Annotated in this window: 53 protein-coding genes (2 of these 53 cut by a window edge); 31 read left to right on the plus strand and 22 right to left on the minus strand. The window is 67.2% G+C overall.

The window, feature by feature from the left end; genetic code table 11:
• On the minus strand, positions 1 to 743 hold the 5' portion of the coding sequence (locus tag ACQY78_RS24875) for a M14 family metallopeptidase (RefSeq protein WP_428680143.1). Its footprint begins 349 nt before the window's first position; 743 of the gene's 1092 nt are visible here — the first part of the coding sequence; it begins with the start codon at positions 741 to 743; the stop codon falls past the left edge of the window.
• A 253-nt stretch (positions 744 to 996) separates the two neighbouring features.
• Between ACQY78_RS24875 and ACQY78_RS24880 the strand changes: the two genes are divergently transcribed.
• On the plus strand, positions 997 to 1929 hold the full coding sequence (locus ACQY78_RS24880) for an IS110 family transposase (protein WP_428676352.1): 933 nt from the start codon (positions 997 to 999) through the stop codon (positions 1927 to 1929).
• 123 nt (positions 1930 to 2052) lie between these two features.
• On the opposite strand, the gene ACQY78_RS24885 is transcribed toward ACQY78_RS24880, so the two are convergent.
• Together ACQY78_RS24885 and ACQY78_RS24890 are read right to left on the minus strand one after the other, a co-directional pair.
• Entirely contained in the window at positions 2053 to 2580 is a 528-nt protein-coding gene (locus tag ACQY78_RS24885) for an adenine phosphoribosyltransferase (protein ID WP_428680146.1), read from the minus strand.
• Positions 2581 to 2594: 14 nt separating this feature from the next.
• On the minus strand, positions 2595 to 4052 hold the full coding sequence (locus ACQY78_RS24890; protein WP_428680149.1) for an amidase: 1458 nt from the start codon (positions 4050 to 4052) through the stop codon (positions 2595 to 2597).
• 64 nt (positions 4053 to 4116) lie between these two features.
• Between ACQY78_RS24890 and ACQY78_RS24895 the strand changes: the two genes are divergently transcribed.
• On the plus strand, positions 4117 to 4350 hold the full coding sequence (locus ACQY78_RS24895) for a DUF2798 domain-containing protein (RefSeq protein ID WP_428680152.1): 234 nt from the start codon (positions 4117 to 4119) through the stop codon (positions 4348 to 4350).
• Between the two features lie 3 nt (positions 4351 to 4353).
• Here ACQY78_RS24895 and hrpB read toward each other — a convergent pair whose 3' ends face one another.
• Positions 4354 to 6822: an ATP-dependent helicase HrpB gene (gene hrpB, locus ACQY78_RS24900; protein ID WP_428680155.1), complete on the minus strand. Its 2469-nt coding sequence runs from the start codon at positions 6820 to 6822 to the stop codon at positions 4354 to 4356.
• An 80-nt stretch (positions 6823 to 6902) separates the two neighbouring features.
• Between hrpB and ACQY78_RS24905 the strand changes: the two genes are divergently transcribed.
• Together ACQY78_RS24905 and putA are read left to right on the plus strand one after the other, a co-directional pair.
• Positions 6903 to 7307: a VOC family protein gene (locus ACQY78_RS24905; protein ID WP_428680158.1), complete on the plus strand. Its 405-nt coding sequence runs from the start codon at positions 6903 to 6905 to the stop codon at positions 7305 to 7307.
• 12 nt (positions 7308 to 7319) lie between these two features.
• Positions 7320 to 10739 carry a trifunctional transcriptional regulator/proline dehydrogenase/L-glutamate gamma-semialdehyde dehydrogenase gene (gene putA, locus ACQY78_RS24910; RefSeq protein WP_428680161.1) on the plus strand — a complete coding sequence of 1140 codons (3420 nt, stop codon included), beginning with the start codon at positions 7320 to 7322 and terminating at the stop codon, positions 10737 to 10739.
• A 17-nt stretch (positions 10740 to 10756) separates the two neighbouring features.
• Here putA and ACQY78_RS24915 read toward each other — a convergent pair whose 3' ends face one another.
• Positions 10757 to 11041 carry a hypothetical protein gene (locus tag ACQY78_RS24915; RefSeq protein WP_428680164.1) on the minus strand — a complete coding sequence of 95 codons (285 nt, stop codon included), beginning with the start codon at positions 11039 to 11041 and terminating at the stop codon, positions 10757 to 10759.
• 109 nt (positions 11042 to 11150) lie between these two features.
• On the opposite strand from ACQY78_RS24915, the gene ACQY78_RS24920 reads away from it, so the two are divergent.
• The 4 genes from ACQY78_RS24920 to ACQY78_RS24935 all read left to right on the plus strand — a co-directional run bounded on the left by ACQY78_RS24920 (position 11151) and on the right by ACQY78_RS24935 (position 18577).
• On the plus strand, positions 11151 to 11798 hold the full coding sequence (locus ACQY78_RS24920) for a hypothetical protein (RefSeq protein ID WP_428680167.1): 648 nt from the start codon (positions 11151 to 11153) through the stop codon (positions 11796 to 11798).
• Positions 11799 to 11927: 129 nt separating this feature from the next.
• A complete protein-coding gene (gene gltB, locus ACQY78_RS24925) occupies positions 11928 to 16568 on the plus strand; it encodes a glutamate synthase large subunit (protein ID WP_428680170.1) in 4641 nt (1546 codons plus the stop codon).
• A 65-nt stretch (positions 16569 to 16633) separates the two neighbouring features.
• Positions 16634 to 18085: a glutamate synthase subunit beta gene (locus ACQY78_RS24930; protein WP_428680173.1), complete on the plus strand. Its 1452-nt coding sequence runs from the start codon at positions 16634 to 16636 to the stop codon at positions 18083 to 18085.
• 54 nt (positions 18086 to 18139) lie between these two features.
• Positions 18140 to 18577: a type II 3-dehydroquinate dehydratase gene (locus tag ACQY78_RS24935; RefSeq protein ID WP_428680176.1), complete on the plus strand. Its 438-nt coding sequence runs from the start codon at positions 18140 to 18142 to the stop codon at positions 18575 to 18577.
• An 11-nt stretch (positions 18578 to 18588) separates the two neighbouring features.
• On the opposite strand, the gene ACQY78_RS24940 is transcribed toward ACQY78_RS24935, so the two are convergent.
• Positions 18589 to 19509 carry a pyridoxamine 5'-phosphate oxidase family protein gene (locus ACQY78_RS24940; RefSeq protein ID WP_428680179.1) on the minus strand — a complete coding sequence of 307 codons (921 nt, stop codon included), beginning with the start codon at positions 19507 to 19509 and terminating at the stop codon, positions 18589 to 18591.
• Positions 19509 to 19901, minus strand: coding sequence for a GFA family protein (locus ACQY78_RS24945; protein WP_428680182.1), 393 nt, complete (start codon positions 19899 to 19901; stop codon positions 19509 to 19511). The genes ACQY78_RS24940 and ACQY78_RS24945 overlap by 1 nt, the downstream gene beginning before the upstream one ends.
• Before the next feature lie 100 nt (positions 19902 to 20001).
• On the opposite strand from ACQY78_RS24945, the gene ACQY78_RS24950 reads away from it, so the two are divergent.
• Together ACQY78_RS24950 and ACQY78_RS24955 are read left to right on the plus strand one after the other, a co-directional pair.
• Positions 20002 to 20898, plus strand: a complete 897-nt coding sequence (locus tag ACQY78_RS24950) for a LysR family transcriptional regulator (RefSeq protein WP_428680184.1) — start codon at positions 20002 to 20004, stop codon at positions 20896 to 20898.
• 92 nt (positions 20899 to 20990) lie between these two features.
• A complete protein-coding gene (locus ACQY78_RS24955) occupies positions 20991 to 21878 on the plus strand; it encodes a FecR family protein (RefSeq protein WP_428680187.1) in 888 nt (295 codons plus the stop codon).
• Between the two features lie 2 nt (positions 21879 to 21880).
• On the opposite strand, the gene ACQY78_RS24960 is transcribed toward ACQY78_RS24955, so the two are convergent.
• Positions 21881 to 22714, minus strand: coding sequence for a class I SAM-dependent methyltransferase (locus ACQY78_RS24960; protein ID WP_428680189.1), 834 nt, complete (start codon positions 22712 to 22714; stop codon positions 21881 to 21883).
• A gap of 85 nt (positions 22715 to 22799) precedes the next feature.
• Entirely contained in the window at positions 22800 to 23705 is a 906-nt protein-coding gene (locus ACQY78_RS24965; RefSeq protein WP_428680191.1) for a DUF1194 domain-containing protein, read from the minus strand.
• 134 nt (positions 23706 to 23839) lie between these two features.
• Between ACQY78_RS24965 and ACQY78_RS24970 the strand changes: the two genes are divergently transcribed.
• Genes ACQY78_RS24970 through ACQY78_RS24980 form a run of 3 tightly spaced genes read left to right on the plus strand, consistent with a single transcriptional unit; the run spans position 23840 to position 26361 of the window.
• The gene (locus ACQY78_RS24970; RefSeq protein ID WP_428680195.1) at positions 23840 to 25048 is read left to right on the plus strand and encodes an acyl-CoA dehydrogenase family protein; all 1209 of its coding nucleotides are present in this window, start codon (positions 23840 to 23842) and stop codon (positions 25046 to 25048) included.
• A 54-nt stretch (positions 25049 to 25102) separates the two neighbouring features.
• Positions 25103 to 26035 carry a DnaJ C-terminal domain-containing protein gene (locus ACQY78_RS24975; RefSeq protein WP_428680198.1) on the plus strand — a complete coding sequence of 311 codons (933 nt, stop codon included), beginning with the start codon at positions 25103 to 25105 and terminating at the stop codon, positions 26033 to 26035.
• Positions 26032 to 26361, plus strand: coding sequence for a hypothetical protein (locus ACQY78_RS24980; RefSeq protein ID WP_428680200.1), 330 nt, complete (start codon positions 26032 to 26034; stop codon positions 26359 to 26361). The genes ACQY78_RS24975 and ACQY78_RS24980 overlap by 4 nt, the downstream gene beginning before the upstream one ends.
• A 54-nt stretch (positions 26362 to 26415) precedes the next feature.
• Here ACQY78_RS24980 and ACQY78_RS24985 read toward each other — a convergent pair whose 3' ends face one another.
• Genes ACQY78_RS24985 through ACQY78_RS24995 form a run of 3 tightly spaced genes read right to left on the minus strand, consistent with a single transcriptional unit; the run spans position 26416 to position 28954 of the window.
• Entirely contained in the window at positions 26416 to 27000 is a 585-nt protein-coding gene (locus ACQY78_RS24985; protein WP_428680202.1) for an NAD(P)H-dependent oxidoreductase, read from the minus strand.
• Positions 27001 to 27059: 59 nt separating this feature from the next.
• Positions 27060 to 28028 carry a Bug family tripartite tricarboxylate transporter substrate binding protein gene (locus ACQY78_RS24990; protein ID WP_428680205.1) on the minus strand — a complete coding sequence of 323 codons (969 nt, stop codon included), beginning with the start codon at positions 28026 to 28028 and terminating at the stop codon, positions 27060 to 27062.
• A gap of 56 nt (positions 28029 to 28084) precedes the next feature.
• The gene (locus ACQY78_RS24995) at positions 28085 to 28954 is read right to left on the minus strand and encodes an MBL fold metallo-hydrolase (protein WP_428680208.1); all 870 of its coding nucleotides are present in this window, start codon (positions 28952 to 28954) and stop codon (positions 28085 to 28087) included.
• Between the two features lie 61 nt (positions 28955 to 29015).
• On the opposite strand from ACQY78_RS24995, the gene ACQY78_RS25000 reads away from it, so the two are divergent.
• Genes ACQY78_RS25000 through ACQY78_RS25010 form a run of 3 tightly spaced genes read left to right on the plus strand, consistent with a single transcriptional unit; the run spans position 29016 to position 30676 of the window.
• Positions 29016 to 29333, plus strand: coding sequence for an ArsR/SmtB family transcription factor (locus ACQY78_RS25000; protein ID WP_428680211.1), 318 nt, complete (start codon positions 29016 to 29018; stop codon positions 29331 to 29333).
• Positions 29334 to 29357: 24 nt separating this feature from the next.
• A complete protein-coding gene (locus ACQY78_RS25005; RefSeq protein ID WP_428680214.1) occupies positions 29358 to 29885 on the plus strand; it encodes a rhodanese family protein in 528 nt (175 codons plus the stop codon).
• The gene (locus ACQY78_RS25010; protein ID WP_428686492.1) at positions 29885 to 30676 is read left to right on the plus strand and encodes a sulfite exporter TauE/SafE family protein; all 792 of its coding nucleotides are present in this window, start codon (positions 29885 to 29887) and stop codon (positions 30674 to 30676) included. Before ACQY78_RS25005 ends, ACQY78_RS25010 begins: the two co-directional genes overlap by 1 nt.
• Here ACQY78_RS25010 and ACQY78_RS25015 read toward each other — a convergent pair whose 3' ends face one another.
• On the minus strand, positions 30677 to 32962 hold the full coding sequence (locus tag ACQY78_RS25015) for a xanthine dehydrogenase family protein molybdopterin-binding subunit (protein WP_428680217.1): 2286 nt from the start codon (positions 32960 to 32962) through the stop codon (positions 30677 to 30679).
• Positions 32963 to 33089: 127 nt separating this feature from the next.
• On the opposite strand from ACQY78_RS25015, the gene ACQY78_RS25020 reads away from it, so the two are divergent.
• A complete protein-coding gene (locus ACQY78_RS25020; protein ID WP_428680220.1) occupies positions 33090 to 35198 on the plus strand; it encodes a hypothetical protein in 2109 nt (702 codons plus the stop codon).
• A gap of 111 nt (positions 35199 to 35309) precedes the next feature.
• Here the strand turns inward: ACQY78_RS25020 and ACQY78_RS25025 are convergent, their stop codons facing one another.
• Complete coding sequence (locus ACQY78_RS25025; RefSeq protein WP_428680223.1) at positions 35310 to 36353, minus strand: threonine aldolase family protein; 1044 nt, start codon at positions 36351 to 36353, stop codon at positions 35310 to 35312.
• A gap of 54 nt (positions 36354 to 36407) precedes the next feature.
• Here ACQY78_RS25025 and ACQY78_RS25030 point away from each other — a divergent pair, with 54 nt between their 5' ends.
• The 3 genes from ACQY78_RS25030 (at position 36408) to ACQY78_RS25040 (ending at position 38665) form a co-directional block, all read left to right on the plus strand.
• Positions 36408 to 37238 carry an enoyl-CoA hydratase/isomerase family protein gene (locus ACQY78_RS25030; RefSeq protein WP_428680225.1) on the plus strand — a complete coding sequence of 277 codons (831 nt, stop codon included), beginning with the start codon at positions 36408 to 36410 and terminating at the stop codon, positions 37236 to 37238.
• A 106-nt stretch (positions 37239 to 37344) separates the two neighbouring features.
• Positions 37345 to 37710, plus strand: a complete 366-nt coding sequence (locus ACQY78_RS25035; RefSeq protein ID WP_428680228.1) for a hypothetical protein — start codon at positions 37345 to 37347, stop codon at positions 37708 to 37710.
• 343 nt (positions 37711 to 38053) lie between these two features.
• Entirely contained in the window at positions 38054 to 38665 is a 612-nt protein-coding gene (locus ACQY78_RS25040) for a hypothetical protein (protein ID WP_428680230.1), read from the plus strand.
• Here ACQY78_RS25040 and ACQY78_RS25045 read toward each other — a convergent pair.
• Entirely contained in the window at positions 38662 to 39681 is a 1020-nt protein-coding gene (locus tag ACQY78_RS25045) for an NADPH:quinone oxidoreductase family protein (RefSeq protein ID WP_428680233.1), read from the minus strand. The two genes, ACQY78_RS25040 and ACQY78_RS25045, sit on opposite strands and share 4 nt — an antisense overlap.
• 118 nt (positions 39682 to 39799) lie before the next feature.
• Between ACQY78_RS25045 and ACQY78_RS25050 the strand changes: the two genes are divergently transcribed.
• Positions 39800 to 40381, plus strand: a complete 582-nt coding sequence (locus tag ACQY78_RS25050; RefSeq protein ID WP_428680235.1) for a TetR family transcriptional regulator C-terminal domain-containing protein — start codon at positions 39800 to 39802, stop codon at positions 40379 to 40381.
• 81 nt (positions 40382 to 40462) lie between these two features.
• Positions 40463 to 41170: an SDR family oxidoreductase gene (locus tag ACQY78_RS25055; RefSeq protein WP_428680237.1), complete on the plus strand. Its 708-nt coding sequence runs from the start codon at positions 40463 to 40465 to the stop codon at positions 41168 to 41170.
• Here ACQY78_RS25055 and ACQY78_RS25060 read toward each other — a convergent pair.
• Positions 41146 to 42003, minus strand: a complete 858-nt coding sequence (locus ACQY78_RS25060; protein ID WP_428680239.1) for an enoyl-CoA hydratase-related protein — start codon at positions 42001 to 42003, stop codon at positions 41146 to 41148. The genes ACQY78_RS25055 and ACQY78_RS25060 overlap by 25 nt on opposite strands.
• Before the next feature lie 116 nt (positions 42004 to 42119).
• On the opposite strand from ACQY78_RS25060, the gene ACQY78_RS25065 reads away from it, so the two are divergent.
• Positions 42120 to 42911, plus strand: coding sequence for an enoyl-CoA hydratase (locus ACQY78_RS25065; protein WP_298316167.1), 792 nt, complete (start codon positions 42120 to 42122; stop codon positions 42909 to 42911).
• A 3-nt stretch (positions 42912 to 42914) separates the two neighbouring features.
• Here the strand turns inward: ACQY78_RS25065 and ACQY78_RS25070 are convergent, their stop codons facing one another.
• Positions 42915 to 43853, minus strand: a complete 939-nt coding sequence (locus ACQY78_RS25070; RefSeq protein WP_428680242.1) for a branched-chain amino acid ABC transporter permease — start codon at positions 43851 to 43853, stop codon at positions 42915 to 42917.
• Between the two features lie 43 nt (positions 43854 to 43896).
• Between ACQY78_RS25070 and ACQY78_RS25075 the strand changes: the two genes are divergently transcribed.
• Both ACQY78_RS25075 and ACQY78_RS25080 read left to right on the plus strand, forming a co-directional pair.
• Complete coding sequence (locus tag ACQY78_RS25075; protein ID WP_428680245.1) at positions 43897 to 44646, plus strand: VOC family protein; 750 nt, start codon at positions 43897 to 43899, stop codon at positions 44644 to 44646.
• A 30-nt stretch (positions 44647 to 44676) separates the two neighbouring features.
• Positions 44677 to 45072, plus strand: coding sequence for a hypothetical protein (locus ACQY78_RS25080; protein ID WP_428680248.1), 396 nt, complete (start codon positions 44677 to 44679; stop codon positions 45070 to 45072).
• Positions 45073 to 45117: 45 nt separating this feature from the next.
• On the opposite strand, the gene ACQY78_RS25085 is transcribed toward ACQY78_RS25080, so the two are convergent.
• The 3 genes from ACQY78_RS25085 to ACQY78_RS25095 form a co-directional block, all read right to left on the minus strand.
• A complete protein-coding gene (locus tag ACQY78_RS25085; protein WP_298316178.1) occupies positions 45118 to 46092 on the minus strand; it encodes an NAD(P)H-dependent flavin oxidoreductase in 975 nt (324 codons plus the stop codon).
• A gap of 100 nt (positions 46093 to 46192) precedes the next feature.
• The gene (locus ACQY78_RS25090; protein ID WP_428680250.1) at positions 46193 to 47020 is read right to left on the minus strand and encodes an alpha/beta hydrolase; all 828 of its coding nucleotides are present in this window, start codon (positions 47018 to 47020) and stop codon (positions 46193 to 46195) included.
• Complete coding sequence (locus tag ACQY78_RS25095; protein WP_428680253.1) at positions 47017 to 48138, minus strand: NAD(P)/FAD-dependent oxidoreductase; 1122 nt, start codon at positions 48136 to 48138, stop codon at positions 47017 to 47019. Before ACQY78_RS25095 ends, ACQY78_RS25090 begins: the two co-directional genes overlap by 4 nt.
• A 54-nt stretch (positions 48139 to 48192) precedes the next feature.
• On the opposite strand from ACQY78_RS25095, the gene ACQY78_RS25100 reads away from it, so the two are divergent.
• Genes ACQY78_RS25100 through ACQY78_RS25125 form a run of 6 tightly spaced genes read left to right on the plus strand, consistent with a single transcriptional unit; the run spans position 48193 to position 52738 of the window.
• Positions 48193 to 48954 (plus strand): SDR family oxidoreductase, encoded by a 762-nt coding sequence (locus ACQY78_RS25100; protein ID WP_428680255.1) that lies wholly within the window; start codon positions 48193 to 48195, stop codon positions 48952 to 48954.
• Positions 48951 to 49325: a dihydroneopterin aldolase gene (locus tag ACQY78_RS25105; RefSeq protein ID WP_425064705.1), complete on the plus strand. Its 375-nt coding sequence runs from the start codon at positions 48951 to 48953 to the stop codon at positions 49323 to 49325. The genes ACQY78_RS25100 and ACQY78_RS25105 overlap by 4 nt, the downstream gene beginning before the upstream one ends.
• 12 nt (positions 49326 to 49337) lie before the next feature.
• On the plus strand, positions 49338 to 50258 hold the full coding sequence (locus tag ACQY78_RS25110; protein WP_428680258.1) for a DMT family transporter: 921 nt from the start codon (positions 49338 to 49340) through the stop codon (positions 50256 to 50258).
• Positions 50255 to 51184: a DMT family transporter gene (locus ACQY78_RS25115; RefSeq protein WP_428680261.1), complete on the plus strand. Its 930-nt coding sequence runs from the start codon at positions 50255 to 50257 to the stop codon at positions 51182 to 51184. Before ACQY78_RS25110 ends, ACQY78_RS25115 begins: the two co-directional genes overlap by 4 nt.
• A gap of 13 nt (positions 51185 to 51197) precedes the next feature.
• Positions 51198 to 51641 (plus strand): sugar 3,4-ketoisomerase, encoded by a 444-nt coding sequence (locus tag ACQY78_RS25120; protein WP_428680263.1) that lies wholly within the window; start codon positions 51198 to 51200, stop codon positions 51639 to 51641.
• A complete protein-coding gene (locus tag ACQY78_RS25125; RefSeq protein WP_428680266.1) occupies positions 51638 to 52738 on the plus strand; it encodes a DegT/DnrJ/EryC1/StrS family aminotransferase in 1101 nt (366 codons plus the stop codon). Before ACQY78_RS25120 ends, ACQY78_RS25125 begins: the two co-directional genes overlap by 4 nt.
• A 179-nt stretch (positions 52739 to 52917) precedes the next feature.
• Here the strand turns inward: ACQY78_RS25125 and ACQY78_RS25130 are convergent, their stop codons facing one another.
• Both ACQY78_RS25130 and ACQY78_RS25135 read right to left on the minus strand, forming a co-directional pair.
• Positions 52918 to 53688: an amino acid ABC transporter ATP-binding protein gene (locus tag ACQY78_RS25130; RefSeq protein ID WP_428680268.1), complete on the minus strand. Its 771-nt coding sequence runs from the start codon at positions 53686 to 53688 to the stop codon at positions 52918 to 52920.
• Positions 53689 to 53709: 21 nt separating this feature from the next.
• Positions 53710 to 54881: the 3' portion of an amino acid ABC transporter permease gene (locus ACQY78_RS25135; RefSeq protein ID WP_428680271.1), read on the minus strand. The gene runs 109 nt beyond the window's last position; only the last 1172 of its 1281 coding nucleotides appear in the window; the start codon falls outside the window, past its right edge; its stop codon occupies positions 53710 to 53712.

Consider the following 54881-nt stretch of genomic DNA (forward strand, 5'->3'; position numbering starts at 1 on the left):
CGGCCGAACGACTTGGCGGCGGGCGACACCGCACAGATCAGTTCGCCATGGCCGAACGGGCCGAGGCCGGTGTGGAAATCGATGATGCCGACTCGCCTGGCCTGCGACAGCTCCTCGCGGGCGATGGCGCGGATCGTGCGATTGCTCCAGGTGGGCGTGTTGCCCCCGAAGAAGATCCCGTCGGGGTGCGTGTACTGGCCGCCGCTGATCGCGCTCTGCAGGCCGAAGGCGCCGTGCTTCTGGGCATAGGCCGCGAACACGCGATCGGTCTCGGCGGCGCTCGCCTCGTTCCACTCGACCGGCAGGACCGCGTTGGCGATCTCGAGATAGCCGTCGTTCGCCGGATAGCCCTTGTCGTGATCGACGAAGTTGCGATTGAGATCGACATTGTCCTCGGTGACGCGGCGCGTCCACGCGAAGCCATAGGGATTGAGCGCATGGATCAGCAGCGCGCCGGTATCTGGCGGCAGCTTCGCGGCGCCACCCGAGCGCATCCACGCGATCTCGGCCCCCGATCCGCAATGGCCCTCGACGCCGTGCGTGCCGGCGATCAGCACCAGCATGTTCGCGGCGTCGGCCGGCCCGAAGCGTGCCGTGTCGAGAAAGAGAGTCTCGCCGTTGGGACCGCGTGCCTTCGGATTGAGCCAGGACCGCAGCGCGCCCCCGGCCTCGGCGGCGGCGGCGCAGAACGTCGCGCGCGCCTCGGCATAGGTATCAGAGAAGCACTCGGACACTGAGAACATGCATTTCCTCCGGCCCGTATCGTAGCCGGTTTGGCGGCAGCGCGGAAAGCATGTCGGACAACAATGACCTCACCCTTGTAAGTCGGCGTCTGCCGGATCGGCTAGACTAGCCGGCGCGGTGGCGGCGGGTAGACCGACTCACCCCGGGGCGTCGAAGCTCGTTCCTCAGCAAGGTCGCCCGTCCGTCGTTCCAGCGAACCCGAACAGTCGCGTGGGCCGCATCGCGAGCTCGCTTTCGCAAGGAAGGGTTGCCATGGAACACCGTCGCATTGTCGGCATCGACGTGTCGAAGGACCGACTGGATGTGCATGTCCTGCCGTCGCAGGAGGCCTTTGCGGTTTCCCGCGACGCAACAGGCCTCGTCGAGCTGTGCCGCCGCCTGGGCGACACGGTGGACCTCGTGGCGGTCGAAGCCACTGGCGGCTACGAGACCCTCGTCGCCGCGACCCTCTCGGACCACGGCATGCCTGTGGTGATCGTCAATCCGGCACAGGTCCGGGCCTTTGCCCAGGCGCTGGGACAGCGTGCCAAGACCGATCCGATCGACGCGTCGGTCATCGCCCGCTTCGCCGAGGCCACCCGGCCCCAGATCCGGCTGCTGCCCGATGGGGCCGCTCGCCTGCTTTCCGATCTGATGGCGCGCCGGCGCCAGATCGTCGAGATGATTGCGTCCGAACGTCAGCGCCTGTATCGCACCGAGCCGCCGCGCGTGCGCAAGAGCATCGAGCGATTGTTGAAGGCTCTTGAGCGCGAACTCGGCACTATCGACCATGACATCGATGGCGCCGTGCGCGGTTCACCGCTGTGGCGGGAGAAGGAAGACCTGCTGGCATCGGTGCCAGGCATTGGCTCGATCATCGCCAGGACCTTGCTGGCCGAACTGCCCGAGTTGGGGCGGCTCGATCATAAAAAAATTGCAGCGCTTGCCGGCCTGGCTCCCTACACACGCCAGTCCGGTCTCTGGAAGGGCAAGGCCCGCATCGGGGGCGGACGGGCGGTGGTCCGAACGGCCCTCTTCATTGGCGCCCAAGTCGCCAAGCGCTGGAACCCACCCTTGAAAACCTTCTACGAGCGCCTCATCGCCGCCGGTAAGACCAAGATGGTCGCCACCATCGCCGTCGCCCGCAAACTTCTTGTCATCCTCAACGCCATCCTCAGAGACAGGACACCATGGCAAAACGCTTGACCTCAGACACAGTCGCTGAGGAGCGGTCCGCAGGACCGCGTCTCGAAGGGTGGGAACGAGCACCACGTCTGTTGCCCATCCTTCGAGACGCCGCGCTCTGCGCGGCTCCTCAGGATGAGGTCTCTAGCTGTCGTACTGCAGCAGCGTTTCGACCGGCGGTGTCAGTCTCTTGCGGCCTTCCAGGAAGGTGAGCTCGATGATGACGGCGGTCGCCGGCACCACGGCGCCGACAGTTTCCAGCAGGTTCACGGCGGCCGACATGGTCCCGCCGGTTGCCAGCAGATCGTCGACCAGCACGACTCGCGCGCCCTTGCGCACGGCATCCTGCTGGATCTCGATCGTGTCGGTTCCGTATTCCAGCGCATAGGTGTGGCGCACCGTCGTGCCGGGCAGCTTGCCCTGCTTGCGCATCATCACGAAGCCGGTGCCGAGCGCGAGCGCGAGCGGCGCGGCCAGGAGGAAGCCGCGCGATTCGATTCCCGCCAGCATGTCGGGCTTGTGCGGGCGGATCAGGTCGGCGAGCCGTTCGATGGCCGTATGCCAGGCCTTGGCATGCGCCAGCAGCGTCGAGATGTCGTAGAAGAGGATACCCGGCTTGGGAAAGTCGGGGATCGAGCGAATGTGGTTCTTGAGATCGATATCCGTGGACATTCTGGCTCCTGAGCTCAGCTATAGGCCGGCGGCGGCACGAAGCCGCGATATTCCTTCTCGAGCAGCTTGGCGAACTGGATGCACTCGTAGTCGCCATACTGCCGGCCGATGATCTGCACGCCGATCGGCAGGCCTTCCTTGCTCTGGCCGATCGGGGCGGCGGTCGACGGCATCCAGGTGACGCCCGAGTAGCCCGCCCAGAAGATCTGGTCGACCACCGGCACCTGCTTGTTGTTCACGACGATCGTGCGCTTGTGGCGCAGGCCCGCCTGATCGTGCGGGAAGGCCGCGGTCACGGCGACCGGGCAGAGCATCAGGTCGTAGTCCTGGAAGAACGCATCCCAGGCGAGCCGCATCCTGTGGCGCTTCTCGTTCAGCCCCAGCCAGGCACGATGCGACAGCGAGTTGCCCCGCTGCATCTGCGCGAAGTAGCTCATGTCGGAGGCGGGCAGGCTGGCCGCGTCCTTGACGGCCTGCTCGTGGACAGCGTCGCTCATGCGGCCCGACGTCGCCGCCCGCAGCAGGCGGATGTAGACGTCGTTCAGCTCGACCGTGTCGATTTCCGGCCGCGCCTTGTCGTTCACCTTCACCTTGTTCTTGGCGAGGAACGACGCGAGCCTGGAAATCTGCTCCTGCACCGAATCGTCGACCTCGGCGTTCGGGTCGGTCAGCAGCACCGCCACCTTGAAGTCGCGCAGCTTGGTCTTCTTCGAACGCGGCAGCGTGAGCGTCCAGCCGCGGCCGTCGATCGCGTCGGGACCGGCCATCGCAGTGAGCGCGATCTCGAGATCCTCAGCGCCACGGGCCAGCGGGCCGACCACGCCGATATCGCCGTAAGCGACCGCGCCCGCGAGGGCATGTCCCTTCGGCGAGACGACGCCCCAGCTTGGCTTATGGCCCCACACGCCGCAATAATGGGCGGGGTTGCGGATCGAGGCGCCGATGTCGCTGCCGGCCTCGATGCCGGTGAGGCCGGCGGCCAGCGCCGCGCCCGAGCCGCCCGAGGAGCCGCCGGGAGTCCGGCCGAGATCCCAGGGATTGTTGGTCGAACCGTAGACCTCGTTGTAGCTCTGCCAGTCGGCGAGGTTCAGCGGCACGTTGGTCTTGCCGAACAAGGTGACGCCGGCATCCATCATGCGCTGCGTGACCAGTGAATTCTGGGTCGCGACCGTGTCCTTGAAGGCGGGATCACCCCAGGTGGTGGGCAAACCCGCGACGTCGAAGGATTCCTTGATCGTCATCGGCACGCCGTGCAGCGGTCCCAGCTTCTTGCCGGCCTTGACCGCGCGGTCCGCCGCCTTGGCACGCTTGCGGGCGCCCTCGATGTCGGTCGCGATGATGGCGTTCAGCTCGGGATTATAGGCCTCGACCCGCTTCAGGTAGAGGTCGAGCAGTTCGAGGCAGCCGATCTTCTTCTTCCGGACCGCAGCGGCGAGCTGCTTGGCGGTCTGGAACGGGAGGGCGAGGGACATGGGGGAGGGCTTCCGCAACGGGGATGGACGAGGTCCAAGCCCGTACCATATTGTCCGGCCCGCCGTGAAGAAACTCCCCGCCCGAACGATGCACATCGCCATGCCACTGGCGCTGACCTTCGTCATGACCTTCATCGTTTCCGGAATCGCCACGATCCGGGCGATCGGATTCGAAACGGGCATGACCGCCCGCTGGATGGAATCATGGATGGCGTCCTGGATGGTCGCCTTCCCGACCATGCTGTTCCTGATGCCGCTGATGCGGCGCCTGCTGTCGCGGGTGATCGAGACGCGGTAGCGCTTAGCGCGGTCGGGGGCGCGCCCTTGCCGTGGGCTCGGCAACCAGCGGATCGTCCGGCCAGTAGTGGCGCGGGTAGCGGCCCTTGAGTTCGGATTTCACGGCTTTGTAACCATTGGTCCAGAAGCTCGCGAGATCGCGCGTCACCTGGACCGGCCGGCGCGCCGGCGAGAGCAGGTGGATGGTCAGCGGCACCTTGCCGCCGGCAATGCGCGGCGTCTCGGTGAGCCCGAACATCTCCTGCAGGCGGACCGACAGCGTCGGCTCGTCGGGATTGGCATAGTCGATGGCCACCCGCGATCCGCTCGGCACTTCGACGTGCGTCGGCACCAGCCGCTCGACCTCGCGCTGCTTCTCCCACGGCACCAACGCCTTGAGCGCCGCGGCGAGATCGATGCGCCCGAGATGATCCTTGCGCGACACGCCATCGAGAGAGGGGCCGAGCCAGTCGGTCAGCGACGCGAGCAGCACCGCGTCAGAAAGATCGGGCCAGTCCTCGCCGGCATGGCGGCGCAGGAAGCCGATGCGCTCGCGCCAGCGCACGAGGTCGTCGCTCCAGGGCAGGGCGCCGAGCCCGAGCTGGCGCACGCCGTCGAGCATGGCGGCCTGCACCTTGTCGGGATCGGGCCTGGTGAGCGGCTTGTCTTCCAGCGCGAGCGCGCCCAGCCGGCGACGCCGCCGCGCCAGCACCGCGCCGTCGCGCCCGCTCCACTGCACGAGCTGCTCGTCGACGATGCGGTCGGCGTAGAGGTCTTCGATCTCGGCGGCGGTAATCGGAGCTGCCAGGAAGATGCGCGATTCCTGTGCCGATCCATCGAGGTCGGCGACGACGAGGAACTCCTCGTTGGCCATCGGATCGCCTTCGGGCAGCGCGGCACCGCGGCCGCCCGACAGGAGGTAGCGCCCGGCGGTGCCTGGCCGGCGGCGCCCGATCCGGTCGGGATAGGCCAGTGCCAGCAGCGGACCCGTCATGGCGATGTCGGCGCGTTCGTCATTGCCGCCGCGCGGCATCAGGCGTCGTGCCGCCTCCTGGATCAGGCGCAACGTGCCGTCGCGCCGGCCGCTCAACGCGATGTCGACCCGGTGCCGGAGATCGGCGTCGCGCTGGCCCGGCGGCAGGCGCAGGAAATCGCGTTCGCCCAGAATTGCGGCCAGCAGGGCGGCGACCTTGCCTTGCCCCAGCTCGCGGCCCTTGAGCACGAGATGGGCGATGCGCGGATGCTGGCCGATGCGCGCCATGGCGTGGCCATGGGCGGTGATCGCGCCAGTGCCGTCGATCGCGCCGAGATCGGCCAGCAGCGCCCGCGCCGTGGCGAGCGCAGCGGCGGGCGGCGGCGTCAGCCACGGCAGGCTCGCGGCATCGCTGGTGCCCCAAGCGGCCAACTCCAGCGCCAGCGGCGCCAGGTCGGCGTCGAGGATCTCGGGCGGTGTGAAGGGCAGCAGCCCGCGCTGTGCCTGCTCCGGCCACAGGCGATAGCAGATGCCGGGTTCGAGGCGTCCCGCGCGGCCGCGCCGCTGGTCGGCCGAGGCCTGGCTGACGCGCACGGTTTCGAGCCGCGTCATGCCCGAGCGCGGCGAGAACTTCGGCACACGCATCTGGCCGCTGTCGATCACGATGCGCACGCCCTCGATGGTGAGGCTGGTCTCCGCGATCGAGGTCGCCAGCACGACCTTGCGCCGGCCCGGCGGCGAGGGCGCGATGGCGCGGTCCTGGTCGGCGGGCGACAGGTCGCCGTAGAGCGGCGCCACGTCGACGTTGGCGCCGATGCCCTGCAGCCGCTCCTCGACCCGGCGGATTTCGCCGACGCCCGGCAGGAACACGAGCGCGCTGCCGGTTTCCTCGGCCAGCGCGCGGCGCACGGCAGCAGCAACGCCGTCCTCGATGCGGCCGGCCGAGTCGCGATCGAGATAGCGCGTGTCGACCGGGAACATGCGGCCCGCACTCTCGATCACCTCGGCACCGCCCAGCCGCGCCGACACCGGGCCGGGATCGAGCGTCGCCGACATGGCCACGACGCGCAGATCCTCGCGCAGCGCGCTCTGCGCCTCGCGCACCAAGGCAAAGGACAGGTCGGTTTCGAGGCCGCGCTCGTGCAACTCGTCGAAGATCACGCAGCCCACGGACTCTAGCGACGGGTCGTCCTGCAGCAGGCGCAGGAACAATCCATCGGTGACGACCTCGATGCGGGTGCGCGGCCCGACCTTGGCATCGAAGCGCACGCGATAGCCCACGGTCTCGCCGACCGCCTCGCCCAGGCTCGCGGCCATGCGGCGGGCGGCAGCGCGCGCGGCGAGCCGTCGCGGCTCCTGCATCACGATCCTGCGGCCGCCGAGCCAGGGCGCGTCGAGCAGCGCCAGCGGCACGCGCGTGGTCTTGCCGGCGCCCGGCGGCGCCACAAGCACGGCTGCATTGCTGGCCACCAGCGCGGCCTTGAGACGCGGCAGCGCCTCGTCGACGGGAAGTGGCTCCATCGAACCCTGTTAGCGCGCCGGTGGATGGACGGGAAGGAGGGGCGGGTTCACTCTGAGACTCGTCAATTGAGGAGCGTGCAATGGCTGTCGTTGTCGAGGCTCTGGACCATCTTGTCATGAACGTGCGCGACGTCGAAGTCGCGGCGGCCTGGTACGAGCGCGTGCTGGGCATGACGCGTAAGACCACCGAGCCCCGGCCCGGTCATCGCGTCACGTCGATGCACTTCGGCCGCCAGAAGATCAACCTCCGCCCCGAGACCGCCACACAGAAGCAATGGTTCACCGGCAGGACGGTGGCGCCGGGCAGCGACGATCTGTGTTTCCTGACGCAGTCGATGCCGCAGGCGGTGGCCGATCATTTCAGGAGCTGTGGCGTCGAGATCGAGGTGGGTCCCGCTGAAAAGAGTGGCGCGATGGGCACGATCGTCTCGGTCTATTGCCGCGATCCCGACGGCAACCTGATTGAGGTCTCTTCGTACAAGTAGGCTTTCGCAGACATGACCGCGCCATTCGAAGCCTTCGCCCATTCGCTGCGACCGCTGTCGCCGTTGCGGGCCGCCATCACGGCGGCCTATCGCCGGCCGGAACCCGAGTGTGTGCCGCCGCTGCTCGATCTCGCGACCCTGAGCCCGTCCGCGACGGCCAAGGCGCGTGCGCTGGCGCAGCGACTGGTCGAAGCGTTGCGCGCCAAGGTGCCGGCGGGCGGCGTCGAGGGGCTGATCCACGAATATGCGCTCTCCAGTCAGGAGGGTGTGGCGCTGATGTGCCTCGCGGAGGCGCTGCTGCGCATTCCCGACGACGAGACGCGCGACGCGCTGATCCGCGACAAGATCGGCGGCGGCGACTGGCGCGCCCATCTCGGACGCAGCCCGTCGCTGTTCGTGAACGCCGCGACCTGGGGCCTGATGCTGACCGGCCGGCTAACGGCGACCAGCAGCGAGAACAGCCTGTCGGCCGCGCTGGCGCGGCTGATCGCCAGGGGTGGCGAACCGCTGATCCGGGGCGGCGTGAACATCGCCATGCGCCTGATGGGCGAACAGTTCGTCGCCGGCCAGACGATCGAGGAGGCGCTGGCCAATGGCCGCCGCTTCGAGGAAGAGGGCTTCCGCTATTCCTACGACATGCTGGGCGAGGCGGCGATCACCGCCGCCCAGACCGAGCATTACCGCCAGGCCTACGAGCGGGCGATCCACGCCATCGGCAAGGCATCGGCCGGGCGCGGCATCTACGAGGGCGCCGGCATCTCACTCAAGCTCTCGGCGCTGCATCCGCGCTACAGCCGTTCGCAGGTCGAGCGCGTCCATGCCGAACTCTATCCACGCCTGCGCGATCTCGCGGTGCTGGCGCGCCGCTACGACATCGGCCTCAACATCGATGCCGAGGAGGCGGACCGGCTCGAACTCTCCCTCGACCTGCTGGAGAGGCTCTGCTTCGAGCCCGCGCTCGAAGGCTGGAACGGCATCGGCTTCGTGGTTCAGGCCTACAAGAAGCGCGCCGCCTTCGTGATTGACCATCTGATCGATCTCGGCCGTCGCAGCCGCCACCGGCTGATGATCCGGCTGGTCAAAGGGGCCTACTGGGATAGCGAGATCAAACGCGCGCAGGTCGACGGGCTGGAGGATTTCCCGGTCTTCACCCGCAAGATCCACACCGACGTCTCCTATCTCGCCTGCGCCCGCAAGCTGCTGGCCGCGCCGGATGCGGCCTTCCCACAATTCGCCACGCACAATGCGCTGACCCTGGCGTCGATCCACGCGATGGCGGGCGAGAATTTCTATGCCGGCCAGTACGAGTTCCAGTGCCTGCATGGCATGGGCGAGCCGCTCTACGAGGAAGTCGTCGGTCGCGAAAAGCTCAACCGGCCATGCCGCATCTATGCGCCCGTCGGCACACATGAGACGCTGCTGGCGTATCTGGTGCGCCGGCTCCTGGAGAACGGTGCGAACACCTCCTTCGTGAACCAGGTCGCCGATCCCGACCTGGCAATCGAGACCCTGCTGGCCGATCCGGTCGAACGCGCCCGGGCCCTCTCACCGGTCGGCGCACCGCATCCGCTCATCGCGCTGCCACGCGACCTGTTCGGGCCACAGCGGGCCAATTCGCGAGGTCTCGATCTGGTCAACGAAAGCGTGCTCGCCTCGCTGGCGCGTGAGCTTGTTGCCGGTGCCTCGACTCTGCTGCGCGCAAAGCCGGCCCTGGCCGACGGTCCGCGCGACGGCACCGCGCGAGAGGTGCGCAATCCCGCGGACAGGGGCGATGTCGTGGGCACCGTCGTCGACGCCATCCCGGACCTGGTGGATGAAGCCTGCGCGAAGGCCGTGCCGTGGTCGGCGCCGCCGGCCGAGCGCGCGGCGACCCTGCGTCGTGCGGCCGATCTCCTGGAAGAGCGCCTGCAGGCGCTGCTGGGGCCGATCGTGCGCGAGGCCGGCAAGACGCTGGGCAACGCGGTGGGCGAGGTCCGCGAGGCGGTCGATTTCTTGCGCTACTACGCGAACGGTGTCGAAGGATTGGACAACGAGACTCACCGGCCGCTGGGTGTCGTCGCCTGCATCAGCCCGTGGAATTTTCCGCTTTCGATCTTCACCGGACAGGTCGCGGGCGCGCTGGCGGCGGGCAATGCCGTGATCGCCAAGCCGGCGGAAGAGACGCCGCTGATCGCCGCCCTCGCGGTGGACATGCTGCACGAGGCCGGCGTCCCGCGCGCCGTGCTGCAGTTCCTGCCGGGCGACGGCGAGATCGGCAAGCGGCTGGTCACCAATCCGGTGGTGGCGGGCGTGGTCTTCACCGGCTCGACCGAGGCGGCGGAATCGATCAACCGCACCCTGGCGCGCCGTCTCGGCGCCGATGGCAGGCCGGTGCCCCTGATCGCCGAGACCGGCGGCCAGAACGCGCTGGTGGCGGATTCCTCCGCGCTGCCCGAGCAACTGGTGATCGACGTACTCGCGTCGGCGTTCGACTCGGCCGGCCAGCGCTGCTCGGCGTTGCGCGTGCTCTGCCTGCAGGACGACATTGCGGGCAGGGTCGTGCCGATGCTGCAGGGCGCGATGGCGGAGCTGGGGATCGGCAATCCGGACCGGCTGTCGGTCGATGTCGGTCCCGTCATCTCGACCGAGGCGCAGAAGCGCGTGCTCGACCATGTCGAGCGCATGCGCGCGGCCGGCCATCGCGTCCACCAGGTGGCGCTTCCCGACGAAGCGGCGCGAGGGACGTTCGTGCCGCCGACCCTGATCGAGATCGGCGCTCTCCCGGACCTGCCGGGCGAGGTCTTCGGCCCGGTGCTGCACCTCCTGCGCTATCCCCGCGAGGAGATGGAGCGGGTGATCCACGCGGTCAACGCGACCGGCTTCGGCCTGACCTTCGGCGTGCACAGCCGCATCGACGAGACGATCGACCGGGCGACGGCGGCGAGCGCCGCCGGCAATCAATACGTCAACCGCAACATGATCGGCGCCGTCGTCGGCGTGCAGCCGTTCGGCGGGCACGGCCTGTCGGGCACCGGGCCGAAGGCGGGCGGGCCGCTCTATGTCCGCCGCCTTTTGACGGGGGGACCGGCCACCGAGGTTGCGACGGGCGAACTCGTCGGGCCGGTTGGCGAACGCAACAGCTACGCCCTTCGTCCCAAGGGCGCGATCCTGTGCGTTGCGTCGGATCCCGCAGAGCTCCGGGCGCAGCACGAGGTCGTGCGGGCGACCGGCAATCGCGTCGCCTCCGGCGAAGCCGAGGAGATTGCGGCCGTCCTGTTCGCCGGTAGCGAAGGGGCCCTATTGGACCTCACCCGCCGGATGGCCGACCGGCCGGGTCGCATCGTGCAGGTCCATGTCGCGCCCTATTCGCGCGCGTATTTGTTCGAAGAGGTGTCGCGGAGCGTCAACACCGCCGCCGCCGGCGGCAACGCCAGCCTGATGGCGATCGGTTAGCGGTCGAGCCGCGGGGACTAGTACAGGCCGTACTTCTTCGGCGGGCCGGGATGGTTCACGCAGAGCATCTCGGGCGAGGTGATCGGTCCCTTCTTGATGCGTTCTTCCTCGCACTTCTCGTAGGTGAAGGGGCCGCCGAACACTTTGGGGCCACCGCCGACGATGATGTAGGACTGTTCGAGGTACCAGCCGGGGCCGGTATAGGCCTGGCTCGCGCCGGGCCCGGTGCAGGCACCGAGGGCGGCAGCCAGCAAGGGAGCTGCGAGCAGGGTCGTCCAGCGACCGATCGAACGTTCCGACATCAGCTCAGTCTCTCCCCCGGGCAATGAACGCTGCCCACGTGCAGCGGGCAAATTAGGCCAAGGGCGCGATGTCTTCAATGCATGGAGAACGACGGTTAGGATGCGGCACATGCGCCGGTTCCTGTCCTTGCCGCTCTTGATGGCCCTCGCTTCGTGGCCGGGAAGCCTGTTCGCCCTCGATTGCGCGGCCCTTACCGACACCGACATTCCCTTCGCCCTTGCCTCCGAGGTGACCACTCGGCGGGCGGGCGAGGCGCCCACGACGCGACTCCAGCAGATGCAGGTGTTCCGGAAGGGCGGGGAGGTCACCACCTTCACTGTGGATTCGCCGACGATCTATCTCAGGACCCGCGGCGCCAATTCCCTGTTTCCCGTGGATGCGTTCTATTCGACCGAACCCAACGACCCGCGCAAATGGAGCTATTCGATCGGTCCCACGGTCTCGCTCGCGCGCGGCCAAGCCGTCAGCTACAGCGCCGACGTGAAGAGCGCCGACGGGAAACTCCGGTTGGCGGCCAGGATGACCCTCGAATTGCTCGAATCCGGTACCCTCGAACTGAGCGGGTGCCGTTTCAAGGTGTTGAAGTACCGGCGGACGCTCAACGGTCTGGCGGACCGCCATCCGGTCTCCAACAGCGAGGAGCTGACGTTCGTGCCCGCCCTGCGCACCACGCTCGCGTCCATCCTGCGGACCGGCGACATCGAGGTTGTCAGTTCTCCCACGGCAATATCCTTGGATTTCAAATACATAGAGTAACTTCCTCACACCTGCATTTGTGGCGTAACGAGGGCTTTCGTTTGCAGGGGCGGCCGGGCTAATAATGCGCCGATAAGCAAACGCATCCGGGGGGATGCTGGGCCAGCTCGCGCGCCAGCAGGATTGATCATGGGATTGCCTGAGAAGCAGGGACTGTACGACCCACGCAACGAACACGATTCGTGCGGCGTGGGCTTCGTGGCCGATATCAAGGGCCGGAGGACGCACGCCATCGTGCGCCAGGGCCTGCAGATCCTGGTCAACCTCGACCATCGCGGCGCCGTCGGCGCCGATCCGCTGATGGGCGATGGCGCGGGCGCTATGATCCAGATTCCCGACGCGCTGCTGCGCGACTGGGCGCGCAAGGAAGGCGTCGACCTGCCGGAGCCCGGCCACTACGCCGTGGCAATGTGCTTCCTGCCGCCCGACGAGAAGGCAAGAACGTTTGCAATCAAGCGGTTCGAGCATTTCATTAAAGTCGAAAAGCAAAAGCTTGTGGGTTGGCGCGATGTGCCGACCGACCTGACGGGCCTCGGCCAGGCGGTCATCGAATCGATGCCGGTCATCCGCATGGCGATCGTCGGCCGGGGCGCAAAGGTCGCCGACCAGGATGCCTTCGAGCGCAAGGTGCTGGCAATCCGCAAGCAGACCCAGAATCCGCTGGCCGAACTCGAGAAGAAGCACAAGCTTCCAGGCCTCTCGCAGCTCTACATGCCGTCCTTCTCGTCGCGCACCGTGGTCTACAAGGGCCTGCTGCTCGCACACCAGGTTGAGAGCTTCTATGAGGACTTGAGAAATCCTCTTTGTGAATCAGCGCTTTGCCTCGTTCACCAGAGATTCTCCACGAACACGTTCCCGTCGTGGAAGCTGGCCCATCCCTACCGCTTCATCGCCCATAACGGCGAGATCAACACGGTCCGCGGCAACGTCAACTGGATGTACGCCCGCCGGCGCACGATGGAATCAGACCTGATCGGCGCCGACCTCGACAAGATGTGGCCGATCATCCCGCATGGCCAGTCGGACACGGCCTGCCTCGACAATGCGCTCGAACTGCTGGTCGCCGGCGGTTATTCGCTGAGCCACGCCATGATGATGCTGATTCCGGAGGCCTGGGCCGGCAATCCGCTGATGGATGCCAGCCGCAAGGCCTTCTACGAGTATCACGCGGCCCTTATGGAGCCGTGGGACGGCCCGGCGTCGATCGCCTTCACCGACGGCCGCCAGATCGGCGCCACGCTCGACCGCAACGGGCTGCGCCCCGCGCGCTTCCTCATCACCGACGACGATCTCGTGGTGATGTCGTCGGAGTCCGGCGTCCTGCCGATCCCCGACGAGAAGATCGTACGCAAGTGGCGCCTGCAGCCCGGCAAGATGCTGCTGATCGACCTGGAAGAGGGCCGCATCGTCGAGGACGAGGAGCTGAAGCGGACCCTGGCCGAGGCCGAGCCCTACGAGGAGTGGCTGAAGGAGACGCAGCACAAGCTCGAGGAGCTGTCGGAGATTCCCGATGCGCCCTCGCCGGTGGCGTCGAACGATCCCTCGACCCTGCTCGATCGCCAGCAAGCCTTCGGCTACACGCAGGAGGACATCCAGTTCTTCCTCGAGCCGATGGCCAGCGTGGCCGACGACCCGATCGGCTCGATGGGCACCGACACGCCCATCGCCGTGCTCTCGAAGAAGCCGAAGCTGCTCTACAACTACTTCAAGCAGAACTTCGCCCAGGTCACCAATCCGCCGATCGATCCGATCCGCGAGGAGCTGGTGATGTCGCTGGTCTCGATGATCGGCCCGCGCCCCAACCTGCTCGGCCGTCATGCCGGCATGCACAAGCGGCTCGAAGTGGCCCAGCCGGTGCTGACCAACGCCGAGCTGGAGAAGATCCGCTCGATCGAGGACCTGCTCGACGGCTCGTTCCGCACCGCCACCATCGACACGACCTGGCTCGCCTCCGAGGGCGCGGCCGGGCTCGAGAAGGCGCTGGACCGGGTCTGCGCCGAGGCGACCGACTGCGTGCTGGCCGACCGCAACATCCTCATCCTGTCGGACCGGGCGCTCTCGGCTGAGCGCGTGCCGATCCCGGCGCTGCTGGCCACCGCGGCGGTGCATCACAGCCTGATCCGTCGTGGCCTGCGTACCCAGACCGGCCTCGTGGTCGAGACCGGCGAGGCGCGCGAGGTCCATCACTTCTGCTGCCTGGCGGGCTATGGCGCCGAGGCGGTGAACCCCTACCTCGCCTTCGAGACGCTGGAGGCGCTGCGCGTCCAGAACGGCCTGCCGCTGAAGCCCTACGAGGTTCAGAAGAACTTCATCAAGGCGATCGGCAAGGGCCTGCTCAAGGTCATGTCCAAGATGGGCATCTCGACCTACCAGTCCTATTGCGGTGCGCAGATCTTCGACGCGATCGGCCTGCATTCCGGTTTCGTCGAGAAGTACTTCACCGGCACCGCCACCACGATCGAGGGCGCGGGCTGGCAGGAGATCGCCGAGGAGACGGTGCGCCGTCATCGCAACGCCTATGGCGACGATCCGGTCTACCGCACCATGCTCGATGTCGGCGGCGACTATGCCTTCCGCCTGCGCGGCGAGGACCATGCCTGGACGCCCGAGAGCGTGTCGCGCCTGCAGCATGCGGTGCGCGGCAATTCGTCGGACGACTACAAGGCCTTCGCGACCTCGATCAACGAGCAGAACGAGCGGCTGCTGACGATCCGCGGCCTGATGCAGTTCAAGTGGGCGGACAAGCCCATTCCGGTCGAGGAGGTCGAGCCGGCCGCCAAGATCGTGAAGCGCTTCGCCACGGGCGCGATGAGCTTCGGCTCGATCAGCCGCGAGGCGCACACAACGCTGGCCATCGCCGTGAACCGGATCGGCGGCAAGTCGAACACCGGCGAGGGCGGCGAGGAGGCGGATCGCTTCAAGCGGATGGCCAACGGCGATTCGATGCGCTCGGCCATCAAGCAGGTCGCGTCGGGCCGCTTCGGCGTCACGGCCGAATACCTGGTCAATGCCGACGACATCCAGATCAAGATGGCCCAGGGCGCCAAGCCCGGCGAGGGCGGTCAGCTGCCCGGCCACAAGGTCGATGAGAACATCGCCCGCGTGCGCCGCTCGACGGCCGGCGTGGGCCTGATCTCGCCGCCGCCGCACCACGACATCTATTCGATCGAGGACCTGGCGCAGCTCATCCACGACCTCAAGAACGTGAACACCGCGGCCCGCGTCTCGGTGAAGCTCGTCTCGGAGGTCGGCGTCGGCACGGTCGCCGCGGGCGTCAGCAAGGCGCGCGCCGACCATGTGACGATCTCGGGCTACGAGGGCGGCACCGGTGCCTCGCCGCTCACCTCGCTCACCCATGCCGGCTCGCCCTGGGAAATCGGCCTCGCCGAGACGCAGCAGACGCTGGTGCTGAACGGCTTGCGCGGCCGCATCGCCGTGCAGGTCGACGGTGGCCTGCGCACCGGCCGCGACGTCGCCATCGGCGCGCTGCTGGGCGCCGACGAGTTCGGCTTCGCCACCGCGCCGCTGATCGCGGCCGGCTGCATCATGATGCGCAAGTGCCACCTCAACACCTGTCCGGTGGGCGTGGCGACGCAGGACCCGGTGCTGCGCAAGCGCTTCACCGGCCAGCCCGAGCACGTGATCAACTACTTCTTCTTCGTGGCCGAGGAACTGCGCGAGATCATGGCGCGGCTGGGCTTCCGCACGCTGAACGAGATGATCGGCCACGTCGACCGGCTCGACATGCGCAAGGCCATCGACCACTGGAAGGCGGGCGGCGTCGACCTGTCGAAGCTGCTCTACCAGGCGCCGACGCGCCTAGGCGTGGCGATCTGGAATGTCGAGCGCCAGGACCACGGCCTCGACAAGGCGCTGGACCACAAGCTCCTCGAGGCGGCGCAGCCGGCTCTCGAGACGGGCGAGCCGGTGCAGATCGAGCTGCCGGTCACCAACGTGAACCGCACCGTCGGCGCCATGCTGTCGGGCGAGGTGGCGCGTCGCTACGGCCATGCCGGCCTGCCGGAGGACACGATCTCCGTGCGCCTCACCGGAACCGCCGGCCAGAGCTTCGGCGCCTTCCTGGCGCGGGGGGTGTCGCTCGAACTGTCGGGCGACGGCAACGACTATGTCGGCAAGGGCCTGTCGGGCGGCCGAGTCGTCGTGCGCCAGCCGAAGGATTGCGCGCGCGATCCGCTGAAGAACATCATCGTCGGCAACACCGTGCTCTACGGCGCCATCGGCGGCGAGGCCTACTTCGAGGGCGTGGCGGGCGAGCGCTTCGCCGTGCGCAACTCGGGCGCGGTCTGCGTCGTCGAGGGCACCGGTGATCACGGTTGCGAATACATGACCGGCGGCGTCGTGGTCGTGCTGGGCGATACGGGCCGCAACTTCGCGGCCGGCATGTCTGGCGGCGTCGCCTACGTCTACGACCCCAGGGCCCGCTTCAAGGACCTGTGCAATCCCGCGATGGTCGACCTGGAACAGGTCGGGCCGGCCTCGGCCGAGGGCGACGAGACCGGGCGTCCGCGCCAGCGCGCGACCGACGTCGAGGATAACGGCATGGGCGACGTGCTGCGCTTCGACGCCGAGCGGCTGCGCATCCTGGTCGAGCGCCACCATCTCCATACCGGCAGTGCCCAGGCACGGGCGCTGCTGGAGGATTGGGACAATGCGCTGCAGAGCTTCGTGAAGGTTATGCCGCGCGACTACAAGCGCGCGCTCCTGCAGGCGCGCGAGCAGGCGGCGGCGAAGGCCGTCGCGGCGGAGTGACGGCCCCTGGCCGTCATCCCGAGCCCTTTCGAGGGATCTGCAAAGATATGAGCTGGAGCAATTAAATGGGTCTCGTCACAGGCTTCCTCGAGATCGAGCGCAAGGACCGTTCTTATGAATCGGTCGAGCAGCGCCTGAAGAACTACAGGGAGTTCGTCCTGCCGATGCCGCCGGCCGAGGTCTCTCGGCAGGGCGCGCGCTGCATGGATTGCGGCATCCCGTATTGTCACAACGGATGCCCGGTCAATAACATCATCCCGCAGTGGAACGAGCTGGTGCGCCGCGACCGCTGGAAGGATGCGCTCGAGGTCCTGCACTCGACCAACAACTTCCCGGAGTTCACCGGCCGCATCTGCCCCGCGCCCTGCGAGGCCTCGTGCACGCTAAACATCGACGACAACCCGGTGACCATCAAGTCGATCGAATGCGCGATCGTCGATCGCGGCTGGCAGGAAGGCTGGATCCAGCCGCTGGTGCCGGCGCACAAGACCGGCAAGCGCGTTGCCGTCATCGGCTCCGGGCCGGCGGGCCTCTCCTGCGCCCAGCAACTGGCGCGCGCCGGCCATTCGGTGACCCTGTTCGAGAAGGCCGACCGGGTCGGCGGCCTGCTGCGCTACGGCATTCCCGACTTCAAGATGGAGAAGCACCATATCGACCGGCGCATGCGCCAGATGGAGGCCGAGGGCGTCGAGTTCCGGACCGGCGTCGAGGTCGGTGCGACCCTGTCGATCAAGTCGCTGCTCGAGGGTTATGACGCGGTCGCCCTGACCGGCGGCGCCGAGCTGCCGCGCGATCTCGAGGTACCCGGACGCGAGCTGAACGGCATCCATTTCGCGATGGATTTCCTGACGCAGCAGAACAAGCGCAACGCCGGCGACGACGAGGCGCGTGCTGCGCCGCGCGGCACGCTCACCGCCAAGGGCAAGCATGTCATCGTGATCGGCGGCGGCGATACCGGCTCCGATTGCGTCGGCACGTCGAACCGTCATGGCGCCGCTTCGGTGACGCAACTCGAGGTCATGCCGCAGCCGCCGGTGCGCGAGAACAAGGCGCTGACCTGGCCCGACTGGCCGCTCAAGATGCGCACCTCGTCGAGCCACGAGGAAGGCGCGGCGCGCGATTTCGCCGTGCTGACCAAGCGGGCACTGGGCAGCAACGGCAAGATCGAGGCGCTGGAGTGCGTGCGCGTCGAATGGGCGAAGGGCGCCGACGGGCGCATGGGCATGCAGGAGGTCGCGGGCAGCAGCTTCGAGCTCCGGGCCGACCTGGTGCTGCTGGCCATGGGCTTCCTCGGGCCGCGCCGGCCCGGCCTGGTCGAGCAGGCAGGCGTCGCGCTCGATCCGCGCGGCAACGTCGCGGCCAACGTGAAAGACTACCAGACCTCGGTGCCGAAGCTCTTCGCCGCCGGTGACATGCGTCGCGGCCAGTCGCTGGTCGTCTGGGCGATCCGCGAGGGCCGCCAATGCGCTCGCTCGATCGACGAAAGCCTGATGGGGACTTCTACCCTGCCGCGTTGACCTGCGGAACGGGCTTGGTTCGCTTGTGAGCGAAATTGCCCTAGAGTTCGTACGATGAAGCTTCTGCTGATTCAGGGCGCGAACATGGAGTATCTGGGCCGGCGGCAGCCCGAGCTCTACGGTACGACCACAGCCAAGGAACTCGATGCCGCGGTCCGGCGTCGGGCCAGGGACCTCACCGTCTCGGTCGAGATCGTCTACACCAATTCCGAAGGCGAGGCGGTGTCGGCGATCTACAAGGCCGATCGCGCCAAGTTCGACGGGTTGTTGTTCAACCCCGCCGGGTTTCTCCATGCCGGCCACGCCTTGCGTGACTGCCTGCGGTCGATCTCGATGCCGGCGATCGAAATCCACATGACCAACATTGAAAAGCGCGGCTTCGGTTCGGTCACCTCGGAAGCGGCGGTCGGCATGATCGCAGGATTCGGGATCGATTCCTACCTGCTGGCGATCGAGGCCATGGTGGCGCGGTTGCGGTCCGCCGTAGCCTGACGGCCGCTCTCCTACCAGATGCCAGTGTGCAGCGTACTCGGTGCGTAGCTGCCGAACGTCGAGCGATAGGGGAATGCGGACGGCGTGCGCCAGGCGCGCGCCACCTCGACGCGCCACAGCCGCTCGGCGCCGTCCGGGGCCGCCTCACCGGGATGCCAGTCGATGGTCACAGTGCCCTGCAGTTGCAGGACCTCCGCGGTATCGAAGTTCACGAACAACAGGCCGGCCCGCGGATCGCCCAGCAGGTTGCCCAACGTGTTGAAGAAGCGGTTGCCGCGAAAGTCGGGGATGACGAGCGTGTTGCCGTGGACGCCGACGAAGCCCGGCCGGCCACCGCGGTGTGACATGTCGAACCCGCCCTCGGCGCCCAGGTCTGCACGGGACCGGCTGGCGACGAAGAACGTGTCGACCGATTCGATGAGATCGCGCGCCGCCTCGTCCAGGCCGGTGAGCGCCTCGGCGGACTCGGCCTTCGTGTCGCGGGCGACGACGTTGCGGGTCTGGATGTATTGCGGACAGTTGCCGAAGCTCTGGGTGACATGCACCGTGAGCCCGCTGTCGCGTGCGATGATGCGGCCGTTGGCGCGGTTGCGCCGCCGCGTCCCCAGATCGATTCCCAGCAGACCGATCCCGGCGTCGGCCGAGAAGCCCGGACCCGCAGGATCGCCGTCCCGCGGCAGGGCAGCAATCCGCAAGGTCGCGGGATCTGGAGACGTGACGAACCCCGGAGGACCGGCCAGCACCGAAGCCATTGGCCAGCCGGTCGCGTCGGGTGTCGAAGTGAACAGGTAGGGTAGCAGCGAGAAGAAGGCGCGATGCTGCTCGGGCAGGAAGCGTCGGATCGGCGCGAGGCCGGTTCGCTGTCCGGCCAGCTTCTGTGCCGCCTCTTCGTCGGCGTGGAACGGCAGGAAGTCCATCGTGTCGGCAGCCATCACACGCCCTCCTGCTTCTCGGGCACATTGACCTTGGGGTCGTACCAGGGGGCGGCGTCCGAGCGCCAGATATGGACCTGTGGCCGCTCCATCACTTCGGTGTCGAGACACCCAAGGCGAAGCAGCACGACAGGCTGTGCCACCCTTTCGGCCATCACGTGCGAGCCGCACCTGCTGCAGAAGCGGCGGAACTTGCCGGGCGAGGACTCGATGGCGGCGAGCGCGTCCTCGCCGCGCAGCCAGCGGAACTTGTCGCGCGGCACCGCCGTGACGGACGAGAAGGCCGTGCCGTGCGTCTTTCGGCAGGTGTGGCAATGGCAGTGCACGATCCGCTCGACGGGCGCGTCGGCCTCGTAGGCGACGGCGCCGCAGAGGCAGCTTCCCTTCAGCATGTCGGTGTCCTCCTGAGTTCCCTCCCAAAGTAAGTCCCGACGTTTGCGCCGAAAATGGCAAGAATGCTAAATTGATAATTACAATATCAGAAAGAATTAGATGGACCGGCTGGACGAGTTCGCGATCTTCTTGCGCATCGTGGAGGAGGGGAGCTTGGTGCGCGCGGCGCAGCGCCTGCGCCGTTCGGCGCCGGCGGTGACGCGCGCCCTCGCGGCCCTCGAGGACCGCCTGGGCGTGCGCCTGATCGATCGCACGACACGGCGGCTCGCGCCGACCGAGGCCGGCCGTGCGCTCTACGAGCGGGCGCGGGGTGTCGTCGAGAGCTACGAAGCCGCCGCGGCGGGTGCCCGCGAGGCGCCGGTCCGCGGCCTGTTGCGCATCGCCGCGCCGGTGCAGTTCGGCCGGCGCCATGTCGCGCCGCTGACAGCGCGCTTCCTCGACAGCCACGAGAGTGTCGAGATCGAGCTGTTGTTGAACGATCGCAATGTCGACCTCATCGAGGAAGGGATCGACGTGGCGGTCCGCATCGGCGCGCTGGCTGATTCGAGTCTCGTGTCACGGCCGGTCGGGCATGTACGGCGGCAATGGGTGGCAAGCCCGGCCTATCTCGCCCGCCAGGGCACGCCGAAGGCGCCGGCAGATCTTGCACGGCACGAGGCGCTGCTCGGCACGTCGCGTGGGGCGATGGAATGGACCTTCGGCGGCCGCCGTCGCGGTGCGCCGCCCCATCTCGCGGGCCGGCTACGCGTCGACGACATCGAGACCCGGCTGCGGCTCGCGCGCGAGGGCCGCGGCATCGCGCAGTTTCTCTCTTATCAGGTCGCCGAGGATCTCGCGGCCGGCCGTCTCGTACGCCTGTTGCGCACTTACGAGCCGCCGTCGCTGCCGGTACAGCTCCTCACCAAGGGACGTGCCCATCGCGCGCCGAAGATCGATGCCTTCCTCGATTTCGCCGCCAGGAAATTGTCGGCCCTGCCCATCCTTCGACCGGATTGACACATCCAGCGTAGCGAAAGTTGCCCGCAGCGCGATGAAATCTTGCTGATCGGTCGAGGGGATGAGGACGACCGTATGCGCGTAGCGCTTCCATGCGGAAGATGCGTGGCGCGCTCCTGGTGGGTGCAACAATCCTGGCCTTGCCCCTGGTGGTAGGCGCGCCCGGTGCAGCGTTTGCGCAAAGGATCGGGATCACGTCGGCGGTCACGGGGGATCCGACCGGCAAGCCACCCGATGAAACCGAGCGGGTCCTCCATGTCGGAATCGACGTGAGGGCAGGCGAGGTCGTGACCACGGGCGCGGCGGATCGTGCCCACCTGCTGTTCCTCGACGGAACGGCCCTGACGATCAGCAACCAGGCGCAGGTCACCCTCGACAGGTTTGTCTATGACGCGGACCAGAAGCTCGGCGATCTGGCGGTTACGGCGACGAAGGGCGTGTTCCGACTGGTTGGCGGCAGGATCAGCAAGAAGACGCCGATCATCGTCGTGACCCCGTCGGCCACGCTCACGATTCGCGGCGGTATCACGATGTTCAGCGTCGAGCCGACGAAAACCACGGCCACCTTCGTGTTCGGCTATGAAATGACGATGACCGGCCAGCGAAGGACACAGACCGTGACGGTACCGGGCTTTCAGGTCAGCACGCTCCTTGGCCAGCCACCCGGACCGGCGATGCGTCCTGCCCGAGGAAGCCTCGTCGACAATATGAGCCGGCTCGAAGCGGTCGTCGGAGGCAGGCCCGACGCGAGCGCCAACAGGGCGGCAAAGGAAACCGGCTTCGCCGACGCCAATTCCGGCAAGGGCCCGAACGCCCTCGGCCCGGTTCAGGGCGGGCCGGCGCCCCGCAGTGCGGGTGCGGCCAGCGGTCCGGGAGGACAACCGAGGATGGGCGGACCGGGGATCGGTGGCTTCGACTCCGGCTTCGGCCCGACGCTCAGTCCGCCGACGCCAGGAAGCGCGCAGCGCCCCGCGCCGTAGTCCTATTTCACCGCGACCAGACGGATGCCGCCGAGGTCGCGCCTCAGGATCAGCTCGACGAACCGGATGTAGGATTCGTGGAAGGCATCGTGGCCCATCGGCGTGCCGGCCTGACGCGCTTCCTCACGCAGCCTTTGGTACATGGCAAGCCGCTGCTCGAGGATCGGCCCCCATTCGTCCGTGAGGTCCGTGGCCGACTGGACGCGGAAGCCCGCTTCCTTCGCGATGTCGCCGTACGACGACAAAGTCTCCAGCGGCTGGATGGCCATGCCATCCCACATCAGCTGCGCATCCTTCGCCGAGAGCGGCGTGTTGGCGATCCAGTCGGTCATCGCCAGGCGCCCGCCGTCCCGCAGGATCCGGTACGCTTCCGCCAGGGTCGCGCGCCGGTCCGGGACGTGACAGAGCGCCTCCTGGCTCACGACGACCTCCATGGAAGCACCAGGCAGTGGCGCGTCCATCACGTTGCCCTGCCGGACCCGCGCTCTGTCCTGGAGGCCCACCAGCGCAATGAGTTCCTGCGCGGCGGCGATGCGTGACGGGGTGAGCTCGATGCCGGTGACGTCGGCGCCGTAGCGATGGGCGAGGTAGCGCACGGTGCCGCCGAGGCCGGCGCAAAAGTCCGCAACTGCCGTGCCGGGGCCGATCGAGGCCGCCAGCGCCAGCGCGTCCGTGGCGGCGATGCCGCCATAGTGGTCCTGGTCGTGCGGCCAGAGTTCCTCCGGCTTAACGTCCTTGAGATGGCCGCGCGCGGCCCGCAGCTTGGCCTTGATGATCTCGCCCGACATCGGATGGCGGTCGTAGAAATAGATCGCCTGGGCGGTCGCGTGGGTCATGGGGCTCCCTCGGTCGGGGAGACCCCGACACTTCATGATTGATTGAGGGATATCTTCCGGATCGCGCTCGACCCGTCAAACGGTCTCAGTCGGGCGTCACCCCGAAGCGGCGCTGCCAGAAATCGCGGGACCGGCGCTCGCCCACGTCGCAGCCCAGTTCGTATTCCGGTCGCACGAAGCGGGTGTAGTCGTCGTCGGCCTTGACCGTACGGCGGCCGGACGTTCCCGATTGGGCGAGCTGCAGGCCGTCGCGGGCCGCGCCAAGTTCGCCGATATCGAAATCGTTCAGCGGGCCGATGTCGGCCACCTCCTGCAGGAGCTTCTTGCGAATGGCGCGGGGGAAATCCTCGAAGCTGCGCGCGACCTCGACGAAGGAACGCGGGCCGCCGGTCACGCAGTGCAGGTAGTATTTGTCGAGGTCGTCCTCTGCCGGGAAGCCGAACGGGTTGGGGCGGCCGTTCATGATCGGCAGGCCGTTGATGATGATGCGCTCCTTCAGCGCGTCGTGACGGACATCGGTGACGAGGCCGCCGTCGTTGTTCGATCCATCGCCCGATATGTCGAGCACCTTGCGCTCGGGTTCGTAGGGGCTGCGGCCGTACATCGGAATGGCATAGCGGATGGCGCCGCTGATCGAGGTGCGGCGCGAGATCGAAATCGGCGCGTCGGCGAGCCGGCGGGCGAAGTCCGCGATCGCGGCCTCGGAATCGAGCAGGGTCCAGTCGATCAGCAGCTTCTGGATCCAGGAATCGGACCATTCGAAGTAGGCGACGGCGATGCGGCCGTGATTGCCGCCCAGGATCGCCCTCACGATGACCGGGTCGCTGAACGCCTCGACATAGCCCTGGCGCTGCATCCTGGCCTCATCGGGATCGATGCTGCCGGAGATGTCGATCGCCAGCACCAGCGCCAGGTCGACTTCCTTGCGCTCCTGGGCCGCCGCCGGCAGCGCCAGGAAGAGAAGGGCGATCAGACCAACCAGTCGGGCCACGGCGACCTCCGCGTTCGTTACGCTTCAGAGGCAAGAACCATACCGCCCGTCGAGCGCTCGTGTCAGCACGCCACTGGACGGGTGGCGGCGGTGGTCGCTAGCCTCTCCGGCAAGAAAAAAGCGGAGGAAGTGCGATGGATCTGGCGCTCAGCAAAGAAGACGAAGACTTCCGCCGCGAGGTTCGGCGCTTCCTCGACGAGAACCTGACTGAGGATCTGCGGGAGGCCGGGCGCAAGACGGCCGGTGTGTTTTCTGATTATGCCGCCGGTATCCGATGGCACAAGATCCTGGCCCGCCGCGGCTGGTCGGCGCCGAGCTGGCCCACGGAACATGGTGGCACCGGCTGGAGCGCGACCCAGCGCTACATCTTCAGCCGCGAATGCATCGCGGCCGACGCCCCGCGCGTCTTCTCGATGGGGCTGCGCATGGTCGGGCCGGTGATCATGAAGTTCGGCACGCCGGAGCAGAAGGAAAAGTACCTGCCGCGCATCGTGTCCGGCGACATCACCTTCTGTCAGGGCTATTCCGAGCCGGGATCGGGCTCCGACCTCGCCAGCCTCCGGACCCGCGCCGAGCGCGACGGCGACGACTACGTCATCAACGGCACCAAGATCTGGACCACGGGCGCGCATGTCGCTGACCACATGTTCTGCCTCGTGCGGACTTCAACGGAGGGCAAGCCGCAGGACGGCATCTCCTTCGTGCTGATCGATTCGATGACGACACCGGGCCTCACCGTCGCGCCGATCCTGACCCTGGCCGGCGACCACGAGGTCAACCAGGTGTTCCTCGACAATGTCCGCACGCCGGTCGCCAACCGCATCGGCCCCGAGAACGCCGGCTGGACGGTCGCCAAGTACCTGCTCGAGTTCGAGCGCGGCGGGGATGCCTACACGCCGAACCTCTATGCCCGTCTCGACGATGTGAAGCGGGTGGCCCGCGAGGAGGCGGCCGACGGGTCAGGCCGACTGATCGCGGAGCGCGGCTTCGTCGAGCGGTTGGCGGAAGCGGAGATGGACATCCAGGCGCTGGAGATGATCGAGATGCAGGTCCTGTCCGACCTCAGCCGCGGCCGCAATCCCGGCGCCGTCTCTTCCTCGATGAAGATCAGGGGCAGCGAGACCCTGCAGAAACTCGACCATCTCGGGGTCGAGGCGCTGGCCTGGTATGCCGCGCCGTTCGAACCCGAGGCGCGCGAACTCGGCCACAACGCGCCGACCGTGACGCCCGAGTGGGGGATCAGCGCCATGCCGCTCTACCTCAACAACCGGGCCTCGACGATTTATGCCGGCTCCAACGAGATCCAGCGCAATATCATCGCCAAGGCGGTACTGGGCCTGTGAGAGCCTGTCATAAAGCTCTTGTAAGCTCGCAATACACATCACATCTGTAGGGCTATGACAGATCCTTATTCCGTTCTGGGCGTGCCGAGGACTGCCTCCGAGGACGATATCCGGAAGGCGTTCCGCAAGCTCGCCAAGAAGCACCACCCCGACCTCAATCCAGGCGACAAGGCGGCCGAAGCCAAGTTCAAGGAGATCGGCCAGGCCAACGACATTCTCTCCGACACGGAGAAGCGCCGGCGTTTCGACGCGGGCGAGATCGACGGCACCGGCCAGGAAATGCCGCCGCGCGGCTTCTATCGCGACCAGGCGGGCGGCCGCGGTGGCAAGTACGAACATGCTGGCGGCCACGAATCTTTCGTCGACATGGGCGGCATCTTCTCCGAGATGTTCGGCCAGCGTCGCGGCGGGGGACCAGGCTTCGGCGGCGACGGCTTCGACACAGGCGGCATGCCCGTCACCTACAGTTTGCGCGTGCCGTTCCTGGTCGCGGCGCGCGGCGGCAAGCAGCGGGTCACGCTTCCCGATGGCAAGACGCTCGACATCGACGTGCCCGAGGGCACGACCGACGGCCAGACCCTGCGCCTCAAGGGGCAAGGCATGCCGGGGTCGCAGGGCCGTCCGGCCGGCGATGCCTATGTCGAGATCCATGTCGACCCGCACGCCTTCTTCCAGCCGCGCGACAACGATATCCATGTCGAGCTGCCGGTCACGCTCACCGAGGCCACGCTCGGCGGCAAGGTAAAGGTGCCGACGGTGGGCGGCGCGGTGATGCTGAACGTGCCGGCGGGATCCAATGCTGGCACGTCGCTGCGGCTCAAGGGCCGCGGCCTGCTCGACCGCAAGTCGGGCCAGCGCGGCGACCAGTATGTGAAGCTGAAGGTCGTCCTGCCCGAGACGCCGGACGACAAGCTCAAGCAATTCCTCGAGGGCTGGGAAGCCGGTCGCGCCTACGATCCACGCAAGGAGATGGAGCAGTTCACATGACGACGTTGGACGAACTGCTGCGACAGCACGGTCAGCTGACGGTAGTCCATGTCGAGCGCTGGGTGTCGCGTGGCCTGCTGCGACCGGCCGGCAGCGGCGACAGTTGGCGTTTCGAGCAGATCGACGTGGCGCGCGCGCGCCTGCTGGGCGAGCTGGTCGACGAGCTGGGTTTCGACGACGAGTCCGTGGAAACGGTGGTCGACCTGGTCGACCAGGTGCACACGCTGCGCCGCCAGCTCGACCTGCTGGGCCATGCGCTCGCCGAGCAACCTGCCGCGACTCGCGAGGCGATTGCGGCGGCGCTCGACCGCCTGTCGCGGCGCTAGAGTCTTTGCGAGTCAGACAGACTCATATCAGTCTTCCCAGGGAACGACCCTAGCTCAGCGCGCGGACCGGCCGAGGGCGCGCATGCTCTCGAAGTGTCGGGCCATGGCGGCGGGCTTGGCCGTTGCGACGCCGCCCACGATCGTGTCGCGCACCGGCGCGTAGCCCACGAACCCCAGGATGTTGCGCTTCAGGTTCTTCACCGCGTGCGCGCGGAAGTACCAGCGGTACACGAACGCCGGCATGCCCATGGTGACGACGATCCGGGCGCTGCGACCGGCGAGATGCTTCTCCGGGAAGCCGTTGGGACGATAGGCGAAAGCGAAGCCCGGCCGCAGGGCCTGCTCGAAGAAGCCCTTGAGCAGGGCCGGCATGTCGCCCAGCCACAGCGGGAAGACGACCACCAGGTGTTCGGCGCGGCCGATCGCCTCCTGCGCCGCCGCGATGTCGGGCGGCGCCGTGCCGTTCTCGAATTCGCTCTGGGATCGCATCAGGTCGAACTGCAGCGTCCCGATATCGAGCCGTTCGACCGTGTGGCCGCCCGAGGCGGCCCCGTCGGCATAGGCGTCGGCCAGGGCGCCGCACAGGCCCTTGCGGGAAGTGTCGGGATGGCCGTTCAGGATCAGGATTCGCTTCCCCATGCGCGCGACGCTCGCATGGGGACGCCCTCCCGTCCTTGATGTGGATCAGGCCCGATCGCTCATTCGGGCTCGACGCCGGCGCGCTTCACGGCGTCGCCCCAGGCGGCACAACCGGTCTTCATGATCTCGGTCATCTCCGCCGGTGTCGTGCCGGTGGCGATCAGACCCATGTCGAGGAGCTTCTCCTTGCCCTCGGGAGTCTGCACCAACTTGCGGATCTCCGCGCTCAGCCGCTCGACGATCTCCTTGGGCGTGCCGGCCGGCGCCATGACGCCGTTCCAGCCGGTCAGGTTGATCTTGTAGCCGGCCTCCTCGAAGGTCGGCACGTTGGGCAGGCGCGGCCAGCGCTGGGCGGAGGTGACCGCGAGCGGCGTCAGCTTGCCGCCGCTGATCGCACCGCCACTGGCGGCGAGGTCCTGGATGGTCATCGGGATGTGGCCGGCCACGACGTCCTGCACGGCCGGCCCGGCGCCCTTGTAGGGCACGTGCGTCATGTCCAGCTTCTCGGCCTGGTTCAGCATCTCGCCCCAGATGTGCGAGGAGGAGCCGTTGCCGAACGAGGCGAAGTTCACCTTGCCCTTGCGCTCGTTCGCCCAGGCGACGAAGTCCTTCACCGATTTGATGCCCAAAGAGGGCGGCACGACCATCGCGAGCGGCGCGAGGCCGTGCTGGGTCACCGGCATGAAGTCCTTGAAGCCGTCGTAGGGGATCTTCTTGTAGACGTAGGGATTGATGCACATCATCGACGAGTTCACGTAGACGAACGTGTATCCGTCGCCCGGCAGGTTCTTGACGATCTCCATGCCGACCATGCCGTTGGCGCCGGGCTTGTTGTCGACGATCACCTGCTGGCCCAGCACACCCGAGAGCTTTTCAGCGAAGTAGCGGGACACGACGTCGGTTTGGCCGCCCGGCGGATAGGGCGCGACCAGCTTGATGGGTTTGTTGGGCCACGCAGCCTGGGCAAAGGCCGACGAGGCAAACACGATCAGCGCGCCCGCAAGCGCGGCTGCAGATTTCTTGGACATGCGTTTCTTCTCCCTTGGCCCTGGAGCCTAGCGGGAGCGAAACGTCCTGCCAATCGTCACGCCGCGACGAGCTTCACCGGAATCTTAAGATAGCTCTGGCCGTTGTCATCCGGCGGCGGCAGACGACCGGCGCGGATGTTCACCTGCACCGAGGGCAGGAGCAGAACGGGTGCGGCGAGCGTGGCGTCGCGCTTGGTGCGCATCGCAACGAACTCGGCCTCGGGCACGCCGTCATGGACATGGACGTTGCGCGCCCGCTCCTCGGCCACCGTGGTCTGCCAGGCATACTGGTCTCGCCCGGGCGCCTTGTAATCGTGGCACATGAACAGGCGCGTCGCCGGTGGCAGAGAGAGCAAGCGCCGGATCGAGCGGTAGAGCGTGGGCGCGTCCCCACCGGGGAAGTCGGCGCGGGCCGTGCCGTAGTCGGGCATGAAGATCGTATCGCCGACGAACACGGCATCGCCGATCCGGTAGGCGACGTCCGCCGGCGTGTGGCCGGGCAGGTGCATCACCTCGATGCGCAGATTGCCGAGTGTCAGTGTCTCGCCATCGGTGACCAGCCGGTCGAACTCGCGTCCATCCTCGCTCACGTCGGCCGCGTTGAAGACCTTCTTGAAGATCTTCTGCACGTCGCAAATGTGCTCGCCGATGACGACCTTGGCGCCGGTGCGGGTCTTCAACAGCGGCGCCGCCGTCAGATGATCGGCATGGGCATGGGTTTCCAGAATCCAGTCGATCGAGGCCTGTCGTTCCGCGGCCTTGGCGAGGACGCGTTCCGCCGATCTGGTCGAGGCCTTCCCGGACTTGGGATCGTAGTCGAGCACCGGGTCGACGATCGCGGCGCGGTGCGTTTCGGGGTCGGTCAGCAGATAGGTCACCGTGTAGGTCGCTTCGTCGAAGAAGGCATCGATGAGGGGCTGGGTCATGAATTTCTCCGTTCTCTGATTGACAGATATATTAGCAATAGCTAAATTAGCAATACCTAAAATGAAAACGAAGCAAACCATCGATCCCAAGGCGCTTCAGGCGAAAGCCGGCGAAGTGGCCGGCATCCTCTCGGCGCTCGCGAACGATCGCCGCCTGCTCATCCTCTGCAAGCTCGTGGAGGTGGGTGAGGCGACCGTCGGCACGCTCGCGGCCGAAGTCGGCCTGTCGCAATCGGCGCTGTCCCAGCATCTAGCCCGCATGCGGGAGGAGGGGATCGTCGCCTTCCGGCGCGAGGCGCAGACCGTCTGGTACCGGATCGGCGACGCCCGGATCGAGACGCTGCTGTCGACGCTTCATCGACTCTATTGCGCGGACTGAACGGCCGCGCGGAAAGGATCCATCATGTCCCTGCCCGTCATCGATGCCGCCCGGGCGCGGCAGCTCATCGCCGAAGGTGCAGTCCTGGTCGACGTACGCGAGGCTGATGAGAGGGCGCGCGAGCACATCCCCGGCACGCAGCATGCGCCGCTCTCCAGTCTGCGGAGTGTGGAAGCGCCCGGCGCGAAGGCGGTGATCTTCCATTGCCGTTCCGGCGCCCGCACCGGCGCCAACGCCACGCGCCTCGGTGAGGCGGCGGGATGCGAGGCCTATCTGCTAGAGGGCGGGCTCGAGGCGTGGAAACGCGCCGGGCTTCCGGTTTCGGCCGACCGGAGCCAGCCGATCGAGATCATGCGGCAGGTCCAGATCGTGGCCGGCAGCCTGGTGGTGCTGGGGGTGGTCCTCGGCCTCTGGATCGCGCCGCCGTTCCTTGCCGTCTCGGCCTTCGTCGGCGCCGGTCTCGTCTTCGCTGGCAGCACGGGCTGGTGCGGCATGGCCAAGCTGCTGGCCCTGATGCCGTGGAACCGGGCGGCACGGAAGGCGCTGGCGTGATGTTCGCCCCGGTCGCGGCGCTTGCCTCGGGCGGTATGGTCGGCCTTGTTCTCGGACTCATCGGGGGCGGCGGCTCGATCCTTGCCGTGCCGCTGCTTCTCTACGCCGTCGGCATGCCGTCGGCGCATGTGGCGATCGGCACCGCCGCCTTCGCCGTTGCCATCAATGCTGCGGCGGGCCTGGCGATGCATGCCCGCAAGGCGCCGATCCGCTGGCCCTGCGCGATCGTGTTCAGCCTCGCGGGTGTTGGCGGCGCCTTCGCCGGCGCCGCGCTCGGCAAGGCGATGGACGGGCAGAAGCTCGTCGCGCTGTTCGGTATCCTGATGATCGTCGTCGGCCTGCTGATGCTGCGCCCCAAGGACAAGGGTGGCAGCCAGTCGGCCTGGCTGACGCGCGAGAATGCGCGGCAGCTCCTGCCGCGTCTCTTGGTGCTCGGCGCGGGCGTCGGCCTGCTATCGGGCTTCTTCGGAATCGGCGGCGGCTTCCTGATCGTGCCCGGCCTGATCCTCGCCGCCGACATGAAGCTCGAGGAGGCGGCCAGTGCCTCACTCGTTGCGGTGACCGCCTTCGGCATCACCGCCGCCGGCAGCTATGCCTGGTCCGGGTTGGTCGACTGGCACGTGGCGGCGTTGCTGATCGCGGGCGGCGTGGCCGGAGCGTTGTTCGGCACGAAGGCCAATGCCGTACTGGGGCGGCGCAAGGGCGCGCTCACGAAGCTGTTCGCCCTGTTCGTGATCGCGGCCGGTCTCTATGTCGGCGGCCGCGGCCTCTTCGACCTGCTGCAGGCCTGATCAGCCCTTCGGCAGCGCCGCCCAGACCTTGGCGGCGGTCAGCGGCATGTCGATATGGCGGATGCCCAGCGGCCGCAGCGCGTCGAGCACGGCGTTGGCCAGCGCCGCCGGCGCGCCGTTGGTCGGCAACTCGCCGACGCCCTTGAAGCCCAGCATGTTGTTGGGCGAGGGCGTCGCGATCGTCTCGATCCCGAACGAGGGCACGTCGTCGGCCCGCGGCAGGGCGTAGTCCATCAGGGTGCCGGTGAGGAGCTGCCCACTCTCCTCGTCGTAAAGCGCCTCTTCCATCAGCGCGTTGCCGAGACCGTGCACGATGCCACCATGCATCTGGCCCGCGAGCAGGCGCGGATTCACGACCGGGCCGCAATCGGCGACGGCGAGGAAACGGTCGATGCGCGTTTCGCCGGTCTCGGGATCGACCTCGACCTCGCAGACCATGACGCCTGTGGGAAAGGAATCGATCCTGTCGGCGAACACGGCATCGCCGTCGAACGGCTTCCAGGCCGCCAGCTCGAACAGGCCGACCCGCCGGTCGGTGCCCACCACCTCGAAGGAGCCGTCGCGATAGGCGATGTCCGCGGGCGATGTCTCGAGCCGTTCGGCGGCGAGGTCCCGACCGCGCTCGATCAGTACGTCGGCCGCGCGCTTGAGCGTCGTGCCGCTGATGATGGTCGAGGAGGAGCCGCCGGTGCCGCCGCCGTGCGGGATGCTGCGCGTGTCGCCCTGCTGGATCTCGATTCGCTCGACCGGGACGCCGAGCGCTGCGGCCAGGATCTGGGCGAACACGGTCTCGTGGCCCTGGCCCTGGCTCTGCGTGCCGACCCGAGCGACCAGCCGGCCGGCCTCGGCATTCACCACGACATGCTCGTCGGCGATGCCGCCGGTGCCATGCAGGTGACAGGAGAGGCCCAGTCCACGCCGTTTGCCCGCGGCTTCGCTGGCCGCGCGCCGGGCCGCGAAGCCCGCTTCGTCGGCCGCCGACAGCGCCGTCTCGAACAGCCGGGTGCAATCGGCGGCGTCGTAGGTGTAGCCGCTCGCCGCCGCATACGGCATCTCGTCGGCGCGCAGCAGGTTGAGGCGTCGCAGCTCGACCGGCGTGCGGCCGGTCTCGTGCGCCGCGAGGTCGACCAGGCGCTCCAGCAGGAACAGTGCCTCGGGCTTGCCGGCGCCGCGAATGGCGTCGACTGGCACGGTGTTGCTGAAGACGCAGTCGAAGTCGATGCGGATCGCGGGAATGCGGTAGAGGCCGGAGATGACCTTGGCGAGTCCCGTGGTCGGGATGGTCGGGGCGAACATCGAGACATAGGCGCCGTAATTGGCCTGGGCATGCACGCGCAGGCCGATGAAGCGGCCCTCGGCGTCGAGCGCGAGATCGGCCGTGGCGACGAGGTCGCGAGCATGGCTGTCGGCCAGCGCGAGCTCGCTGCGCTCGCAGGTCCAGCGCAGGCCGCGGCCGAGCTTGCGCGTCGCCCAGGCGATCAAGGTCGATTCGGCATAGATCGGAAACTTCGGCCCGAAGCCGCCGCCGACATCCTCGGTGATCAGCCGCAGCTTTTCCTTTGGGACGTGAAGCACGCGCTCGCACATCAGCCGGTGCGGGATCTGCACGCCTTGGGACGAGAAGGTCACGGTGACGAGGTCTTCGGCCGCGTCGTAGCGCGACCAGGCGGCCCGCGTCTCCATGTAGTGCACGATCTGGCGCGGCGAGCGGATCGAGAGCGTGGTGACGTGCGCCGCCCGCGCAAACGCCGCCTCGGTCGCCGCACCGTCGCCCTTGCCCCAGCGGCACATCAGGTTGCCGGGCACATCGTCGTGTACGAGCGACGCATCGGGCGCCAGCGCCTGCGCCGCCGTCACGACGGCGGGCAGCTCCTCATAGTCGATCTGGAGAAGCTCGGCGGCATCGCGCGCCTGGTCGATCGTGCCGGCCACGATCATCGCCACGATGTCGCCGACATGGCGCACCTTGCCGACAGGCATCGGCAGATGCTCCGGCTCGCGATGGCGATTCCCGGCCTCGTCCTTGATCTCGCTGATGGCCGGCAGGTGACCGACCTTGTCGGCCACGAGATCCTGCGCCGTATAGATCGCCTCGACGCCGGGCGCTGCGAGCGCGGCCTCCGTATCGATGCCCAAGATCCGGGCATGCGCATGCGGTGAGCGCACGAACAGCACGGCAAGCGCATCGGCCGGCGCGGTATTGTCGGCATAGCGCCCGCGGCCGGTCAGGAAGCGCTGGTCTTCACGCCGCGTGATCGAATGACCGAGCCTCAGGGGAGCGTTCATCGGGCCTCGCCGGGACGGTACTTGGCAGGGCGCCGAACGAGCCAGTCTGCTGTAATCTTTGCCACCAAATGCACTCAGTCGTTGGTTAAAGATCATCATACACCGGTTCCGGCAACCAGCATCGACGATGAAATCTCGGGTTTGGATCAAGTCTGCCTTGGCTGCGGCCTGGGGAGTGCACTGCTTCGCTTCCCTCGGCCAAGCGCAATCGCCGGCCGCTGCGACGACCCTTGAGCGCACGACGCTTGGCCGCGCCGTTGAGTTGATCGACTCTCACCTCGACAAGGCGCAGCGCGAGACGAATGCCGACCTGAAGCGGCGGATGCAGGTCGAGGCCTATCTGGCGCTGCTGTTCCTGCCATCCAACCATCGCCAGTACGAGGCCGCCGACAGGCTGAGGGTGATCGACGAGGCGCTGGCCGAGAAAGCCGCATCGGGCGACCGCGAAGTCATCGAAGTCGGTTTGGGCTCGGCCAGGGGGCTGGCGGAGGGGCGCGATGACCTGCAGCGAATCTTCCTGCTCGACCGGCAATATGCCGGCCTCTCGTCCGGCGAGGGTGTCAACAAGCAGTACTTCCTTCAGCTCATGCGCGCGAACGATGCCGACGCCATGACCTGGTTCTTCCAGTCGATGCAGCCGGGCGTCGGCGAAGCGGCGGGCCTCGTCAATCGCAGCGTCGGCGTCGACTGGCTGTGTCAGCATGGCCATCGGGCCCTGGCACGGCAGGTGGCCACGCGCCTGACGGCGCCCGAACTCGACGCCGCGATGGGGCTGAGGCTGGCCGATCTCGGGGCCGCGACCGAGGCCGAGCAGCGCGCGGCCGGCAGCATGACCCAGACCACGCGCCGGGCGCCGGCGGGGCCGGAGATCCTGGCGCGTCTGGCCGTCGTGGCCAGCCGCCGCGGCGACAGCACCGAAGTCGAGCGTCTCGTTCGCAAGGTCATCGAGGCGGTCGAGCCGCGGCAACTGTCACCGGAGCGCCGCGTGTCGGTCGACTATGGCGATTGCGACTGGACGCTCGATCGTGACTTCGCGCGGCGTTGGCAGGCGCGCAGCGTCTACTGGCAGTCGGCCTTCAAGCTCACGTCGCAACCGGCCGCTGCGGCGGCGGGGCAGCCCTATCTCGTGGCTCTCGCGGAAGCGGTGGCGGGGGCGAGTGCCGGACCCCGGTCGGTGGAACTGGTCGAACAGTTGATCGCCATCTTCGACAAGAGCGCGCGCGAGAACGGCATCGATCTGACGAATGCTGCGATCCTCGCGGCCGATGCACAGACCGATGTCGCGCGTCGCAACAATGCGCCGACGCTCGCCTGGTACGGGGCGCGGCAATCGCTGATCCTCGCGCGCATGGCCGCAGGCGGGCCGATCGACGATGCGGCGGCCAATGCGCTCGGCCTCGACTGGGCCGTATCCTTCCTGGCGACCTATCCCCGGTCCGAGCTCGCCCGAAGGTTCGCCGACCTCGCCGCGCCCGAACGGCAGACCATGGATCGCATCAATCCCAAACTGCGGTCGCAACTCCAGCTCATCGCGCTGGTGCTCGAAGGCAATGCGGTCGATGCGCGGGCGCTCATGGAGGCAGAACCGGCCGCGATCGAGCTCGATGGCGGTCTCATCGTTCACATCATCGAGGCGCAGCAGAATGCCGGGCTGACGGCGCGGGCCGCGGCCGCGCTCGACGCCTATCTCCACGTCTCTCCGGGCAAGGATCTTCCGGCGCTCCGGCTCCTGCTGCTGCAGGGGCAGGTCGACAAGGCGAAGGCGATGCTGCGCGACTTCGTGGCCGGCAGCGCCGGCGCCTTCGGCGTCTCCGACATCTTCGTGGGCGTCATGCTGCTACGCGAGCAGGGCGACCGGACGGACGTCCCGACGCTGGTGGGTCTGCGGCAAGGCGTCGACGCGCAGGAAGCCAGCCGCCGCCTGGTCGAGGTGGCCGATGCGCTCGCCTGGGACGGAGCAGCGGCCGAGATCGAAGCGGCGGCCCGCCAGCTTCCGCGCGAGCTGGCGCAGCTGCCCGCCAAGGACGCCGCCTGCCTGCGCGACACGTTGCAGGGATTGCAGGCCGTCGCCCTGGCGCGGCGCGGCGAGCTGGAGGCCGGCCTCCGCCTGGTCGCCGGTCGCAGCCTCGACCAGCGCCAGTTCTGCTGGGTCGGCAAGGGCTATGACAGCAAGCCGATTTTCGACCTTCGCTTCCTGGTCCAGGAATGGGTCCGCCGCGGCTACGCCGCGCCATAACTCGTGATGATGCTCACGGGAGCGCGCAACTCCAGTTGCGCTCTCTTTTTGCAGCTTGGCGGTTCATGAGCGCCACTGGAGTGGCGCGCTCCAATGAAGAGTCATTTCATCTTAAGCCGCCAGCGCGTCGCTGATCACCTTCAGGGCGCTGTCGATGTCGGCCTTGTTGACGTCGAGATGGATGACGGCGCGGATGCGGTTGCCGGCGGCGGTGCCCATGCCGACGCCGCGCTCCTTGCAGGCCTCGACCAGCCTGGCCGGCGTCCAGCCGGGCTTGGTGACTTCGAAGAAGACGAGGTTGGTCTCCATGCGGGCCGCGTCGATCTTCAGACCCTTGATGTTGGCGATACCCTCCGAGAGATGGCGGGCATTGTCGTGGTCCTCGGCGAGGCGGTCCCAGTTGTGTTCGAGGGCATAGAGCGCGGCGGCGGCGATGATGCCGGACTGCCGCATCGAGCCGCCCAGCATCTGCTTCTGGCGCCACGCCTCGTGGATGAACTCCTTCGAGCCCGCCAGGCTGGCGCCGACCGGCGCGCCCAGGCCCTTGGTGTAGTCGAGCCACAGCGAGTCGACGCAGGCGGCGTAGTCGCTGGCCTTCGTTCCCGATTTGACGACCGCGTTGCAGAGGCGCGCGCCGTCCATGTGCAGGCTGAGGCCGGCGTCGCGCGCCACCTTGGTCACGCCTTGCATGGTGGCGAGCGGCCACACGGTGCCGCAGCCGCCGTTCGAGGTGTTCTCGATCGACACGAGGCGCGAGCGCGGCGCATTGCGACTGTTGGGATCGCGGATGGCTTCCTTTACCTGCTCGCCGGTGAAGACGCCTTGGGGGCCGTCGAGCATGCGGATCATGACACCGGCATTGGCGGCGGTGCCGCCCGACTCGGCGTTGATGATGTGCGCCGTGCGGTCGGCGATCACCTCGTCGCCCAGCCGGCAATGCACGCGGATGGCGATCTGGTTGCCCATGGTGCCGCTCGGCAGGAACACCGCGTCTTCCTTGCCGAGCAACTCGCACACCCGGTCGCGCAGGCGGTTGACGGTGGGGTCTTCCATCTTCTGCTCGTCGCCGACCTCGGCGTCGGCCATCGCCTTCCGCATGCCGGGGGAGGGCTTGGTCTTGGTGTCGCTGTAAAGGTCGATGAAACGGTTTTGCATGGCGTGATCTGATCTCCTGCGCCACCATAACGGCAATCGCCAGAAGGAGGAAACATGAGCCAGTTTGCGGCCGCACCCACAGCTTCGGTATTGCCGGAGGAGTTGCTCTACGCCGTCGACGGCGCGATCGCGACGGTCACGCTCAACGCGCCGCAGCGCATGAACACCATCTCCGGCCCGATGCTGAAGCAACTCACCGATGCGCTGGTCAAGGCGAACGAGGATCGCGCCGTGCGCGTGGTGATCCTGACGGGCACGGGCCGCGCCTTCTGTGCCGGGCTGAACCTCGAAGCGCAGAACAAGGGCACCGACAATCTGAGCGTCGGTTCGGGCGCCACGCCGACCAACATCGACCTGCGCAACACGCCGCCGCCCGTCCTGCACGCCATGGACAAGCCGGTGATCTGCGCCCTCAACGGATCCGCGGCCGGCTACGGGCTCGACCTGGCACTCGGCGCCGACATCCGGGTGATGGCGCAGTCGGCCAAGCTCGCCGCCTCCTATGCCAAGCGCGGCGTCCTGCCGGAATCCGGCGGCACCTGGTACCTGCCGCGCATGCTGGGGTGGGCGAAGGCCGCGGAGCTCATTTTCACCGGCCGGACCTTGACCGCCGCGCAATCGCTGGAGATCGGCCTGGTGAACAAGGTCGTGCCGGATGCCGACGTCATGGGCGCTGCCCGCGACCTGGCGCTGGAGATCGCCGCGAACGCGCCGCTCGCGATCCAGGCGGCCAAGCGGATGATGCGCATGGCGTGGAACGAACCGTTCAACGAGCATGTCCATCACGTCTTCCTGCAGCTCCTGCCGCTGATGCAGACCGACGACATGAAGGAGGGCATCAAGGCGTTCCTGGAGAAGCGCGAGCCGCACTTCACCGGCCGCTAGCGCTGCACGGGGACTGAAACCGTGGCGCCCTCAAAAGGGCGATTTTCCCGACGAGGGTGGCTACACTAGACGCTCGGAAAAACGCCCCCGATTGGAGCTACAGAGAATGATCAGGACCTTTGCCGCAACGACCGTGGCTCTCATGCTCGCCGCCGGGGCGGCGCAGGCGGAGCCGGTCGCCTACACCTGGACCGGCTACGGTGCGAACGTCCCGGGCAGCGGCAAATGCCCGACCTACAAGATGGCGATCGACATCACGGTCGATGGTGACATCGTGAAGGGGCGGTTCCAGCAGGACGGCCGGCCGGAGCGCACGTTCGAGACGACTCTCGGCAAGAACGGCGCTATCAAGACTGCGGCCATGGTCGGCGGCGGCGGCATGATGGACGTCATCGGCCAGATCAAGGACGGCGATTCGAAGATCAAGCTCGACGGCTACTGCGTCTTCGAAGGCAAGCTGACGAAGAAGTAGCATACGCGCGGCGCGCGACGCCGCGAGCCTCTCTGCATCCATCAGTCGTTGACAACGAACAGGTCGATGGTTTCCACTGGTTGAAAGATCGGGGGAGAAACTATCTATGGTAGTTGCGCGCGTTTTCGCGGGAGCGATTCTTGTCTGTGTTTTCGTTTCGGCCTGCGCCCAACCCCCTGTAACCCCCATACCGGACAGTACGCGAAGAACGATTACGTCGATTTCCGGCGACATTTCCGGGATCAAGAATTCGGACACGTCGCAGATCGGCGCGCGGGGCAGCGCCGAAGGCGGCCAGCGCGGCGCCGCTCAGGGCGTTGCCACGATGACAAGCGGCGGCAGCTTGCTCGGCTTGCTCCTGGCGCCGGTGGGCGCAGCGGTCGGCGGTGCGAAGGGCGCCTCTGAGGCTCAGTCGGAGGATGTGGTCGACACGACGCGCGCCGACCTTCGGCTTGCCATGCAGGACACCGATTTCGCCGAGGACCTGCGGGCGCGTCTGGCAGCCTCGACGATTGCCGGCGACATCATGGTCTCCAGCATGACGTCGGGAGCATCGACGGCTGCCCAGCAGAGCGCGAGTAGCGCCTCGGCCGGCGGCCCGCTGTCCCACATCATCGCCGTCGAGTACAAGCTCGCCATATTCCATCAGGCGCACGTCAACCCGAAGATCGCGCTGGTCGCGCAGGTGACGGCTCAGGTCCAGTCGCCCGATCGCAAGCAGATGTTGCACAAGGCGACCTGGACCTATTGCGGCCAGCCTTACGATTTCGTGCAGATGGCGGCGAACAACGCCGCCCTCCTGCGCGGACAGATCAACACCGCGGCCGCCGTATTGGCGGAGGCCATCCCCTACGACCTGTTCGTCAGCAAGGTGCCGCGATCCCTGAAGGGCTATTGCATGGACTTCACCGACCTGCCGAGCGGCACCGGCACCAAGGCGCCCGGCCTGATTTAGGCGGCCGCGCCGTCCATCACGATGGCCACGCGGCCGGTGACGCTGCGCTCGAGGAGCGCGCGCATCGCCTGCGCCGCCTCGGGAAGGGCGAAGGTCCGATCGACGTGCGGGTGGCAGAGCCCTTGTTCGCACCAGCCGCGGATGCGTTCGGCCAGCGCGAAGGTGCGCGGCGCTTCCTCGAAGCGCGCATCGTGCGGGCTCCAGCCGACATAGTAGCCGTAGTTGAAGCCCATCACGGCGAGGGTCTTGACCAGAAGGATATTGGCCGGGATCTGGGGAATTGTGCCGCTGGCGAAGCCGATGGGACAGATGCGGCCGCCCACGGCCATGCAGCGCAGGGATTGCGTGAAGACGTCGCCGCCCACCGGGTCGTAGACCCGGTCGACGCCGCGCCCGCCGGTGATCTTCAGCACCTCTTCGCGGAAGTCGGTCGCGTTGTAGTCGATCACGTGGTCGGCGCCGTGCGCCTTGGCGAATGCCGTCTTCCGCGGGCCGCCCGCGGTGGCGATCACCGTCGCGCCCAGGATCTTGCCGATCTCGACCGCGGCCATGCCGACACCGCCCGCCGCCGCATGGACCAGCAGGGTGTGGCCGGGTTGAACGTCCAGCGCCTCGGGCCAGGTCAGGGCGCCGGCTGACGTCGGGTAGGAGATGGCGAGCTGGATCGCCTCGACGAAGCCCACCGTGCTGGGCTTCGGAAAGACGTTGACCTCGTGCGCCACGACTTCCTCGGCCAGCCCGCCCCAGTCGAGAACGGCCACGACTTCGTCGCCAACCTTGACCCGCCTGCACGCGGGGTCGACTTCCGTAACCACACCCGACGCCTCGGTGCCGGGCGCGAAGGGGAAGGGCGGCCGCCGCTGGTACTTGCCCGCGATGACCAGGGTCGTGGCGAAACTGACCCCGGCCGCGCGGATCCGGATGCGCACCTGGCCGGGCTTCAGCGGCGCCGATTCGACCTCTTCCAGTCGCAAATCCTCAGGCCCGCCCCACTGGCGGCAGATCATAGCCCGCATGTTTCTCCTCGGCTCAGCTCGACCGGCGGGACCTTACGATCTGCAGTCGTCGATCGCAAAAGCCCGTCTGCGCATCGGCGCTCTTGAAATGGCAAGGTGACCGGTCATATCGAAAGTCATGGCACAGAAGACCAACGTCCGGGAACGGCTGCTCACCTCCGCGCTCGAGGCCCTGCACCAGAATGGCTTCAATGCCACCGGCGTTCAGGACATCACCGATGCCGCCAAGGTCCCCAAGGGATCGTTCTACAATCACTTCGAGAGCAAGGACGCGATCGGTGTCGAGGTGGTCGAGCGCTACGTCTCCAAGGGCGCGGAGCGGCGGCGGGCATTGGTCGGGGGACCGGGCGCACCGCTCGCCCGGCTGAAAGCCTATTTCAGGTCCCTCAACCAGCTCGGACCGGCGACCGGCTTCAGCCGGGGGTGCCTGCTCGGCAATTTCAGCGCCGAACTGTCGAGCCAGAGCCCCGGCATCAGGGGGGCCGTGGCGGGCGCGATGACCGATTGGACGAAGGACATTGCGCAGGTCGTGGCGGAGGCCCAGCAGGCGGGCAATGTGAGCCGGGACATCCCCGCCGCCACGCTGGCGGCTTTCCTGCTCAACGCCTGGGAAGGCGCGGTCCTGCGCTCTCGAGTGGACAAGAGCGCGGCGCCGCTCGACGCCTTCATGTCGGTCGCCTTCAACAAAATTCTGATCTGACGCAGGAAAACTCTCTCGAAGAGGCGTCGTGCCGTTCCCATAGTAAGACGACCGGTCATCTTGACCTTCTGGAGACGTATCGTGCAAATCAAGGACTCAGTTGCCCTCGTGACCGGCGCCAATCGCGGCCTGGGGCTTGCCCTCACCCAGGCGCTTCTCGCCGGCGGCGCCCGCAAGGTCTATGCGGCCGCCCGCGATCCCGCTTCGGTCAAGCAGCCGGGTGTCGAGCCGGTCCGGCTCGATGTGACCGACGCCGCAGAGGTCGCGGCCGCCGCGCGCGATCTCAGCGACGTCACCCTCGTGATCAACAATGCCGGCATCATCCGCGGTTCGGGGTTTCTCGGTGAGAAGGGTGTCGAGGCGGTGCGTGCGGAGTTAGAGACCAACTTCTTCGGACCGGTGCTCGTCAGCCGCGCCTTCGCACCGATCCTGGGTCGCAATGGCGGCGGCGCGATCGTGAACGTGCTGTCGGCACTGAGCTGGGTCGCGTTCCCGTCTTCCTCGACCTACTCCGCCTCCAAGGCGGCGGCCTGGGCGTTCAGCAACGGGTTGCGCAACGAGCTGCGCGGGCAGGGCACGCAGGTCCTTGCCCTGCATGTCGGCTATATGGATACCGACATGGTGCGCGAGGTCGCGGCGCCGAAGTCGAAGCCCGAGGATGTGGCACGGCAGGTGCTCGAGGCGCTCGAGGCCGGCAAGTCGGAAATCCTGGCCGACGAGGTCAGCCGCCGCGTCAAACAGAATCTGTCGGCCGAGCCCGGCGTCTACCTGCTGCCGCCGGCGGGCTGAACCCAGGGCCCGAAGGGCGGCATGTCCTTCGAGGGCTTCAGGGGAAAGACGGGCGCGCGCTTCTCGAAGAACGACTTGATGCCTTCCTGCGCATCGGCGCCGGCCGCGAGATGGCCGACGCACTGCAGGTCGAGCGTCACCGCATCGAGCGGATCCTGCGCGCCCCACATGCTCCACATCAGCCGCCGGTTGACCGCCGCCGCCACGGCGGAGGAGGTCGCGGCGGCGAACTTCGCGGCCAGCGCCTGCGCCGCGGGCAGCAGTTCCTCCGGCGCATGGACGGACCGGACGAGGCCACCCTTCAGCGCCTCGTCCGCGCCGAACAGTTCGGCGGTCATGACCCATTCCTGCGCCTGCTGCATGCCCACGAGGCGGGGCAGGAACCAGCAGCTCCCGGCCTCCATCGCCATGCCGCGCTTGTTGAAGACGAAGCCGATGCGCGCCGTGCTCGACATGATGCGGATGTCCATCGGCAGGCACATGGTGATGCCGACCCCGACGGCGGCGCCGTTGATCGCCGCCACGATGGGCTTCAGGCAATTGAAGATGGCGAGCGTGATGGAGTCGCTGGCCTCGCGCTTCTGCGGCTTGCTGCCGTCGTTCCAGACCTGGAAGGCGGCGGTGCCGCCCGAGATGTCCGCGCCGGCGCAGAAGGCGCGGCCGGCTCCGGTGACGACGATGGCGCGCACCTCGTCCATCGCGTTCACGCGCTGGAAGAAATCGATCAACTCGCGGCTCATCGTGGTCGAGAAGGCGTTGAGCTTGTCGGGCCGGTTGAGCGTCACGGTCATCACGCCGCCGTTCAGCTCCGTCTGCAGGGTCTCGTAGGCCATGGTCAGAATCCCTCCCGGTTTGGTTCCGCCCAGCAAGACGGAATGTCGTTGCGTGGCTCATTGGTTTGGGAAACATTCGCCGCAACACCCGCCAACCGCAATCCCGGAGGAAGTCTATGTCCCACCTGATCAAGACCGTCGAAGACGGCGTCATGAAGATCGTGCTCAACCGTCCCGAGGCCATGAACGCGCTGAGCCGCGACATGATGCAGGCCCTATCCGACTCGCTCGAGGAAGCGGCGGGCAATCGCGCCATCGGCTGTGTCGTGGTGCGCGGCGCGGGCGACAAGGCCTTCTGTGCTGGTGGCGACGTGAAGTCGATGGCGGCGGGCCGCGACCAGGAAAAGACCTACGAGGACAAGGTCCACGACATCCGCGAGCGCATGAAGGTCTCCGAGCTGCTGCACGAGATGGGCAAGCCGACGATCGCCATGGTGAACGGCGTGGCGGCCGGCGCCGGCCTGTCGCTCGCCCTCGCCGCCGACATGCGCTTCGCCGGCAAGAGCGCGCGCATGACGACCGCTTTCGCCAAGGTCGGTTTCTCCGGCGATTTCGGCTCGCACTATTTCCTGCACAAGCTGGTCGGCACGTCCAAGGCGCGCGAGCTCTACTTCACCGCCGAGATCCTGAACGCCGAGCAGATCGAGAAGCTCGGTCTCGCGACCCGCATCGTCGACGATGCCAATCTCGATGCCGAGACGATGGCCTTCGCCAAGAAGCTGGCCGCCGGCCCGCGCGTCGCCTGGTGGCACGCCAAGAAGAACATGAAGGTCGCGGAAGAGGGCACCCTCTCCGAGGCGCTCGACAGCGAGGCCGCGCGCATGATCCGCACCGGCGAGACGGAAGATCACAAGGAAGCGGCGCGCGCCTTCGTCGAGAAGCGCGCCCCCAATTTCAAAGGCCTCTAGACTTCAAGGGCCTCTGAGCTTCAGCCGGACGGCGAGGCGGGCCAGCGCGCCCGCCACGCCGTCGGGCATCGCCACCATGGCGGCGATCAGCAGCACGCCGTAGAGCAGGGCGGAGTAGCCCTTGCCCAGCCCCGCGGTCACGTCGGGGAAGAACTGCAGGAAGAGCCCGCCCAGGATCGCGCCGCCGGCCGAGTGCATGCCGCCGATCACGAGGCCGAACAGCATCTGGACCGACAGCGCGAAATTGTAGCTGCTCGGTCCCACGAATCCGAACTGCCAGGCCGACAGGCAGCCGGCGACGGCGAGATAGGCCCCGGCGATCCCGGAGGCCGCGGCGCGCGCCTGCGCCACCCGGATGCCCTGGGCAGTCGCCGCGAAATCGTGATCGCGCGCGGCCTTCAGCGCGCGGCCGGCGCGGCTGTGGATCAGATTGTGTGCCAGCCAGATACCGGCGCCCAGGATTGTGAGCGCCATCAGGAAGGCCCAGCGATCGTTGCTGAGCAGGTCGCTGGGCGGCGTCGGGAAGTCGAGATAGAGGCCCTGCACGCCGCCAGTCCAGTGCTCGATCGGCCGCCAGCGCAACAGTTGCGGGAAGGCGATGACGACGGCATAGGTGACGAGGGCCTGCGTCCAGAGCGTATGGGATCCGGCGACCCGGCCGACGCCATAGCCCGCAGCGAAGCCCAGGAGCGGGGCGAGGGCGAGGCCGGCATAGGGCGAGAACGGCGTGTGGGCCGCCAGCATCGCAGCACCATAGCCGCCGATGCCAAACAGCGCCGCCTGGGCGAGCGAGAACTGCCCGCTCACCCCGCACAGGATCACGAGACCCATCAGCGCGATCGACCAGATCGCCGCCTGCGTGAAGCGGAAGACGACGAAATCCGGGAAGCAGAACGAGAGCGCGGCCGCCGCGACGAAGCCCATGGTCCATACGGTCCGCATGGCGTTACGATAGACCACACAACGAAGGAATGGGAGCGAAGCGATGAGATTGAGGCAATGCGTCTTCGTCTGCAAAGACCTGGAAAGCTCCACCGAGGAGCTGTGCGACATTCTCGGCATCGAGGTCGCCTATCGCGATCCCGGCGTCGCCAAGTGGGGCCTGGCCAACGTCGTCTGCCCGACCGGCAACGATTTCCTCGAGATCGTGTCGCCCTTCAAGGACGGCACGTCGGCCGGCCGCTACATCGAGCGCCGACACGGCGATGGCGGCTACATGGTGATCCTGCAGGTGCCCGATGCGGTGGCCGAGCGCCAGCGCGTCACCTCGCTCGGCGTCCGTGCCGTGGCGGAGAAGGACCTGCCGGAATATCAGTATACCCACTTCCATCCCTCGGACACGAGCGGCGTGCTGCTGTCGCTCGACACGACCTTTGCGCCTCCGGGCATCGATCCCGCTTTGTGGTGGCCGCCCGCGGAGAAGGACTGGACCAAGCATGCGCGCTCGGACGTCACCAACGGTCTCGCAGGCGTGGAGATCCAGCATGACGATCCCGACGGCGCCGCCGCCTCCTGGTCGCGCATCCTCGACCGGCCGGCGGTCGACAACATCATCCGGCTCGACGGCTCGCAGATCCGCTTCGTGCCGATCGTCGATGGCCGCGGACCGGGCGTGTCGGCCTACGACGTGACCGTCGTGGATCGCGAGCGTGTGCTGGCCGCGGCCGAGAAGCGCGGCCGCCGGCACGGCGTCGGTCAGGTCGAGGTCTGCGGCTGCCGCATCAATCTCGTCTGAGGGGGCGAGTTCAGGCATAGAAGCAGGATCGTGCTGCGCATCCGACCCTTCGTCATGGGCCACCTTGTTGCCGCTCTTCTCGTGGGAACGGGGGCGGGCGCTTTCCTGGCGGCCGAGGCCATGCTGATCGGTGGCCTCGGAATGCTGGCCGGCGCGGTCGTGAGTTCGTTCGTTTGCCAGTGGAAACCCGGCGTCGAGGCGCCAGCCTGGCAGCTCTGGGCGGTCGCCGTCCTCGCCAACCCGGTCTTTCTGGCCGCGCTCGTCTTCATGGCCCTCGACTGGCAATGCGTCGTGGGCGTCCAGCGCGGGTGGGGCTGCCTCGTCGCGGCGATGGCCATCATCGCCGCGAGCCTGTGTTTCCTGCCGCCGCTCGGCGGCTTGCTGTGGCGAAGCTGGAAGCGCTACCGCGCGCGACCGCGGTCATAGGAGCGCGCAACTCGAGTTGCGCGCTCCCTTGATTGCGCCGCCGAGCTAGGCCGCGAGCGACTTGGCGAGGCGGCCGCGGATCATCTCCTCGGCTTCGCTGACGATACGTTCGACCAGCTCCTTGCAGGAGGGGATGTCGTTGATCAGGCCCATGCAGGTGCCGGCCGACCAGATGCCGTGTTCCATGTCGCCGGTTTCGTAGACCACCTTGCCCTTGGCGCCGGCGACGATCGGGCCGATTTCCTGGATGGTCTTGCCTTCGCCTTCCATCTCGATGGTCTTCTTGGCGATGCTGTTGCCGTAGACGCGGCTGGTGTTGCGCATGGTGCGCAGGATCAGCGACGTGCTGCGCTCGTCGGAGGAGACGATCTTCTCCTTCACGTTCTGATGGATCGGCGCTTCCTTAGTGGCCATGAAGCGGGTGCCCATGTTGATGCCCTCGCAGCCCAGCGCCAGCGCCGCCACGAGGCCGCGCGCGTCGGCGAAGCCGCCGGAGGCGATCATCGGGATCTTGATGACATTGGCGGCGGCCGGCAGCAGCACGAGGTTCGGCACGTCGTCCTCGCCCGGGTGGCCGGCGCACTCGAAACCGTCCATCGAGATCGCATCGACGCCGGCCTTCTCGGCCGAGAGACCGTGCCGGACCGCGGTGCACTTGTGGATCACCTTGACGCCCGCTTCCTTGAGCTTGGGCATGAAGGGCTTGGGATTGTTGCCGGCGGTCTCGACGATCTTGATGCCGGAATCGATGATGGCGTCGATGTATTCGCCATAGGGGCGCGGCACGAGCGTCGGCAGGATGGTGAGGTTCACGCCGAACGGCTGGTCCGTCATCTCGCGGCAGCGCTTGATCTCCTTGCGCAGATCCTCGGGCGTCGGCTGGGTGAGGCCGGTGAGGATGCCGAGCGCGCCCGCGTTGGACACGGCCGAGGCAAGTTCGGCGCGGCCGACCCACTGCATGCCGCCCTGTACGATCGGGTGCTTGATGCCGAACATCTCGGTGAAGCGCGTCTTGATCATCTTGCCGTTCCCCCTTGGGTGATTTCCCAAGCATTAGCGAACCGGAACGGCCGGGGCCAGTCCACGGATCGCACCGTGGACATGCCGTCCGCGATGCGGATCAAGTGCGGTCGATGAAGGAGATCGTGTCGTCCAGGGAGGGGGCGCGCTTGCGCAGCAGCTCCGAGAAGGAGCCGACGATGTCGATATGGTCGACCTCGGGATAGAGCTTCAGTTCCGCCTTGCCGCCCGCCTTGCGCCAAGCCGCGGCCAGCCGTTCGCTGTTGAAGGGTTTGACCGTCGTGTCGGCGGTGCCGTGCAGCAGCAGGAGCGGCGGCAGCGGCGCGCGGGCATATTCGATCGGCTGCGTCTCGCGGCGATCACCGCCGAAGATCTCCCTCAAGCGGCGCGAGGTAAGAGGCAGGAAATCGTAGGGACCGGCGATGCCGATCCCGCCCGGCAGTTTCATGCGGTCGACACCGGCGGCGGCCAGATAGGGCGTGTTGGCAACCAGCATGATCGCGATGTAGGCGCCCGCCGAATGCCCGGTGACGAAAAGCTTATCGATGCCGACCTTGCTTGCCGCCCAGGCCGTCGCCGCCGCGCCATCGTCGAGGAAGGCGGGATAGCGAACCTCAGGATAGACGCGGTAGTCGGGAATGATAGTCGTGATGCCGCGTGCGGCCAGCGCCTGGCCGACGAAGAGATAGTCGCCCTTGGCGCCGGAATCCCATGAACCGCCGTAAAAGAAGATCACCGCCTTGCCGTCGGCACGCGGCTGCTCCGGCGTGTAGACGTCGAGGTTCTGGCGGGGAAGGCTGCCGTAGGGGATGTCGGCGTCGAGCTTGTAGCCCGAGCGCGCAACGGTGGTGTTCAGGAGCGCCGCGGGAGAGCAGCCACCCAGCAGGCCGAAAACGCTGGCAAGGAGGCCTCGGCGCGCCAAAGTCATGCAGAAACGGCGAGATCGCGCACCTGCTCGGCGAGCGCCAGCGAGGCGGTGAGGCCGGGCGATTCGATGCCGAACAGGTTGATGAGGCCCGGCACGCCATGGTCGGCAGGCCCCGTGATGGTGAAGTCCTGCGCCGGCGCGCCCTGCGGCACGATCTTCGGCCGGATGCCGGCGTAGCCCGGCTGCAGTGAGCCGTCCTTGATTCCGGGCCAGTACTTGCGCACGGCAGCATAGAACTTGTCGGCGCGATGCGGATCGACCGTGTACTCGATGCCGTCGATCCACTCGACGTCGGGCCCGAACTTCGCCTGGCCGCCCATGTCCACGGTGATGTGCACGCCCAGCCCGCCCGGCACCGGGACGGGGTAGATGAGGCGGGAGAAGGGGGAACGGCCGGTCAAGGTGAAGTAGTTTCCTTTGGCGTAGTACGCGGTCGGAATATGCCCGGATGGCATCCCGACGATTTTTTTTGCAAGCGTCGGCGCATGAAGGCCCGCCGAATTGATCAGCAGCTTGCAACGCAGGTTCATCGGCTCGGTTCCGCCGACTTCGATTTCGACGCCGCCCTCGACGACGCGGCCTGCTTTCACCGGACTGTTGAAGGCGAACATCGCCCCGTGCGCTTCGGCGTCGCCCTGCAGCGCCAGCATGTAGGAATGGCTGTCGACGATGCCGGTGCTGGGCGAGAACAGGGCGGCCGTGCACTGGAGATTCGGCTCCATCGCCATCGCCTCGGTGGCACTGAGGAAGCGCATGCCCTCGACGCCGTTCGCTTCCGCACGGCCCTTGATCTCGGCGAGCTTCTCGCTCTCCACCTCGTTGGTCGCGACGATCAGCTTGCCGCAATTGAGATGCGGCACGCCGTGGTCCTTGCAATAGGCATACAGCATGCGCCGGCCGGCGACGCAGGCCCGCGCCATCAGGCTGCCCTTGGGATAGTAGATCCCGGCGTGGATGACCTCGGAGTTGCGCGAGCTGGTTTCGGTGCCGATGGCGTCGGCAGCCTCCACGACGATGACCTCGCGGCCGGCCAGGGCGAGCGCGCGGGCGACGGCAAGGCCGACAACACCTGCGCCAATGACAACGCAGTCGACAGTTTCGAACGGGGACGAATTCATGGTCGCATGCTAGAACCGCCGCCTCTTTCAGTCACCAAGGGCGGGTGTCGCATCATGAAAGGCGCGTTGGTTACGGGGGCGGGATTAAGGATCGGCCGTGCCCTGGCGCTCGCGCTGGCGGCCGACGGATTCTTCGTCTTCGTGCACTACAAGGCCTCGGCAGCCGGGGCGAAAGAGACCGTCGCGACGATCCACGAGGCGGGCGGGAAGGCGGTCGCCGTGCGCGCCGACCTCGCCTCGGCGCGGCAGGCCGAAGCGTTGGTGGGCAAGTGTCGGGCGCGCGGCGTGCGGCTCACCTGCCTGGTCAACAGCGCCTCGCTGTTCAAGCTCGACCGGGCGCCGACGGCGACGGCCGCCGATTTCGACCTGCACATGGCGATCAACCTCAGGGCGCCAATGCTGCTTGCCCAGGCGCTGGCGCGGCAGCTGCCGGCAGACGAGACGGGCCTCGTCGTGAACGTGCTCGACCAGAAGCTCTACAACCTCAATCCCGACTTTCTCACCTACACCCTCTCCAAGATCGGTCTGCAGGGGCTGACGACCTTGCTGGCGCAATCCTTCGCGCCGCGGCTGCGGGTGGCGGGCATCGCGCCGGGCCTGACCCTGCGCAGCGGCAGCCAGACGGATTCGCGCTTCGCCGAACAGCATGCCGCCAATCCGCTCGGGGTGGGGGTGACGGTCGACGATCTCGTCCGCGCGCTCCGCTTCATCGTGGCCACGCCGAGCTACACCGGCGATACGCTCCTCGTCGACGGCGGCGAGCACCTGATCGGCCGTCCGCGCGACATCGCCTTCGACATGAAGAAGAAGAAATGACCATGGTCACCTCCGAGCGCCGCATTTTCATCCGCGACATGCGGCTGCCGGTGTCGATCGGCATCTATGACTTCGAACTGGCCAAGCCGCAGGCCGTGGTCATCAACGTCGAACTTCTCCTGGCGACCCCCGACCGCGCGCACGACGACAGCATCGCCAACGTGTTGAACTACGACCTGATCCATGACGGCATCGCCGGGCTCGCGGCGAGCCGCCACTTCAACCTCCAGGAGACGCTGGTCGAGGGCATCCTCGATCTGTGCCTGGCCCAGCCCCAGGTCGTCGAGGCGCGCGTCTCGACCGAGAAGCCCGACGTCTACAAGGATTGCCGGGTCGGCTACGAGGCGGTCCGCCGTCGCGCTACGGGCTGAGCGGCACGCTTGATGCCGCCCTCCGTCGGCGCGTTGCGGCGCGCCAGCCTGGTCCTGCTGCTCGCCGCGTTGATCTGGGGATCGATGATTCCGGTCCTGGCAGCGCTGGCCGAGCACTACGACAACTGGCTGCTGTCCTGGTCGCGCTACGTCCTGGGGCTGCCCGTTCTCTGGCTGGCCGTGCTGCTGAGCCGAAAGCCGGCGGCGCCGCCGCGACCGCTCGACTGGGGGCGGTTGCTGAAGCTCGGGACCGCCATGACGGCCTTCTCGGTGCTCTACACGTTCGGCGTGGCACACGCCCATCCGGCGACCTCGGCGATCGTGCTGATGTGCGGTCCGATCTGGGCGACGTTGCTGGCGCGCGCGATGCTGGGCTCGACCACGCCGCCCGGCTTCGCGATCACGCTGCTGCTGGTGGTGGCCGGCGGCATCGTCGTCGTGCTTGGCACGCCCGGCCGTGCCGCGGGCTCCTTCGGTCTGGAGGGCGGGGAGGGGCTGCTGGTGATCGCCCAGCTCTGCTGGAGCTGGTACTCGATCCGCGCCCAGCAATGGCTGTCGGACCGTGGCCAGATCGCCCTTTCGGCGCTGACCTCGACGGTGGCCAGCGTGCTGCTGGGCGTGGTCTGCGCCGTCGTCTGGGCGCTGGGCGGCCTCGTCTGGCCGACGCGGCCCCCGACGCCGACCGAGTGGGGCATGGTGGCCTGGATCGGCGTCCTGGGCGTCGCTGCTGCAGTCCTGCTGTGGAACACCGGCGTCTCGCTGGTGGGCGTACCCGTCGCCTCGTTGTTCGCCAACTCCGCGCCGATTTTCGCCATCGGCCTTGCCGCCCTGATGGGACGGGAGCCGAGCTGGCTGCAGGTCGCGGGCGGTGTCATCGTGCTGGCCGGCATCGCCCAGCTCCAGATCCGCCAGACGCGGGCGGCGCGGCAATGACGAAGGTTCCGCGAGTCGATCGGCACCACATGCTGGGCGCCTTCGCGGCTATGCTTTTCGTGGGCGTGAGCTGGGGTGCCAACGTTCCCGTCTCCAAGGTCATGCTCCAGCACTTCGACGTGGTGCCCATGCTCACCATCCGCACTCTGGCGGCGGTGGCGACGCTTGGGGTGCTGCTGGTGCTGGCGGAGGGCGTCCGGAACCTGCGGATCGAGATCGGCCTCAAGCGCTTCCTGCTGATCGGCCTGATGATGAGCGGGTTCTTCACGATCTTCCTGGTGGGCATCCGGTTCAGCAATCCGATCTCGGCGGCCGCGGTCCAGGTGGCTGGGCCGCTGGTCGCCGCGGTCACCGTACGTCTGGTGACGGGTGCGCGATTCGATCCGGGGTTCGGCGTGGCGCTGGCGCTGACCCTGACGGGAGGCGCCATTCTGGCGGCCGGCAGCCTGTTCGGTCGGGGCGCGCTGACCCTGGGCGGCGGCGAGATCATCGTGCTGCTCTCCAACGCGCTCTGGACGCTCTACAGCCTGAAGGCGCAGGCTTGGTTCGACCGGGCGAGCCAGCTGCACCGGGCGTATGTCGCGTCGCTGTCGGCCCTGGGCTGGATGGTGGCGCTCACCCTGGTGTTGATCGGTCTGGGCTGGGCCAACTCGCCCTTCGCGGTGACCGACGGCTGGGTGTGGAGCCAGCTTCTGCTCGTCGCCGTCTTCTCGAGCGGTGTGGGCGCCTATCTCTGGAATGTCGGCGCGAGCCGGCTGGGGGTTGCAATTGCGTCCCTCTGGGTCAATCTCGTGCCGTTTTTCGCCGTATTATGGTCAATGACCTATGGCTTTATTCCCAACGCCTACCAGATCGCCGGTGGGCTCGTCGCCCTGAGCGGCGTCGTCTACATGCAATGGCGAAGGCTACAAACGACAAAACGATAAGACAGGCTCTGCCATGCCCGACATGTCTCTTCCTCATCTCAAAGTATCCAATTGCCGCTGGCTTTCGGTCCCCGGAAGGGGCGACGTTCGCGGCAAGATCAACTTCCTCGAGTTCGATCAACAGCTGGGCTTCACGGTTCGACGCCTCTTCTGGTTGCACGACATCGCAGCCGACCAGTGGCGCGGCCGGCATGGCCATCGCGAGTCGCACCTCGTGACCCTGGTGATGAACGGGTCCTGCCAGCTTCATCTCGACGACGGCAAGGTGAAGGAGACGGTGGTTCTCAACGATCCGGGACGGGCGCTGCATATCGGTCCGATGGTCTGGCACGAGCTGGATCACTTCGCGCCGCAGACCGTGATCCTGGTGATCGCCTCAACCTTGTACGACGAGAGCGAGTACCTGCGCGACTACGAGGCCTTCAAGCGCGAAGCCGCGGCTGCGAGCCGCGCATGATCCCCTTCCTCGACATGAAGTCGGTCTACACCGAGCTCAAGCCGGAGCTCGATGCTGCCTATTTGCGCGTGATGGAGTCCGGCTGGTTCGTGCTCGGCAAGGAGGTCGAAGCCTTCGAGGCCGAGTACGCTGCCTTCTGCGGCACGAAGCATTGCGTCGGGCTCGGCAACGGTCTGGAAGCGCTCGAGCTCGCGCTGCGGGCCTGGGACATCGGCGCGGGCGATGAAGTCATCGTGCCGTCCAACACCTACATCGCGACATGGCTTGCCGTGACGGCGGTGGGCGCCAAGGTGGTGCCGGTCGAGCCGACCCCCGGCGGTCCGAACATCGATCCCGACCGCATCGCAGCGGCTATCACGCCGCGCACGCGCGCGATCATGCCTGTTCATCTCTACGGCCAGCCGGCCGACATGGACGCGATCATGGCGCTTGCCGCCAAGCATGGGCTGAAGGTGGTCGAGGATGTGGCCCAGGCCCAGGGCGCCAGGGTGCGTGGCCGGCGAACCGGCTCGCTCGGCGACGCCGGCGCGCACAGTTTCTTTCCCAGCAAGAACATCGGCGCCTTCGGCGATGGCGGCGCGGTTACGACCGACGACCCGAAGCTTGCCGAGCGGCTGCGGACGCTGCGCAACTACGGCAGCCGTGTGAAGTACGTGAATCTGGAGAAGGGTCTGAACTCGCGCCTCGACGAGCTGCAGGCGGCCTTCCTGCGCGTGAAGCTCACGAAGCTCGACGAATGGAACGATCGCCGCAGGACGGTGGCGTCGCGCTATGACGACAGGCTGTCAGATATCACGAGCCTCGCCTTGCCGAACGTGCCTCAATGGGCCGACCCGGTTTGGCACCTGTATGTCGTGCGAACCAACCGGCGGGCCCACCTGGTGAAGGCGTTGGGGGAGGCCGGCATCGGATCGCTGATCCACTACCCGATCCCGCCCCATCTTCAGGAAGCCTATGCCGAACTCGGCCAGGGCAAGGGGACGTACCCTCTTGCCGAGAAACTGGCCGAGACCGTGCTCAGCCTCCCGATGGGCCCGCATATCCCCCTCGACTCCATCGACGAGGTCTGCGCCGTGATTCGCAAGACGCTCGCCTAAAGTTCCGGCGCCGAGTGAATGCCGCGGCTTCCCCATTCAAATGGGGAAGTGCCCCGTCATACGGGGCAATGGGGTCATGGGCGTCGCAACGCGTATGACCCTCCGTCGGCTCAGCGGCTTGGTTACAAGCCGCGATACGCCGACACCTCCCCATTTGAATGGGGAGGAAAGCTATTCTTCTAGTGATTGTGCAGGATCTGACCGAGGAACAGCTTGGTGCGCTCGTTGCGGGGATTGGCGAAGAACGCCTCGGGCTCGTTCTGTTCGACGATCTCGCCGCGATCCATGAAGATCACGCGGTCGGCGACGGCCCGGGCGAAACCCATCTCGTGGGTGACGCAGAGCATGGTCATGCCCTCGCGAGCCAGCTCGATCATGACGTCGAGCACTTCCTTCACCATCTCCGGATCGAGCGCCGAGGTAGGCTCGTCGAACAGCATGATCTTAGGACGCATGCAGAGCGCGCGGGCGATCGCCACGCGCTGCTGCTGGCCGCCGGAGAGCTGGCCGGGATACTTCAGCGCCTGCTCGGGGATGCGCACCCGGGTCAGCAGGCTCATGGCGACTTCCTCGGCCTCCTTCTTCGGCATCTTCTTCACCCAGATCGGCGCCAGGGTGAGGTTGTCGAGGATGGTGAGGTGCGGGAAGAGGTTGAACGACTGGAACACCATGCCGACCTCGCGGCGGATCGCCTCGATGTTCTTCACGTCGTTCGAGAGCGTGACGCCGTGGACCACGATGTCACCGCGCTGATGTTCCTCCAGCCGGTTGATGCAGCGAATCAGCGTCGACTTGCCCGATCCCGACGGTCCGCAGATGACGATCTTCTCGCCTTCCTTCACGTCGAGATTGATGTCGGACAACACGTGGAACTGTCCGTACCACTTGTTGACGCCTTTGAGCTGGATCACCGATTCGACCTTCGAGAGATCGCGGGCGGTTGCGGCCATGATTTGCTCCCCTGACGGCGCCTAGCGGCGCGTACCCTTGTTGAGCTCGAATTCGAGGTACTTGCTGTACCGCGACATCGAGAAACAGAAGATGAAGTAGACGAACGCAGCGAACAGGTAGACCTCTCCGGGGAAGCCCGCCCAGTTGGGGTCGACCAGCGCCTGGTTGGCGGTGTTCAGGAAGTCGAAGATGCCGATGATCAGCACCAGCGACGTGTCCTTGAAGAAGCCGATGAAGGTGTTGATGAGCGGCGGGATCACCACGCGCAGCGCCTGCGGCAGAATGATCAGCAGCGTCTTCTGCGGGTAGTTCAGGCCCATCGCATCGGCGGCCTCGAACTGGCCCTTGGGCAACGACTGCAGGCCGCCGCGAATGACCTCGGCGATGTAGGCGCCGGCGAACAGGATGACGGCGACCTGGGCCCGCAGGAACTTGTCGATGGTCGTGCCCGAGGGCAGGAACAACGGCAGCATGACCGAGGCCATGATCAGCAGGCTGATCAGCGGCACGCCGCGGATCAGTTCGATGAAGCCGACGCACAGACCCTTGATGAGAGGCAGGTTGGAGCGCCGGCCCAGCGCCAGAAGGACGCCGTAGGGGAAGGCGAAGGCGAGACCGTAGGTCGCCAGGATCAAGGTCACCGGCAGGCCGCCCCACAGGCTGGTCTCGACGTAGCTGAGCGGCGCGATGGCGATGCTCCAGCTCGGCAGCACGCCCATGATGCGCAGGACGAGGCCGACCGCGCCGATGGCGATCAGGGCATAGTAAGCTATCCGCTCGGACGGTGCCGCCAGCGCGCTGCGCAGCGTCATGCCCACCACGCCGCCAAGCAGCGCGACGAACAGGATGAGGCCAAGCGGAATGTGGATCTGACCGAACATCAGGATGAACGTGATGAACGAGCCCACGCCCCAGATCACCAGCAGGCGCCAGTTCCACATGCGACGGTCGGCGCTCAGCACCAGCATGGCCAGCATGGCGATCACCGCGAACAGCGGACGCCAGTGCTGCTCGTAGGGGAAGGAGCCAAAGAAGATGTAGCGGAACTTCTCGCGGATCAGCGCCCAGCAGGCGCCGCCGCCGCGGCATTCGGCGCCGGTCGAGGCCGTGAAGTTGGCGGTGAACAGCGCCCAGTCGAGGAACCAGGAGAGCACCCAGATCACGAATGCGATCAGCACCACCGTGGTGATGC

It is taken from the genome of Reyranella sp., from assembly GCF_965279625.1.
GTDB lineage: Bacteria > Pseudomonadota > Alphaproteobacteria > Reyranellales > Reyranellaceae > Reyranella.

Bases quoted from the DNA above. Each gene is read 5' to 3' on its own strand.
- ACQY78_RS25020 (WP_428680220.1), top strand. From the start codon at position 33,090: ATGAAATCTCGGGTTTGGATCAAGTCTGCCTTGGCTGCGGCCTGGGGA.
- ACQY78_RS25075 (WP_428680245.1), top strand. From the start codon at position 43,897: ATGAGATTGAGGCAATGCGTCTTCGTCTGCAAAGACCTGGAAAGCTCC.
- ACQY78_RS25005 (WP_428680214.1), top strand. From the start codon at position 29,358: ATGTCCCTGCCCGTCATCGATGCCGCCCGGGCGCGGCAGCTCATCGCC.
- ACQY78_RS25130 (WP_428680268.1), bottom strand. From the start codon at position 53,688: ATGGCCGCAACCGCCCGCGATCTCTCGAAGGTCGAATCGGTGATCCAG.
- ACQY78_RS24915 (WP_428680164.1), bottom strand. From the start codon at position 11,041: ATGTCGGAACGTTCGATCGGTCGCTGGACGACCCTGCTCGCAGCTCCC.
- ACQY78_RS24995 (WP_428680208.1), bottom strand. From the start codon at position 28,954: ATGACCCAGCCCCTCATCGATGCCTTCTTCGACGAAGCGACCTACACG.
- ACQY78_RS25100 (WP_428680255.1), top strand. From the start codon at position 48,193: ATGAAAGGCGCGTTGGTTACGGGGGCGGGATTAAGGATCGGCCGTGCC.
- ACQY78_RS25070 (WP_428680242.1), bottom strand. From the start codon at position 43,853: ATGCGGACCGTATGGACCATGGGCTTCGTCGCGGCGGCCGCGCTCTCG.
- ACQY78_RS25030 (WP_428680225.1), top strand. From the start codon at position 36,408: ATGAGCCAGTTTGCGGCCGCACCCACAGCTTCGGTATTGCCGGAGGAG.
- ACQY78_RS25000 (WP_428680211.1), top strand. From the start codon at position 29,016: ATGAAAACGAAGCAAACCATCGATCCCAAGGCGCTTCAGGCGAAAGCC.
- ACQY78_RS25010 (WP_428686492.1), top strand. From the start codon at position 29,885: ATGTTCGCCCCGGTCGCGGCGCTTGCCTCGGGCGGTATGGTCGGCCTT.
- ACQY78_RS24955 (WP_428680187.1), top strand. From the start codon at position 20,991: ATGCGGAAGATGCGTGGCGCGCTCCTGGTGGGTGCAACAATCCTGGCC.
- ACQY78_RS25125 (WP_428680266.1), top strand. From the start codon at position 51,638: ATGATCCCCTTCCTCGACATGAAGTCGGTCTACACCGAGCTCAAGCCG.
- ACQY78_RS24990 (WP_428680205.1), bottom strand. From the start codon at position 28,028: ATGTCCAAGAAATCTGCAGCCGCGCTTGCGGGCGCGCTGATCGTGTTT.
- ACQY78_RS25115 (WP_428680261.1), top strand. From the start codon at position 50,255: ATGACGAAGGTTCCGCGAGTCGATCGGCACCACATGCTGGGCGCCTTC.
- ACQY78_RS25105 (WP_425064705.1), top strand. From the start codon at position 48,951: ATGACCATGGTCACCTCCGAGCGCCGCATTTTCATCCGCGACATGCGG.
- ACQY78_RS24920 (WP_428680167.1), top strand. From the start codon at position 11,151: ATGCGCCGGTTCCTGTCCTTGCCGCTCTTGATGGCCCTCGCTTCGTGG.
- putA (WP_428680161.1), top strand. From the start codon at position 7,320: ATGACCGCGCCATTCGAAGCCTTCGCCCATTCGCTGCGACCGCTGTCG.
- ACQY78_RS25050 (WP_428680235.1), top strand. From the start codon at position 39,800: ATGGCACAGAAGACCAACGTCCGGGAACGGCTGCTCACCTCCGCGCTC.
- ACQY78_RS25090 (WP_428680250.1), bottom strand. From the start codon at position 47,020: ATGACTTTGGCGCGCCGAGGCCTCCTTGCCAGCGTTTTCGGCCTGCTG.
- ACQY78_RS25025 (WP_428680223.1), bottom strand. From the start codon at position 36,353: ATGCAAAACCGTTTCATCGACCTTTACAGCGACACCAAGACCAAGCCC.
- ACQY78_RS24885 (WP_428680146.1), bottom strand. From the start codon at position 2,580: ATGTCCACGGATATCGATCTCAAGAACCACATTCGCTCGATCCCCGAC.
- ACQY78_RS24905 (WP_428680158.1), top strand. From the start codon at position 6,903: ATGGCTGTCGTTGTCGAGGCTCTGGACCATCTTGTCATGAACGTGCGC.
- ACQY78_RS25085 (WP_298316178.1), bottom strand. From the start codon at position 46,092: ATGATCAAGACGCGCTTCACCGAGATGTTCGGCATCAAGCACCCGATC.
- gltB (WP_428680170.1), top strand. From the start codon at position 11,928: ATGGGATTGCCTGAGAAGCAGGGACTGTACGACCCACGCAACGAACAC.
- hrpB (WP_428680155.1), bottom strand. From the start codon at position 6,822: ATGGAGCCACTTCCCGTCGACGAGGCGCTGCCGCGTCTCAAGGCCGCG.
- ACQY78_RS24935 (WP_428680176.1), top strand. From the start codon at position 18,140: ATGAAGCTTCTGCTGATTCAGGGCGCGAACATGGAGTATCTGGGCCGG.
- ACQY78_RS25035 (WP_428680228.1), top strand. From the start codon at position 37,345: ATGATCAGGACCTTTGCCGCAACGACCGTGGCTCTCATGCTCGCCGCC.
- ACQY78_RS24880 (WP_428676352.1), top strand. From the start codon at position 997: ATGGAACACCGTCGCATTGTCGGCATCGACGTGTCGAAGGACCGACTG.
- ACQY78_RS25015 (WP_428680217.1), bottom strand. From the start codon at position 32,962: ATGAACGCTCCCCTGAGGCTCGGTCATTCGATCACGCGGCGTGAAGAC.
- ACQY78_RS24945 (WP_428680182.1), bottom strand. From the start codon at position 19,901: ATGCTGAAGGGAAGCTGCCTCTGCGGCGCCGTCGCCTACGAGGCCGAC.
- ACQY78_RS24975 (WP_428680198.1), top strand. From the start codon at position 25,103: ATGACAGATCCTTATTCCGTTCTGGGCGTGCCGAGGACTGCCTCCGAG.
- ACQY78_RS24970 (WP_428680195.1), top strand. From the start codon at position 23,840: ATGGATCTGGCGCTCAGCAAAGAAGACGAAGACTTCCGCCGCGAGGTT.
- ACQY78_RS25110 (WP_428680258.1), top strand. From the start codon at position 49,338: ATGCCGCCCTCCGTCGGCGCGTTGCGGCGCGCCAGCCTGGTCCTGCTG.
- ACQY78_RS25120 (WP_428680263.1), top strand. From the start codon at position 51,198: ATGCCCGACATGTCTCTTCCTCATCTCAAAGTATCCAATTGCCGCTGG.
- ACQY78_RS24950 (WP_428680184.1), top strand. From the start codon at position 20,002: ATGGACCGGCTGGACGAGTTCGCGATCTTCTTGCGCATCGTGGAGGAG.
- ACQY78_RS25060 (WP_428680239.1), bottom strand. From the start codon at position 42,003: ATGGCCTACGAGACCCTGCAGACGGAGCTGAACGGCGGCGTGATGACC.
- ACQY78_RS24960 (WP_428680189.1), bottom strand. From the start codon at position 22,714: ATGACCCACGCGACCGCCCAGGCGATCTATTTCTACGACCGCCATCCG.
- ACQY78_RS25065 (WP_298316167.1), top strand. From the start codon at position 42,120: ATGTCCCACCTGATCAAGACCGTCGAAGACGGCGTCATGAAGATCGTG.
- ACQY78_RS25045 (WP_428680233.1), bottom strand. From the start codon at position 39,681: ATGCGGGCTATGATCTGCCGCCAGTGGGGCGGGCCTGAGGATTTGCGA.
- ACQY78_RS24890 (WP_428680149.1), bottom strand. From the start codon at position 4,052: ATGTCCCTCGCCCTCCCGTTCCAGACCGCCAAGCAGCTCGCCGCTGCG.
- ACQY78_RS24985 (WP_428680202.1), bottom strand. From the start codon at position 27,000: ATGGGGAAGCGAATCCTGATCCTGAACGGCCATCCCGACACTTCCCGC.
- ACQY78_RS24980 (WP_428680200.1), top strand. From the start codon at position 26,032: ATGACGACGTTGGACGAACTGCTGCGACAGCACGGTCAGCTGACGGTA.
- ACQY78_RS24930 (WP_428680173.1), top strand. From the start codon at position 16,634: ATGGGTCTCGTCACAGGCTTCCTCGAGATCGAGCGCAAGGACCGTTCT.
- ACQY78_RS25095 (WP_428680253.1), bottom strand. From the start codon at position 48,138: ATGAATTCGTCCCCGTTCGAAACTGTCGACTGCGTTGTCATTGGCGCA.
- ACQY78_RS24940 (WP_428680179.1), bottom strand. From the start codon at position 19,509: ATGGCTGCCGACACGATGGACTTCCTGCCGTTCCACGCCGACGAAGAG.